The organism is Tenggerimyces flavus (assembly GCF_016907715.1).
Taxonomy (GTDB): Bacteria; Actinomycetota; Actinomycetes; order Propionibacteriales; family Actinopolymorphaceae; genus Tenggerimyces; species Tenggerimyces flavus.
This window is the reverse complement of record NZ_JAFBCM010000001.1, coordinates 7,796,219-7,853,293: the sequence shown is the minus strand read 5'-3', so window position 1 is coordinate 7,853,293 and position 57,075 is coordinate 7,796,219. Positions and strand designations below refer to the sequence as shown.

The 57,075-nt window shown below is 69.6% G+C and carries 51 protein-coding genes (2 of these 51 only partly in view); 30 read left to right on the top strand and 21 right to left on the bottom strand.

The genetic code is table 11. From position 1 onward, the window contains the following. The 3 genes in view from JOD67_RS36545 to JOD67_RS36535 are tightly spaced (at most 19 nt apart) and all read right to left on the bottom strand, a layout consistent with a single transcriptional unit that may run on beyond the window. On the bottom strand, window positions 1–128 hold the beginning of the coding sequence (locus JOD67_RS36545) for a DUF885 domain-containing protein (RefSeq protein WP_205122231.1). Its footprint begins 1,531 nt before the window's first position; 128 of the gene's 1,659 nt are visible here — the first part of the coding sequence; it begins with the start codon at window positions 126–128; its stop codon lies off the left edge, out of view. A gap of 19 nt (window positions 129–147) precedes the next feature. Then, window positions 148–381, bottom strand: a complete 234-nt coding sequence (locus JOD67_RS36540) for an acyl-CoA carboxylase subunit epsilon (protein ID WP_205122230.1) — start codon at window positions 379–381, stop codon at window positions 148–150. Further along, window positions 378–1,970, bottom strand: a complete 1,593-nt coding sequence (locus JOD67_RS36535) for an acyl-CoA carboxylase subunit beta (protein WP_205122229.1) — start codon at window positions 1,968–1,970, stop codon at window positions 378–380. The genes JOD67_RS36540 and JOD67_RS36535 overlap by 4 nt, the downstream gene beginning before the upstream one ends. A 70-nt stretch (window positions 1,971–2,040) precedes the next feature. Between JOD67_RS36535 and JOD67_RS36530 the strand changes: the two genes are divergently transcribed. From JOD67_RS36530 to JOD67_RS36520, 3 genes are read left to right on the top strand one after another with little or no spacing between them, the layout of a single operon-like run. Next, window positions 2,041–4,689 carry a phosphoenolpyruvate carboxylase gene (locus JOD67_RS36530; RefSeq protein WP_205122228.1) on the top strand — a complete coding sequence of 883 codons (2,649 nt, stop codon included), beginning with the start codon at window positions 2,041–2,043 and terminating at the stop codon, window positions 4,687–4,689. 22 nt (window positions 4,690–4,711) lie between these two features. Further along, window positions 4,712–5,518: a biotin--[acetyl-CoA-carboxylase] ligase gene (locus JOD67_RS36525; protein ID WP_205122227.1), complete on the top strand. Its 807-nt coding sequence runs from the start codon at window positions 4,712–4,714 to the stop codon at window positions 5,516–5,518. Between the two features lie 57 nt (window positions 5,519–5,575). After that, window positions 5,576–6,118: a PH domain-containing protein gene (locus tag JOD67_RS36520; RefSeq protein ID WP_205122226.1), complete on the top strand. Its 543-nt coding sequence runs from the start codon at window positions 5,576–5,578 to the stop codon at window positions 6,116–6,118. Here the strand turns inward: JOD67_RS36520 and JOD67_RS36515 are convergent. Then, window positions 6,115–6,750, bottom strand: coding sequence for a TetR/AcrR family transcriptional regulator (locus JOD67_RS36515; protein ID WP_205122225.1), 636 nt, complete (start codon window positions 6,748–6,750; stop codon window positions 6,115–6,117). The genes JOD67_RS36520 and JOD67_RS36515 overlap by 4 nt on opposite strands. 102 nt (window positions 6,751–6,852) lie before the next feature. Here JOD67_RS36515 and JOD67_RS36510 point away from each other — a divergent pair, with 102 nt between their 5' ends. After that, the gene (locus JOD67_RS36510; RefSeq protein ID WP_205122224.1) at window positions 6,853–8,046 is read left to right on the top strand and encodes a cytochrome P450; all 1,194 of its coding nucleotides are present in this window, start codon (window positions 6,853–6,855) and stop codon (window positions 8,044–8,046) included. A 241-nt stretch (window positions 8,047–8,287) separates the two neighbouring features. Here the strand turns inward: JOD67_RS36510 and JOD67_RS36505 are convergent, their stop codons facing one another. After that, entirely contained in the window at window positions 8,288–8,980 is a 693-nt protein-coding gene (locus JOD67_RS36505; protein WP_205122223.1) for a DUF7669 domain-containing protein, read from the bottom strand. 27 nt (window positions 8,981–9,007) lie between these two features. Then, a complete protein-coding gene (locus JOD67_RS36500) occupies window positions 9,008–10,288 on the bottom strand; it encodes an alpha-L-fucosidase (protein ID WP_205122222.1) in 1,281 nt (426 codons plus the stop codon). A 275-nt stretch (window positions 10,289–10,563) separates the two neighbouring features. Between JOD67_RS36500 and JOD67_RS36495 the strand changes: the two genes are divergently transcribed. From JOD67_RS36495 to JOD67_RS36475, 5 genes are all read left to right on the top strand, one after another. After that, window positions 10,564–11,481 (top strand): hypothetical protein, encoded by a 918-nt coding sequence (locus tag JOD67_RS36495; protein WP_205122221.1) that lies wholly within the window; start codon window positions 10,564–10,566, stop codon window positions 11,479–11,481. Then, window positions 11,481–13,256 (top strand): GMC family oxidoreductase N-terminal domain-containing protein, encoded by a 1,776-nt coding sequence (locus JOD67_RS36490; RefSeq protein ID WP_205122220.1) that lies wholly within the window; start codon window positions 11,481–11,483, stop codon window positions 13,254–13,256. Before JOD67_RS36495 ends, JOD67_RS36490 begins: the two co-directional genes overlap by 1 nt. 40 nt (window positions 13,257–13,296) lie before the next feature. After that, a complete protein-coding gene (locus JOD67_RS42270; protein WP_307782678.1) occupies window positions 13,297–14,922 on the top strand; it encodes a LuxR C-terminal-related transcriptional regulator in 1,626 nt (541 codons plus the stop codon). A 77-nt stretch (window positions 14,923–14,999) separates the two neighbouring features. Further along, the gene (locus JOD67_RS36480) at window positions 15,000–16,268 is read left to right on the top strand and encodes a flavin-containing monooxygenase (RefSeq protein ID WP_205122219.1); all 1,269 of its coding nucleotides are present in this window, start codon (window positions 15,000–15,002) and stop codon (window positions 16,266–16,268) included. Window positions 16,269–16,366: 98 nt separating this feature from the next. Beyond that, window positions 16,367–17,293: a hydroxymethylglutaryl-CoA lyase gene (locus JOD67_RS36475; RefSeq protein ID WP_205122218.1), complete on the top strand. Its 927-nt coding sequence runs from the start codon at window positions 16,367–16,369 to the stop codon at window positions 17,291–17,293. Here the strand turns inward: JOD67_RS36475 and JOD67_RS36470 are convergent. The 3 genes from JOD67_RS36470 to JOD67_RS36460 are packed head-to-tail and all read right to left on the bottom strand — an operon-like array spanning window position 17,290 to window position 20,689. Further along, a complete protein-coding gene (locus tag JOD67_RS36470) occupies window positions 17,290–17,841 on the bottom strand; it encodes a COG4315 family predicted lipoprotein (RefSeq protein WP_275577221.1) in 552 nt (183 codons plus the stop codon). The two genes, JOD67_RS36475 and JOD67_RS36470, sit on opposite strands and share 4 nt — an antisense overlap. Window positions 17,842–17,873: 32 nt before the next feature. Continuing rightward, on the bottom strand, window positions 17,874–20,177 hold the full coding sequence (locus JOD67_RS36465) for a hypothetical protein (protein ID WP_205122216.1): 2,304 nt from the start codon (window positions 20,175–20,177) through the stop codon (window positions 17,874–17,876). Beyond that, on the bottom strand, window positions 20,174–20,689 hold the full coding sequence (locus tag JOD67_RS36460) for a SigE family RNA polymerase sigma factor (protein ID WP_205122215.1): 516 nt from the start codon (window positions 20,687–20,689) through the stop codon (window positions 20,174–20,176). Before JOD67_RS36460 ends, JOD67_RS36465 begins: the two co-directional genes overlap by 4 nt. A gap of 204 nt (window positions 20,690–20,893) precedes the next feature. On the opposite strand from JOD67_RS36460, the gene JOD67_RS36455 reads away from it, so the two are divergent. Both JOD67_RS36455 and JOD67_RS36450 read left to right on the top strand, forming a co-directional pair. Then, window positions 20,894–21,583 (top strand): C39 family peptidase, encoded by a 690-nt coding sequence (locus tag JOD67_RS36455; RefSeq protein ID WP_205122214.1) that lies wholly within the window; start codon window positions 20,894–20,896, stop codon window positions 21,581–21,583. Continuing rightward, on the top strand, window positions 21,577–22,764 hold the full coding sequence (locus JOD67_RS36450; RefSeq protein ID WP_205122213.1) for a hypothetical protein: 1,188 nt from the start codon (window positions 21,577–21,579) through the stop codon (window positions 22,762–22,764). The genes JOD67_RS36455 and JOD67_RS36450 overlap by 7 nt, the downstream gene beginning before the upstream one ends. Here JOD67_RS36450 and JOD67_RS36445 read toward each other — a convergent pair. Beyond that, complete coding sequence (locus JOD67_RS36445) at window positions 22,750–23,103, bottom strand: MmcQ/YjbR family DNA-binding protein (protein ID WP_205122212.1); 354 nt, start codon at window positions 23,101–23,103, stop codon at window positions 22,750–22,752. The two genes, JOD67_RS36450 and JOD67_RS36445, sit on opposite strands and share 15 nt — an antisense overlap. An 80-nt stretch (window positions 23,104–23,183) precedes the next feature. Here JOD67_RS36445 and JOD67_RS36440 point away from each other — a divergent pair, with 80 nt between their 5' ends. Then, window positions 23,184–23,858 carry a response regulator transcription factor gene (locus JOD67_RS36440; protein WP_205122211.1) on the top strand — a complete coding sequence of 225 codons (675 nt, stop codon included), beginning with the start codon at window positions 23,184–23,186 and terminating at the stop codon, window positions 23,856–23,858. A 6-nt stretch (window positions 23,859–23,864) separates the two neighbouring features. Continuing rightward, window positions 23,865–25,175, top strand: coding sequence for a sensor histidine kinase (locus tag JOD67_RS36435; protein WP_205122210.1), 1,311 nt, complete (start codon window positions 23,865–23,867; stop codon window positions 25,173–25,175). Here the strand turns inward: JOD67_RS36435 and JOD67_RS36430 are convergent. Then, window positions 25,088–25,594: a GtrA family protein gene (locus JOD67_RS36430; protein WP_205122209.1), complete on the bottom strand. Its 507-nt coding sequence runs from the start codon at window positions 25,592–25,594 to the stop codon at window positions 25,088–25,090. The two genes, JOD67_RS36435 and JOD67_RS36430, sit on opposite strands and share 88 nt — an antisense overlap. 215 nt (window positions 25,595–25,809) lie before the next feature. Between JOD67_RS36430 and JOD67_RS36425 the strand changes: the two genes are divergently transcribed. Continuing rightward, complete coding sequence (locus tag JOD67_RS36425; protein ID WP_205122208.1) at window positions 25,810–26,250, top strand: hypothetical protein; 441 nt, start codon at window positions 25,810–25,812, stop codon at window positions 26,248–26,250. Window position 26,251: 1 nt separating this feature from the next. Here the strand turns inward: JOD67_RS36425 and JOD67_RS36420 are convergent, their stop codons facing one another. After that, a complete protein-coding gene (locus JOD67_RS36420) occupies window positions 26,252–27,991 on the bottom strand; it encodes an FAD-dependent oxidoreductase (RefSeq protein WP_205122207.1) in 1,740 nt (579 codons plus the stop codon). Window positions 27,992–28,186: 195 nt separating this feature from the next. Here JOD67_RS36420 and JOD67_RS36415 point away from each other — a divergent pair, with 195 nt between their 5' ends. The 10 genes from JOD67_RS36415 (at window position 28,187) to JOD67_RS36370 (ending at window position 40,612) form a co-directional block, all read left to right on the top strand. Next, window positions 28,187–29,095 (top strand): LacI family DNA-binding transcriptional regulator, encoded by a 909-nt coding sequence (locus JOD67_RS36415; protein ID WP_205122206.1) that lies wholly within the window; start codon window positions 28,187–28,189, stop codon window positions 29,093–29,095. 36 nt (window positions 29,096–29,131) lie between these two features. After that, a complete protein-coding gene (locus JOD67_RS36410; protein ID WP_275577627.1) occupies window positions 29,132–30,028 on the top strand; it encodes a phosphotransferase family protein in 897 nt (298 codons plus the stop codon). A gap of 43 nt (window positions 30,029–30,071) precedes the next feature. After that, window positions 30,072–31,193: a 5-(carboxyamino)imidazole ribonucleotide synthase gene (locus tag JOD67_RS36405; RefSeq protein ID WP_205123313.1), complete on the top strand. Its 1,122-nt coding sequence runs from the start codon at window positions 30,072–30,074 to the stop codon at window positions 31,191–31,193. Then, complete coding sequence (gene purE / locus JOD67_RS36400; RefSeq protein WP_205122204.1) at window positions 31,186–31,695, top strand: 5-(carboxyamino)imidazole ribonucleotide mutase; 510 nt, start codon at window positions 31,186–31,188, stop codon at window positions 31,693–31,695. Before JOD67_RS36405 ends, purE begins: the two co-directional genes overlap by 8 nt. Before the next feature lie 242 nt (window positions 31,696–31,937). Beyond that, window positions 31,938–35,516, top strand: a complete 3,579-nt coding sequence (locus JOD67_RS36395) for an ABC transporter ATP-binding protein (protein ID WP_205122203.1) — start codon at window positions 31,938–31,940, stop codon at window positions 35,514–35,516. A 96-nt stretch (window positions 35,517–35,612) separates the two neighbouring features. Then, window positions 35,613–36,758, top strand: coding sequence for a hypothetical protein (locus JOD67_RS36390; protein ID WP_205122202.1), 1,146 nt, complete (start codon window positions 35,613–35,615; stop codon window positions 36,756–36,758). Continuing rightward, entirely contained in the window at window positions 36,755–37,945 is a 1,191-nt protein-coding gene (locus JOD67_RS36385; RefSeq protein WP_205122201.1) for a toxic anion resistance protein, read from the top strand. Before JOD67_RS36390 ends, JOD67_RS36385 begins: the two co-directional genes overlap by 4 nt. 4 nt (window positions 37,946–37,949) lie before the next feature. Then, window positions 37,950–39,599 (top strand): vWA domain-containing protein, encoded by a 1,650-nt coding sequence (locus JOD67_RS36380; protein ID WP_205122200.1) that lies wholly within the window; start codon window positions 37,950–37,952, stop codon window positions 39,597–39,599. Further along, window positions 39,586–40,227 (top strand): hypothetical protein, encoded by a 642-nt coding sequence (locus JOD67_RS36375; RefSeq protein WP_205122199.1) that lies wholly within the window; start codon window positions 39,586–39,588, stop codon window positions 40,225–40,227. Before JOD67_RS36380 ends, JOD67_RS36375 begins: the two co-directional genes overlap by 14 nt. Before the next feature lie 64 nt (window positions 40,228–40,291). Further along, window positions 40,292–40,612 carry a hypothetical protein gene (locus JOD67_RS36370; RefSeq protein ID WP_205122198.1) on the top strand — a complete coding sequence of 107 codons (321 nt, stop codon included), beginning with the start codon at window positions 40,292–40,294 and terminating at the stop codon, window positions 40,610–40,612. A gap of 179 nt (window positions 40,613–40,791) precedes the next feature. Here the strand turns inward: JOD67_RS36370 and JOD67_RS36365 are convergent, their stop codons facing one another. Together JOD67_RS36365 and JOD67_RS36360 are read right to left on the bottom strand one after the other, a co-directional pair. After that, on the bottom strand, window positions 40,792–41,508 hold the full coding sequence (locus JOD67_RS36365; RefSeq protein ID WP_205122197.1) for an ASCH domain-containing protein: 717 nt from the start codon (window positions 41,506–41,508) through the stop codon (window positions 40,792–40,794). After that, window positions 41,508–42,662, bottom strand: a complete 1,155-nt coding sequence (locus tag JOD67_RS36360; RefSeq protein ID WP_205122196.1) for an acyl-CoA dehydrogenase family protein — start codon at window positions 42,660–42,662, stop codon at window positions 41,508–41,510. The genes JOD67_RS36365 and JOD67_RS36360 overlap by 1 nt, the downstream gene beginning before the upstream one ends. A gap of 72 nt (window positions 42,663–42,734) precedes the next feature. Between JOD67_RS36360 and JOD67_RS36355 the strand changes: the two genes are divergently transcribed. After that, entirely contained in the window at window positions 42,735–44,048 is a 1,314-nt protein-coding gene (locus tag JOD67_RS36355) for a UDP-glucose dehydrogenase family protein (RefSeq protein WP_205122195.1), read from the top strand. Between the two features lie 15 nt (window positions 44,049–44,063). Here the strand turns inward: JOD67_RS36355 and JOD67_RS36350 are convergent, their stop codons facing one another. Beyond that, window positions 44,064–45,002 (bottom strand): NAD-dependent epimerase/dehydratase family protein, encoded by a 939-nt coding sequence (locus JOD67_RS36350; protein WP_205122194.1) that lies wholly within the window; start codon window positions 45,000–45,002, stop codon window positions 44,064–44,066. Window positions 45,003–45,088: 86 nt separating this feature from the next. Here JOD67_RS36350 and JOD67_RS36345 point away from each other — a divergent pair, with 86 nt between their 5' ends. After that, entirely contained in the window at window positions 45,089–46,012 is a 924-nt protein-coding gene (locus tag JOD67_RS36345) for an RNA polymerase sigma-70 factor (protein ID WP_307782676.1), read from the top strand. Between the two features lie 138 nt (window positions 46,013–46,150). Here the strand turns inward: JOD67_RS36345 and JOD67_RS40855 are convergent, their stop codons facing one another. Next, entirely contained in the window at window positions 46,151–47,509 is a 1,359-nt protein-coding gene (locus JOD67_RS40855) for an LCP family protein (protein WP_239554219.1), read from the bottom strand. Window positions 47,510–47,631: 122 nt separating this feature from the next. On the opposite strand from JOD67_RS40855, the gene JOD67_RS36335 reads away from it, so the two are divergent. Beyond that, the gene (locus JOD67_RS36335) at window positions 47,632–49,050 is read left to right on the top strand and encodes an LCP family protein (protein WP_205122193.1); all 1,419 of its coding nucleotides are present in this window, start codon (window positions 47,632–47,634) and stop codon (window positions 49,048–49,050) included. Window positions 49,051–49,124: 74 nt separating this feature from the next. Further along, on the top strand, window positions 49,125–50,192 hold the full coding sequence (locus JOD67_RS36330; RefSeq protein ID WP_205122192.1) for a glycosyltransferase family 2 protein: 1,068 nt from the start codon (window positions 49,125–49,127) through the stop codon (window positions 50,190–50,192). A gap of 143 nt (window positions 50,193–50,335) precedes the next feature. On the opposite strand, the gene JOD67_RS36325 is transcribed toward JOD67_RS36330, so the two are convergent. From JOD67_RS36325 to JOD67_RS36310, 4 genes are all read right to left on the bottom strand, one after another. Then, a complete protein-coding gene (locus JOD67_RS36325; protein WP_205122191.1) occupies window positions 50,336–51,610 on the bottom strand; it encodes a serine hydrolase domain-containing protein in 1,275 nt (424 codons plus the stop codon). Window positions 51,611–51,685: 75 nt separating this feature from the next. Next, a complete protein-coding gene (locus JOD67_RS36320; protein WP_205122190.1) occupies window positions 51,686–52,462 on the bottom strand; it encodes an ABC transporter ATP-binding protein in 777 nt (258 codons plus the stop codon). Further along, window positions 52,455–53,318: an ABC transporter permease gene (locus JOD67_RS36315; protein ID WP_307782675.1), complete on the bottom strand. Its 864-nt coding sequence runs from the start codon at window positions 53,316–53,318 to the stop codon at window positions 52,455–52,457. Before JOD67_RS36315 ends, JOD67_RS36320 begins: the two co-directional genes overlap by 8 nt. A gap of 91 nt (window positions 53,319–53,409) precedes the next feature. Continuing rightward, window positions 53,410–55,206: a DUF5941 domain-containing protein gene (locus JOD67_RS36310; RefSeq protein WP_205122188.1), complete on the bottom strand. Its 1,797-nt coding sequence runs from the start codon at window positions 55,204–55,206 to the stop codon at window positions 53,410–53,412. Between the two features lie 127 nt (window positions 55,207–55,333). On the opposite strand from JOD67_RS36310, the gene JOD67_RS36305 reads away from it, so the two are divergent. Further along, window positions 55,334–55,924, top strand: a complete 591-nt coding sequence (locus JOD67_RS36305; protein WP_205122187.1) for a TetR/AcrR family transcriptional regulator — start codon at window positions 55,334–55,336, stop codon at window positions 55,922–55,924. Between the two features lie 69 nt (window positions 55,925–55,993). Continuing rightward, window positions 55,994–56,842, top strand: coding sequence for an alpha/beta hydrolase (locus tag JOD67_RS36300; protein WP_205122186.1), 849 nt, complete (start codon window positions 55,994–55,996; stop codon window positions 56,840–56,842). Here the strand turns inward: JOD67_RS36300 and JOD67_RS36295 are convergent. Next, window positions 56,826–57,075, bottom strand: partial view of an FtsX-like permease family protein gene (locus JOD67_RS36295; RefSeq protein ID WP_372442379.1) — the 3' portion only. It continues 2,480 nt past the right edge of the window; only the last 250 of its 2,730 coding nucleotides appear in the window; its start codon lies off the right edge, out of view; it ends in the stop codon at window positions 56,826–56,828. The two genes, JOD67_RS36300 and JOD67_RS36295, sit on opposite strands and share 17 nt — an antisense overlap.

Here is a 57,075-nt window from a genome sequence, read left to right as displayed (position 1 = left end):
AAGCCGTCCGGGGAGTAGTCGTTCAGCTCCGCGTCGTAGCCCTTGATGCCAGCGTAGGTCGCCTGGATCGGGTCGAGCGCGGCCTGCTGGTCGACGAGATCGTCAGCGATCTCGGTGATGTCACGCATGAACGCAGAGCCTACGGTCTCAGCGCGGGCGCGCGCTCGCTCGCCATCCGCCAGGGCCGTGCTGAACGGGCTGTCGAACCGAACGCCAATACGCTGCCCAGCCGCTCTTCTCCTCGCGACCAACCGCGGGCGGGCCGGACGCCGACGAGGCCCGCGCCTGCACGACCGCGACGAGCGCCGCCAACTCCTCCGGCGTCGGGTCACCCTTGACGACGCGCAGCACCGGTCGGGTCTCCTCCGAAGCTTCGCTCATAGCGGGATGTTCCCATGCTTGCGCGGCGCGTGCGTCTCGCGCTTGGTGCGCAGCAGCCGGAGCGCGCGAACGATCTCGACCCGGGTCTCGTGCGGATGGATCACCGCGTCGACGTAGCCGCGCTCGGCCGCGACGTACGGGTTCGCCAGCGTGTCCTCGTACTCCTCGACGAGCTGCGTCCGCAGACCGTCCGGGTCGGAGTTGGCCGCGAGCTCCTTGCGGTACAGGATGTTCACCGCTCCCTGTGCGCCCATCACCGCGATCTGCGCGGATGGCCAAGCCAGGTTGATGTCCGCGCCGAGGTGCTTGGAGCCCATCACGTCGTACGCGCCGCCGTACGCCTTCCGCGTGATCACCGTGACCAACGGGACGGTCGCCTCGGCGTATGCGTAGATCAGCTTGGCGCCGCGCCGGATGATGCCGTTCCACTCCTGGTCGGTGCCCGGCAGAAAGCCCGGAACGTCCACGAACGTGAGGATCGGGAGGTTGAACGCGTCGCAGGTCCGCACGAACCGGGCCGCCTTCTCCGACGCGTCGATGTCCAGGCAGCCCGCGAACTGCAACGGCTGGTTGCCCACCACACCGACGGACTGACCGTCGACGCGGCCGAACCCGACGACGATGTTCGGCGCGAACAACGAGTGCAGCTCGAGGAACTCCCCGTCGTCCAGCACATGCTCGACTACCTGGCGGATGTCGTACGGCTGGTTCGGCGAGTCCGGTACGAGCGTGTCCAGCTCGCGATCTTCTGCTGTGATGGAGAGAACGGCGTCCTCGTCGTACGCCGGCGGGTCCTCGAGGTTGTTCTGCGGCAGGTATGACAAGAGCGCCTTGACCCAGTCAACCGCGTCTTGCTCGTTCGGCGCGAGGTAGTGCGCGTTGCCACTTTTCGTGTTGTGGGCAAGGGCTCCGCCGAGATCCTCGAACGAGACGTCCTCGCCGGTGACGGTCTTGATCACGCCCGGACCGGTGATGAACATGTGGGATGTTTGGTCAACCATCACGGTGACATCGGTCAGCGCGGGGGAGTAGACGTGCCCACCTGCACACGTTCCCATGATCAGCGAGATCTGTGGAATCACGCCGGACGCATGGACATTCCGGCGGAAGATCTCGCCGTACAGCCCGAGGGAGACGACCCCCTCCTGGATGCGCGCGCCAGAGCCTTCGTTGATGCCGACGATCGGGCAGCCCGTCTTCATCGCGAGGTCCATGACCTTGACGATCTTCTCGCCGTACACCTCGCCGAGGCTGCCGCCGTAGATCGTGAAGTCCTGGCTGAACACGCAGATCTGACGCCCACCGACAGTGCCGAACCCGGTCACGACCCCGTCGCCGTACGGGCGGTTCTTCTCCAGACCGAAATTCTGGGAACGATGCCGGGCGAACTCGTCCAGCTCCACGAACGAGCCCTCGTCGAGCAACATCGCGATGCGTTCCCGGGCGGTCAGCTTGCCGCGGGCGTGCTGCTTCTCCACCGCACGGGCCGATCCGGCGTTGACGGCTTCGTCGAGTCGGCTGTCCAAGTCGGCAAGCTTTCCTGCCGTGGTGTGGATGTCCGGGAGTTCTTCCTCGGGTTGCGCGACCATGGCCAGCACATTACCTGCCCGTTGCCACCGCGCTAGGTGGAAGAAACCTCCAAAGAATAGAGTCTTGTCCATGCCCACCACAGCACAAGCGCGCGTGCACGCCCGCTTCGAAGTGCCCGCGCCGCTCCGCGCCGATGTCCGCCTGCTTGGCGAGCTGCTCGGCACTGTGCTTCGCGAGTACGGCGGGCAGGCGCTGCTCGACGCGGTCGAACGCCTTCGCGAGCTGACGATCGCCGCCCACAGCGACGACCTGGTCGAGGCGGAGAACGCCGCCGTCGACGTCGAGCGCCTCGTAACCTCCTGGTCGCTCGAACGCGCCGAGGACGTCGCGCGCGCGTTCACCTGTTACTTCCACCTGACCAACCTCGCCGAGGAGTACCACCGCGTTCGCGCGCTGCGGGAGCAGGACACCGAGGGCACTCCCGAGCGCGACTCGCTCGCGGCGGCGATGCGGAACGCCAGTGCCGAGTACGGCGAGCAGCAGGCGCTCGCGATGCTGTCCGGGCTGGAGTTCCGCCCCGTTCTCACCGCGCACCCGACCGAGGCGCGCCGCCGTGCCGTGGCGACCGCGATCCGGCGGATCTCCGTTCTGCTGTCCGAACGTGACGACCCGCGACTCGGTGCGACCACCCTCGCCGAGAACCGCCGTCACCTGTTGGAGGAGGTCGACGTCCTCTGGCGGACCGCGCAGATCCGCGTGACGAAGCCGGGGCCGCTCGACGAGGTCCGGACGGCGATGACGGTGTTCGACGACACGCTGTTCCGGGTGCTGCCCGAGGTCTACCGGCGGCTCGACGACCAGCTGTCGGGGGAGCGCGCCGGAACGTCGCCGCCGCAGGTGCCCGCGTTCGTCCGGCTGGGTTCGTGGATCGGTGGCGACCGCGACGGCAACCCGTACGTGACCGCCGCGTTTACCCAACGGGCTATGGCGATTCAGGCCGACCACGTGCTGCGTGCGTTGGAGCGGGCGTGCGAACGGATCGGCCGGGCGCTCACCGCCGACGCCGAGACCACGCCGCCGTCGCCCGCCGTCCGCCGGCTGCTGAGCGACATCCGCGCCGCGTACCCCGACCAGTCCGAGGACATCGCGACACGCTCGCCGGGCGAGCCGCACCGGCAGGTGCTGCTGTTCGCGGCCCAACGGCTGGCGGGGACGAGGCTGCGGCAGGCCGACATCGGCTACCCGTCGCCGGTGGAGTTCCTTGCGGAGTTGCGGATCATCCAGTCCTCGCTGGCCGCGGCGCGTGCCGCGCGGCAGGCGTACGGCGAGCTGCAGCACCTGATCTGGCAGACCGAGACGTTCGGCTTCCACCTGGCCGAGCTCGAGGTCCGGCAGCACTCGCGGATCCACGCGCGGGCGCTCGCCGAGCTGCGCGCCGGCGGCGACCTGTCGTCGGAGACCGAAGAGGTGCTCGCGGTCTTCCGCGTGATCGCCCAGATCCAGCAGCGCTTCGGCCCGGACGCGTGCCGCCGGTACGTCGTGTCGTTCACGCGCGAGCCGTCCGACCTCGCGGCGGTGTACGAGCTGGCCGACCACGCGCTCGAGGGGCGGCCGATCGCGCTGGATGTCGTTCCCCTGTTCGAGACCGAGGACGACCTGCGGCGCAGCGTGACGGTGCTCGAGGCAGCGCTGGAGCTGGCGCCGGTGCGGCAGCGGCTGGAGGAGACCGGGCGCCGGTACGAGGTGATGCTCGGGTACTCCGACTCGGCCAAGGACGTCGGCCCGTTGTCGGCGACGCTGGCGCTGTACGACGCGCAGGCGGCGATCGCGGAGTGGGCGGACCAGCACTCGTTGGTGCTGACGTTGTTCCACGGCCGCGGCGGTGCGCTCGGACGGGGCGGCGGTCCGGCGAACCGGGCGGTGCTCGCGCAGGCGCCGGGCTCGGTGAGCGGGCGGTTCAAGCTGACCGAGCAGGGCGAGGTGATCTTCGCGCGGTACGGCGACCCGATCATCGCGCGGCGGCACATAGAGCAGGTCTCGGCGGCGACGCTGCTGGCGTCAACGCCGGCTGTGAACGAGCGTGCGGACCGGGCCGCGGAGAAGTTCAGCAAGCTGGCGCGCACGATGGACGACGCGGCGCGGACGGCGTACCGCGGGCTGGTCCGGACCGACGGCTTCGCCGAGTGGTTCGCGCGGGTGACGCCGGTGGACGAGCTCGGACAGCTGCAGATCGGCTCCCGTCCGGCGCGACGCGGCCTGTCGGTGTCGTCACTGGAGGACCTGCGCGCGATCCCGTGGGTGTTCGCGTGGACGCAGGCGCGGGTCAACCTGACCGGCTGGTACGGCGTCGGCTCCGCGCTCGAGGCGGTCGGCGACGTGGGCGCCCTGCAGGAGGCGGCCGCGGAGTGGCCTCTGTTCGCGGTGATGCTGGAGAACGTCGAGATGTCGTTGGCGAAGACCGACGCCCGGATCGCGCGGCGGTACCTCGACCTCGGCAACCGCGAGGACCTGACCGAGCTGGTCTTGTCCGAGCACGCGCTGACGACGTCGTGGGTGCTCAAGGTGGCGGGGACCGACCGGCTGCTGGCCAACCGGCGGGTGCTCGGCCGGGCGGTGCAGCTGCGGAACCCGTACGTGGACGCGCTGTCGTACCTGCAGCTCCGCGCGTTCCGCGGGCTGCGGACCGAGAAGCTGTCCGAGGGCGAGTCCGAGCGCCTGCGCCGGCTCGTCCTGCTGACCGTGAACGGGATCGCGGCGGGCCTGCAGAACACCGGGTGAGGTTGGCGCCTAGCCTGAGATCGTGACTGGCTCGCCATTCCTCGATCTGGACCGTCCGCCGCTGCGCGAGGCGGCGCTGCGGCGGGCTTTGGTGCGGCCGGACGGGTTCGTCACCGACCTGCGGGTCGTCGCGAGCACCGGGTCGACGAACGCCGACCTCGGCGCGCTCGCCCGGGAGGGCGCGCCGGCCGGGACCGTGCTCGTCGCCGAGCACCAGACCAGCGGCCGGGGTCGGTTGGATCGCACCTGGACCACGCCGCCGCGGTCGGCGCTCACGTTCTCCGTCCTGCTCAGGCCCAGCGACGTTCCGCCTCGGCGGTGGCCGTGGCTCCCGTTGCTCGTCGGCTGCGCCGTGGTCGAGGCGATCAAGCAGACCACCCAGCTCGAGGCCAGGCTCAAGTGGCCGAATGACGTTCTGCTCGCCGACAAGAAGCTCGCCGGCATCCTGGTCGAGCGGAACGAGGACGCCGCGATCGTCGGGATCGGGCTGAACGTGTCCACCCGCCCGGACGAGCTGCCGACCGACACCGCCACGTCACTCACCGCCGAGGGTGCCGACGGGGACCGCGATCCGCTGCTGCGCGCGATCCTGCGTACGCTCGGCTCGCTCGTCGACGCCTGGCAGGACGTTTCGGGCGATCCGGACGGTTTGCGGGAGTCGTACAAGACGCGGTGCGCCACGTTGGGACGCCGGGTACGGATCCTGCTGCCCGATCGGATCGTCGAAGGCATGGCGACCGACGTCGACACCGACGGCCGGCTCGTCGTCCAGCCGGACGACGGGGAAGCACAGCCTTTCGGCGCGGGCGACGTGGTACACGTGCGGTGAGCCAGGCCGCTCCGGCATGATCGAGCCAACACAGCACAGGGGACGAAGGAGCACGTGATGGGGATCTCGGCGAAACTCCTCGGCGAGGACGAACACATCGTCGCCTCGGTGCGCACGCACTGGAAGAAGCTGATCAGCCCGGTGCTCGTGCTGATCTTCACCGTCGGCATCGCCGCGTTCGTCGCCGCGATCCTGCCGGAGAACCCCAACCAGCAGTGGTTCCGGATCGGCATCGTCGCGGTCGCGGCGATCATCGTGATCGTCTGGTCGATCTGGCCGTTCCTGCAGTGGCTCACCTCGACGTACACCGTCACCAGCCGCCGGCTCATCACGCGGCACGGGGTGATCACGCGGACCGGGCGGGACATCCCGCTGACGCGGATCAACGACGTGTCGTACGAACGCAGCCTCACCGACCGGATGCTCGGCTGCGGCACGCTGGTGATCGAGTCCGCGTCGCAGAGCGGCCGGGTCGTGCTGCCGGACGTGCCGAACGTCGAGCGCGTGCACGTGAAGATCTCCGAGCTGCTGTTCACGATCGCGGGCGGCCGCGAAGAGGACGAGAACCCGCCGGCCAAGCAGGTCCCGCCGCCGGCTTAGTTCTTGGTCGGCGCGTCGATCGTCGCGCGCACACCCGCGATCGCGATCTGCAGACCGCGGCGGGCCGCCGCCCACACCTCGTCGAGCGGGTCGCCGCGCTGCAGGGTCAGCAACACGGGAGCCTGAGCGGCGCCGAAGAACGCGGCGACCGCGGACGCGGCCATGATCTCGTCGAGGCGTTCGGGGAACGCCTTGTGGAGTGCCTCGGCCAGCTCGCGTTGCGCTTCGTACGACACGTGCAGGGCTCTCGCCTGCAGTGTGGGCACGTGCAGGATCAGTCGGGTCCGGATCGGGGCGAGCTCGAGGGTCATGCCCGCCTCGGGGGAGGCGACCCAGGCCACCGAGCGTTCGGCCAGTCGGATCAGCACGTCGGCGACGCCCTCGTCGGGGTGCCGGTCCGCGATCACGGCGAGCGCCATCCGCATGCGGTCCTCGGTGTCCGCGAACAGGACGTCGTCCTTCGCGCGGAAGTAGTTGAAGAACGTCTTCGTCGAGACGTCCGCCGCCGCTGCGATTTCCGCGACCGTGGTCCGCTCGTACCCCTGCTGGTCGAACAGCCTGAGCGCGGCGTCGACGAGGGCGCGGCGCGTCCGTACCTTCTTCCGCTCGCGGTGGCTGAGCTCCTCCTGCATGAGACGTAGATTACAGCAAAGGAAAATTTACACTCATTGTAAATTCATCTGGATCGGTGCGAGGATCGCAGCACGAAGGCGCCTACGAGGGAGCGCACGCTGATGGCTCAGACCCAGACCCAGTCCCTTCCGATCGACCGCAGCGGGCCGTTCGACCCGCCCGACGCGCTGGAGGCGTTTCGTGCGGCCGGGCCGATCAGTCCGCTGCACTTCCCGAACGGCCATGTCGGGTGGCTCGTCACGAACCACGGCCTGGCGCGCCAGGTGCTCGCGGATCCCCGCTTCAGCGCTCGCCAGGAGCTCCGGCACTTCCCGCTGCCGGTGGCGCGCGCCACCGAGCCGGTCCCGCCGGCGCCGCCGGGCATGTTCATCCGGATGGACGAGCCGATCCACGGGCGGTACCGGCGGCTGCTCACCGGGCAGTTCACCGTGCGGCGGATGAACCAGCTGACGCCGCGGATCCAGCAGATCACCGACGACCGGCTCGAGGAGATGGCGCTGGCCGGGCCGCCGGTCGATCTGGTGCAGGCGTTCGCTTTGCCGATCCCGTCGCTGGTGATCTGCGAGCTGCTCGGGGTGCCGTACGCGGAACGGGAGCAGTTCCAGCACACGACCTCGAAGATCGTGCGGCTGGACTCGACGGTCCAAGAGCTCACGGCATCGATGGCGGAGCTGAACGCGTACCTCGACGAGCTCATCTCGCGCAAGCGCGGCAAGCCGTCCGACGACATGCTGTCGGGGCTGATCGAGAGCGGCGAGCTCTCCCAGGAGGAGTTGCGGAACATGGCCTTGCTGCTGCTCGCGGCCGGGCACGAGACGACGGCGAACATGCTGTCGCTGGGCACGTTCGCACTGCTGCAGCACCCGGATCAGCTTGCTGTGTTGACGTCTGAGCCAGACGTGATCGAGAACGCGGTCGAGGAGCTGTTGCGGTACCTGAGCATCATCCACATCGGTCCGACGCGCGCGGCCCTGGAGGACGTGGAGCTGGGCGGGGTGCAGGTGAAGGAGGGCGACACGGTCGTGATCTCGACGCCGGTGACGAACCGCGATCCGGAGCACTTCGCGAGTCCGGAGACGCTGGACCTGCACCACGTGGTGTCCGGGCATCTGGCCTTCGGGCACGGCGTGCACCAGTGCTTGGGGCAGCAGCTGGCCCGGATCGAGATGCGGGTGGGCTACGCCAGCCTGTTCCGGCGTTTTCCGACGCTCAGGTTGGCGATCCCGGCGAACGAGGTGCCGCTGAAGACGGACATGGCCATCTACGGAGTGCACAAGCTGCCCGTGACCTGGTGACCCGCTGCGGCCTGAGTGTGGGTCGGGGGCACCCCAGTCCGAACCTATGGGACGTGGGTGCCCCTCACCCCCACTGTCGCCGCCGCCTGAGTGTGGGTCGGGGGCACCCCAGTCCGAACCTATGGGACGTGGGTGCCCCTCACCCCCACTGTCGCCGCCACCTGAGTGTGGGTCGGGGGCACCCCAGTCCGAACCTATGGGACCAGGGCGCCCCCGACCCAAGCAGACCAGCGCGCAGCGGCTACGGGGCGAGCCGGTAGACGCCGTGCTCGAGGCGCTCGAAGTCGTCGTACGTGACGGCCGCGTGATCGGGGGCATTGAGGCACATGTGGGAGGTGACCATCGTCCGGATGGTCGCCTCCGCATAGCTGGTGCCGGCATCCTGCAGCTCCCGGACCACCTCGACCGGACTGAACGTTTGCTGGCCCGAGCGAGCGAGAATCCGCGTCACTGCCGCCAGAATCTCCCGCCTCGCCCCATCTCGCGCCGAAGCCCGCCTGGCGAGTCGGTCGACACAGTAGACCGAGAGTCGTAGTTCGTCGTCGACCCGCAAGGCGACGAGCTGCGCCGCCAGCTCCGACTCGACGAGCTGGCCGGCGGCCTCGACGGAGACGAAGAGGCGAGCCGCATCGAGAGGTACGGCGGCCAGCCGGCTGAGGCGCGGTCCCAGCGACGGGGGCTCGCGGAGGTACTCGAACTCGATCAGCGCGATCGGCGGTTCGCTCACGACCAGGTCGATCCGCGCTCCATCGAGCGACGGGTGCGGCCACTCGACGCGCAGGCCGGCGGGGTCCGCGCCCTCGGCGACGAGGGCTCGGGCGGTGGCGAAGCGGACGGTGTCCTCGGTGAGGAGGCCGCCGAGGCCTGAGCGGCGATGGTGGCGTAGTTCGTCGGCCACCCGCTGCCAGGTCCTCGGCGACTCCCAGGGCTCCACGTTCGGATCGTAAGGTGTAAGGCACGCCTAGTTGAGGAAGATCTCCACCACCGGCACCAGCTGGTTCGGGCGCTGGATGGGGAGCTCCAGCGTCACCGTTCCGTCCGGGATGCCCTTCAGCGACGTGTTGTGGTGGACCTCCTCCTCGGTCACCTCGCGGAAGTGGATCTCCGACGCGTCGTGCAGGAACTGCGCGTACTTGATCCGCCCCGCCAGCCCCGGCAGGTGCAGGTGGCGGAAGGGCCAGTTCAGGATTTGCAGGTACAGGCGGTCGCCGCGCTGGGTGTAGCGAGTGTCCGAAGGCGCGGTGAACGATGAAGGCCCGGCGCCGTAGATCGAGCGGCCGTTGCGGCGCGTCCAGCGGCCGATCTCCGCCAGCGTCGACAAAGCCCGCTCGTCGAACTCGCCGCGGCCGGTCGGACCCACGTTCAGCAGCAGGTTGCCGTCCTTCGACACCGAGTCCACCAGCATGTTCACCAGCAGCTCCGGCGACTTCCAGTCCAGGTTGTCGCGGTCGTATCCCCAACTACCGTTGAGAGTCTGGCACGCCTCCCACGGCACCTCCTGCCCGTCGATCGTCGGGTGGGCGAACGGCTGGTACTGCTCCGGCGTCGTGAAGTCACCCGGGTAGTCCAGCCGGTTGTTGATCAGAACGCCAGGCTGCAGCTTCCGCACGAGCGAGACCAGCGCCTCCGAGTCCCAGTCGTCCCGCCCCTTGCCCGGGAAGCCGTGCGTCTCGCGCCCCGGGTACGAGAAGTCGAACCACATCACGTCCAGATCGCCGTACCGCGTCAGCAGCTCCTCGACCTGGCCGTGCAGGTACGTCCGGTACGCGGAGAAGTCGCGGCCCTTCGCGCTCTCCCGCCACGCCGCGTCCTCGATCTGCGGGTGGATCCCGTCCGGCGTGAACGACTTGTGGTGCCAGTCGATCAGCGAGTAGTAGAAGCCGACCCCGAGACCCTCCGCACGGAACGCGTCGACGAACGGGCGCACGAGGTCGCGGCCCGCGGGCGTGTTCGTCGCCTTGTAGTCCGTCAGATCGGAGTCGAACAGGCAGAAACCCTCGTGGTGCTTGCTGGTCAGCACCGAGTACTTCATCCCCGCGTCGCGCGCCGCCTGTGCCCAGACGGCCGGGTCGTACAGGTCGGGATCGAAGTGGTCGAAGTACGGCTGGTACTGCTCGTCGGTCAGCTGCTCCCGCTTCTTCACCCACTCGTGCCGTGCGGGCAGCGCGTACAGGCCCCAGTGGACGAACAGGCCGAACCGCCGCTCGCGGAGCAGGTCCAGGGACTCCTGTGGTGCTGGCATGCGAACTCCCACCCTTCAGGCGCACTGAATACATCAGATGTCTAGCAGGGTCGGCTGCAGCTGAGCAAGGACGAGAACCGACCAGATCAGGCGGCCAAGACGGCGATTCGTCGGAGCAATCGATAAATTAGGCATCCCTTACTTATAAGGAGATTCCGCGAAATACCCCTCCCAGTCCTAGTGAATGCGACAGGTCGGGCGTATGGTCGCCGCACTACACCCACGGAGCGTCGTCGTTCGACTTCGGCGCGTTCTTACCTTCCAGGACGGAACGCATGGCTAAGCACTCCATGACGCGTCGCATCTTCCTCGCCCGGGTAGGCGTCCTCGGAGCCGCCGTCGGCTCGGGGATCCTCGTCCCGGCCACGGCCCACGCCGGCTCGGCCGGCCCTATCTCGTTCGCCCGGAACGACCCCGCTGGGCTGCCCGGCCTGGAGGACCTGGTCGAGCTGCTCCGGCCCTTGCTCGCCGAGCTCTCCAGGGACACGTTGAACGGGCTCACCACGTTCGTCGTCCCCGGCCGGGACGCCTACTCCCGCGCCCAGGGCACGCCGCGGAACGAGCCCGGCGCGCTCGACGCGAAGGCGACCGACTTCATGATCGAGTCGCTCGACAACTTCGTCCCGTTCCCGCAACAGCTCGCGCAACCCATGGCGGCCGCGCTGACGACCGCCCTCTCCGACCTCGGCATCGACCTGCCCGGACCGCTCGACGACCTGCTTCCCGGACAGGTCAAGGATCTCGACGACGCGCTCCGGGTCCTGCTGGAGAACGACGCCACGATCCCGCTGTCGCTGGTCATCGCGCTGCTGCTGAATCTCGTTGCCACCCAGGTGAATCCGCTCTCGGTGCACGGCGCGTTCGTGTCGCCGTTCGCGCGCCTGAGCTTCGAGGAGAAGGCCAAGGCGTTCGAGCTGATGGAACGTACGGACTCCGACCTCGTCGCGCTGCTCGACACCCAGCTGCCCGAACCGCTGCGCGGATCCGTGTCCGGGCTGCTCAAGTTCGTCGCCGGCGCGCTGATCGAGTTCGCGGGCTTCGGCGCGTTCACCGAGTACGCCGTGTTCGACCCGCGGACGAAGAAGCTGCGCGGCACGCCCGTGGGCTGGCGACTCAGCAAGTTCGACGGCGTCGCCGACGGCTGGAACGAACTCAAGGGCTACTACCAGGGGCGAACGAAGGTGGAGGACTGATGCGCGACGTGATCGTCGTCGGCGCCGGCGGTGGCGGACCGGTCGTCGCCAAGGAGCTCGCCGCCCGCGGCCTCGATGTCCTGGTGCTCGAGGCCGGTCCGCGGCACGCCAAGCCGCGGGAGGAGTGGACGCACTTCGAGAACGACGCCAACAACCCGCTGTCCGGGTTCTTCCGCTTCGGCCCGGAGAACCGCGACAAGCCGGCCTGGTTCCGCGAATGGGCGCAGAACTCGTTCCTCTGGCAGCTGTCCGGCGTCGGCGGAACCACCCAGCACTACTACGGAAACTGCCCGCGCGCGTACCCCGGCGTGTTCGCCGGCTACGACGGCGCGGACAAGGCGGCGTACGACACCAAGCACCTGTTCCCGTTCAGCTACGACGAGCTCGTCCCGTACTACGAGTGGGTCGAGGCGACGCTGCCCGTGCAGACGGCGGCGATGGGAACGAAGGAAGAGGTCTACTTCGGCGGCTGCGAGACGCTCGGAATCCCCGTACAGACGAGGAAGACGACGACCGGCGCCTCGTATCGCCCGCAGGAGAACGCGATCCTGCAGCCCGGCGGCAACGCGGGCAAGACCAGTGACCCGAACCTGCTGCAGTACCCGAAGGCGACTGGCTGCACGTTCTGCGGTTCCTGCTTCCAGGGCTGCATGGAGCCGATCAACGCGCCGCGGAACCGGTTCGCGAAGCGGTCGACGGACAACAGCTACGTGCCGATGGCGATCACCGCCGACGTGTGGGCCGGCGGCGGCAAGCGCGCGACGTTGGTCACCGACGCGTTCGTCACGCGCGTCCACACCTCGCAGGGCAATGGCGAGCCGGTCGCGACGGGTGTGACGTGGCGCGACAACGCCACCGGCGACGAGCACCGCGAGGACGCGCGGGTCGTCGTGCTCGCGGGCGGGTGTACGGAGACGCCGCGGCTGTGGCTGAACAGCGGGCTGCCGAACCCGAACGACTGGGTCGGACGCGGCTACACCGACCACTTCTTCGACTGGGTGATCGGCTCGTTCGACGACTACACCGGCAACTCCAAGGGCGTCGGCTCGTCGGCGCGCTGCGACTTCCCGGGCTACGGCGGCCTGGAGAACGTGGGTCTGCCGCCGGCGATCCAGGCGTTCTCGGCGCTGCTGTCCGACAGCGGCATCCGCGGCCAGTACACCAACGGGCGTGGGATGTTGGGGCCGTGGGACGGTCCGGCGGGACGTCCGATGGGGCCGGAGCTGAAGGAGCTGCTCGCGGGCGGGATCGACAATCTGCTGAACGTTCTGGTGATCACCGACGACCACGTCGAGGCGCAGAACCGCGTGACCCGTTCGGTGTTGCCGGCGGACGCGAACGGGCCGGTGGCGAAGGTGCAGTTCCACCAGCGGCAGCGGTCGGCGAAGACGTTGGCGAACCGCGAGTACCTCGCGCGCAAGGCGGCAGAGCTGCTGCGCGGAGCGGGCGCGAAGAAGGTCTACCGGATCGACTGGGCGCCGCTGATCCTGCACGTGCAGTCGTCGATGCGGATGGGTCAGTCCGCGGCGACGTCGGTCCTGGACTCGTCGGCCGAGGCGCGCTGGGTGAAGCGGCTGTTCGTGGCCGACAACTCCGCGCTGGCGAACGGCCTCGGTGGCCCGAATCCGACCCTCACCGCGCAGGCCGTGGCGACCCGGACGTCGGAGAAGATCTTCCAGCGCTACTTCGACGGCGACCCCTGGGTGACGAACGAGTCGCCGGTGGAGTCGACGGACTCGCGGGTCAGCATGGAGCTCAGCAAGCTGGGCCTGTAGCGGCCAAGCGGGGCGCGGTGGGCGCGTACGATGCACAGGCGTGCAGCCCGAACGGGACCGGGGACGGGACGCCTACGCCAGGAAGGCGTGGGCTGATGCGTACGCGCACCTCGCGGCCGCTGATGCGGACCGCGAGGAGCCGTTGGAGCCCGCTGACCTCGAGCTGCTCGCTGCCTCCGCGTACCTGACCGGCCGCGACGTCGAGTGCGTCGAGCTCTGGGCGCGTACGTACAACGCCCTGCTCGAACGCGGCGAGTCGATTCGGGCCGCCCGCAACGCGTTCTGGCTCTGCATCCACCTGATGCTCCGCGGGCAGCCCGGCCGGAGCGGCGGCTGGCTGGCGCGGGCGCAGCGCCTCGTCGACGCGGGCGAGACCGACTGTCCCGAACGCGGCTACCTGCTGGTCCCCGTCACCCTGGTCACCCTGGACGACGACCCGGCAACGGCCCTGGAGCTGGCGCGCGACGCCACGGCCTGCGGCGACCGATTTGAAGACGCCGACCTCAGCGCGTTCGGGCTCACGCTGCAGGGCCAGGCGCTCGTCGGCCTCGGGCAGGTCGCCGAGGGCGTCGCCCGGCTCGACGAGGCGATGGTCGCCGTGACGTCGGGCGAGGTGTCGGAGCTGGTCGCGGGGATCCTGTTCTGCGCGGTGATCGAGACCTGCCGGCTCACGTTCGACCTGCGGCGGGCACGGGAGTGGACGTCCGCGCTGACCAGCTGGTGCGACGCGCAGCCCGATCTCGTTCCGTACCGCGGCCAGTGCCTCGTCCACCGCGCCGAGATCCTCACCTTGCACGGCGCGTGGGCGGAGGCGCTCGACGAGACGCAGCGGGCGTGTGCCGCGTATGGCCAGTCGAGCGAGCAGCCGGCGATGGGTGCGGCGTACTACCAGCTCGGCGAGCTGCACCGGCTGCGCGGCGACGACGCGGCGGCGGAGGAGGCGTACCGGCAGTCCAGTCGGCTCAGCCGGCTGCCGCAGCCGGGGCACGCGCTGCTCCGGCTCGCGCAGGGCAAGACGGGGGCGGCGGCCGCGGCGATCCGGCGTGCCGTCGACGAGACCCGCGAACGTAGTCAGCGAGCCGAGCTCCTCGCCGCGCAGGTCGAGATTCTCCTTGCTGGCAAGGACGTTCGCGCCGCCCGTGCTGCGGCGGACGAGCTGGTGGCGATCGCTGGTGAGCTCGACGCGCCGCTCCTCGTCGCGGCCTCCCGGCAGGCCGACGGTGCCGTACGGTTGGCCGAGGGCTCTCCGCAGGTGGCCCTGGTGCTGCTGCGCTCGGCGTGGAACGCGTGGCAGGAGCTCGAGGTGCCGTACGAAACGGCCCGGCTGCGCGTGCTCATCGGCCTGGCGTGCCGCGCGCTCGGCGACGAGGACAGCGCGCGGATGGAGTTCGACGCGGCGGGCTGGATCTTCGCCGAGCTGGGTGCGGTGCCGGACGTGGCCCGGGTGGAGTCGCTGGTGCCCGGGACCGTTCGAGGGCTGACAGCACGGGAGGTCGAGGTGGTGCGGCTCGTCGCCACCGGCCGGACGAACCGCGAGATCGCCGCGGAGCTCTACCTGAGCGAGAAGACCGTGGCCCGGCACCTGAGCAACATCTTCGCCAAGCTGGACAGGTCGTCGCGTTCGGCGGTCACAGCGTACGCGTACGAGAACGGCCTGCTTGCATAGTTCTACCCATGCTCGCCCGGCCGGCATGGGTGTTCTCTTCGAAGCCAGCGCCTCGTGTCGCGGCCTAACTTCGGCGCATGGACACTCGACACGAGATCGACACCCTGGTCATCGGTGGTGGGCAGGCCGGGCTCTCGACCAGCTACTGGCTGAGTGAGGCCGGCGTGGAGCACCTCGTCGTGGACGGCCGCGACGCCGTCGGCGGTGCTTGGCTGGATCGGTGGGACAGCTTCCGGCTGGTCGCGCCGAACTACATCATCCTGCTGCCGGGGATGCCGTACGACGGTCCCGATCCGGACGGTTTCGGCACTCGGGCGGAGATCATCCAGTACCTGCGGGACTACGCGGCCAAGATCGACGCGCCGCTGCGGCTCGGGACGCGGGTCTCGCGGTTGGTGGCTTCGGGCGACGGGCGGTTCGAGGCGTTCGCCGATGGCGTGACTTTCGTTGCCCGCAACGTGGTTCTGGCGACGGGCGGGCATGCGGTGCCGCACGTTCCGTCCATCGCATCGGGGCTGGACGGCTCGGTCACGCAACTGCACTCTCAGGTGTACCAGCGGCCCGGCCAACTGCCGGCCGGTGGGGTGCTGGTCGTCGGTACGGGACAGTCGGGGGCGCAGCTCGCCGAGGAGTTGCACGCGGCGGGGCGCGAGGTGCATCTCGCGGTGTCCCGGTGCCCGAGCATCCCGCGGCGGTATCGGGGCAAGGACCTCATCTACTGGCTGTTGAACGTGTACCTGCACGGCGACGAGGTGGGCGTGCCGTTCCCGACAGTTGCCGATCTGCCCACGCCTGCCGCCCGGTTCGGCTGCATTCCGCACGTCAGTGGGCAGGACGGCGGGCACGACCTCGACCTGCGCGACTTCGCGCGGCGCGGGATGCGGCTGTACGGGCAGCTGGAGTCGGTCGAGGGTGGGGTCGCGCGGTTCAGCGACGACCTGGGGGAGCGGTTGGCGATGGTGGACTCGGGCTTCGACGACGAGTTCCGGCCGCTGTTCGACGCGTACATCGCCGCGGCGGGGATCGACGCGCCCGCGGACGATCGGCCGCCGAAGTCCCTGTACGTGCCGGAGACGTCGGCGTCGCTCGACCTCGCCGCGGCGGGCGTCCGCACGGTGCTGTGGGCGACGGGGTACCGGCTGGACTTCAGCTGGGTGGAGCTGCCGGTGATGGACGAATGGGGCTACCCGCTGCACGACCGCGGCGTGGTCATCCACCCGGGGCTGTACGCGGTCGGCCTGCCGTGGCTGCACACCGAGGCCTCATCCGCCCTCGCTGGCGTGGGAGATGACGCCGAACACATCGTCCGCCACCTCGTCTCCCGCCGATCGGAGCCTGCCCCGTGATCATGAACGTGATCATGAAGCCAAACTGGTCGTATACGACGGGTTCGCCTTCATGATCACGTTCATGATCACCGCGAGGGGCGGTTACGCTCAGCGGTATGACGATGTTGCGGTTGCCGAGTGAGGTGTCCGTCCGGGAGGTCGGGCCGCGGGACGGGTTGCAGAACGAGCCGCCCGTGCCTACGGAGGGGAAGGTCGCGCTGATCGACGGTCTCTCGCAGACCGGCGTGAAGCGGATCGAGGCGGTCAGCTTCGTGCATCCCAAGGCGATCCCGCAGATGGGCGATGCCGACGAGGTGTGGGCGAAGATCGCAAAGAACCCGGACGTTCGCTACTCCGCGCTGGTGCCGAACTCGCGCGGCGCGGAGCGGGCTCTCGCCGCTGGGTTCCGCGAGATCGAGGTCGTGGTCAGCGCATCGGACACGCACAACCGCAAGAACGTCAACCGTTCGACCGAGGAGTCCCTCGAGGACATCAAAGCGATCATCGCCCTTGCCCACAAGGAGAACGCGACCGTCGAGGTTGTCGTGTCCACCTCCTGGGGCTGTCCGTACGAGGGGGACATCGCCGTCGATCGGGTCCTCGACGTCGCCTCCCGGGCGCTGGAGTCCGGAGCCGACGCGCTGACGTACGGCGACACCACGGGCATGGCGACGCCGACGCGGGTCGAGGCGCTCGTCACAGGGACGCAAGGCCGGATGCCGGATGTCTATCTTGGCTTGCACTTCCACAACACGCGCGGGACCGGGCTGGCGAATGTCCTTACGGCGTTGCAACTTGGCGTCACGAACTTCGACGCCAGCGTCGGTGGGCTCGGCGGGTGTCCGTACGCGCCGGGGGCGAGCGGCAACATCGCGACCGAGGAACTCGTGCATCTGCTCGAGGACATGGGCGTCGCGACCGGGATCGATCTCGAACGCCTGTTGCTCGTCGCCGCGGAGGCCGAGAAGCTCGTGGGCCACGAGCTCCCGTCCCAAGTGCTCCGTGCCGGTCCGCGGACCCGGACGACCCCGCTCGACGCCTAGTAGCCGTACTCGTAGCCTCCGTCGGACGAAGCGGAGCTCGAGGGCGCCGGTGTTCCGGAGGAGTCGCCGCCGGCGGCGGGGCCGTTCGACGTCATCGCGATCCACACGAAGTGCGTACCCATGAAGTCGTCCTCGAAGCCGTTGCCCTTGGCCGTTCCCGCGCCCTTGTCGTTGGAGAACATGTACAGCGGCCGGTTGTCAATCGTGACTTGCAGCTTGCCGTCGGGCCGCTTGACCGACCCGATCTTTCCGGTGATTCCCTCAACGCTGGAAGGAAGATCCGCGCCCGCCTCCAACGGCGGCCAGAACTCCGCGCACTCGTCGACGCACTTGATCGACCCGTCCTTCTCGGCGTCCGTCACGTAGAGCGTCATGCCCATCTGGTCCGCCAGGACGGTTCCAACGCCCTGGACGGTGCGGATGCCGATCGGCGAATTCCCTGGTGGGGCTGCCGTTTCGGCTTGTCCGCCACATGCTGCGAGTAGGAGGAGGGCCGCGGTCGAGGTTGCCAACGAGGCGGCCCACCGTCTGGTGTTGAACTTTCCCATGCCCTCTTACACGGATGGCGCACGCCACCAGTTCACCCGAGCAGCTGGTCGAGCTGAGCGAGCAGCTCCGGGCTGGCCGCGCCCGCCGCGTACTTGCCCTGCACGATCGCGCAGTCACCCCGCCCGATCGCGATCAGGTAGTTGCCGCGACCGGCGTCGCCGAACGCGAGCACGTCGACCGGGTCCGCAGGGGCGATCTCGCACTCCACCAGGGCATCCATCGAGTCGTTGACCAGCGTACGGAACGCCTCGGCCTTCGCCTTCGGGATCGGCACCTGCCTGGTCTGCGCCGCGGAGGTCGAGTGCCGGCAGGCCAGCGCCTCGGCCACGAAGTTGGGAACGAACATGTCCGTGAACGGGCGGAAGCTCTCGTACGACAGGAACTGCGGCCAGGCTTGGTCGTTCGTGGCCCACACGGGCTTGCCGCAGTCGGCGCCGGACGCGTGCTCAGGGGGATTGGCGAGGCGCTGGTCCTCGGCGAGCAGGCGGAACGTCTCGTTGATCGCACGCGCGCCGACTCGGTGGCGGCCATCGGACTCGACGTCGCCGCAGCCGTAGTTCGCGAGCTTGACCACCCGTGTGTGGCCGTCGGGGTAGGTGAGCACGAGGTCGTACGCCGGACCGTAGTCGTCGGTGCACACCTGGTCCTTGCCTGGGACCGCCAGCGCGTTCAGCTTGTCGACGAGCCCGGGCAAGCCCGAACGAATCGGGAAGCTGGCGAGCTGGTCGGTCGGAGTGTCCTCGGCCCGGCCCGGGCAGAGCCTGGCCTCGATGGCGCCCTTCTCGACGAGCTCGCCCGGCGGGCCGGGGTTCGTCGACAGCTTCGGTCCGCCGGACGGCGGCGGGCAGCCTTGGTTCACGGACGGATCGCCGACCAGCTGGGTGAAGAGGTCGTCGATGTCCCGCGCGCCCGCGCGGTACTCCTCGCCAGACTTGGCGATGCCGCAGCCGAACCCCTCGAACGTCACCACGGTCTTGGATCCGTCCGGGTAGCCGAGGTACAGGTCGTACGTCGCCCCGAGATCGTCGCGGCAGGCGCCGACGGGGTTCACTGCCGTGAGCTGGTTGAGCTCGTCGACGAGTTGGTCGACGCCGGTCGTCGCGACCTTGCCGACGATCAGCGAGTCCAGCGCGACGTTCACCAACGCCCCGCAGATCAGCGCGGTCGTCGCGCCGGGGCGGACGAACTCGCCGGTGCCGGTGTTCTTCGGCGTACCCACGCCGCCCGACGGCCCTGGGCAGGTCTCAGTGCCGCTGGGTGCCGGGTTCTGCTGCTTGACCAGCGTCCGGAAGAGCTCCGCGATCCCTGGTCCACCTTGCCGGAACTCCGAGCCGGACCGCGCGTACTGGCATCCGCGCATCTCGAACGTGACGACCTTCGTCGACCCGTCCGGGTACGCGAGGAGCAGGTCGAACATCGGCCCCAGGTCCTGGTTGCAGGCGAAGTTGGGCTGGACAGCGGGGAGCCCGTTGACCTTCGTCACCAGCTGATCCACACCCGTTCGGAGGACGGGAGCCAGGTCGGCTGGGTCGGGCTCGACGTAGAGCTTGTCACTCTTGTCCAGCGCCGGGCAGAGCCGCGCGACGACCGCGCCGGTCGGCACCAACGGTCCGTCCCCTGTCGGCTTCGCCTCGCCCACGCCGCCGGAGGGCGGCTGGCAGGCAAGGGCGTTCGGCTTGTCCTGCTTCTTGGCCAGCTCGGAGAACTGTTCGTGCAGCTTGCCGGCGTCCATCCGGAACTCGGCGCCGGACTTCGCGACGCCGCAGCCGTACGCGTTGAACGACACCGTGACCTTCTTGCCGTCGCCGTAGACGAGCAGCAGGTCGTACGACGGGCCCATGTCCATCGTGCAGAACGCGGCGGGGTTGAACGCGGGAAGCTTGTTGAGGGTCGCGACCAGCTGGTCGACGTTCGCATGCAGGCGGAGGTCCAGAAGTGCTTGGTCGGGCTTGACGTTCGACTGCGGGTCGTCCTTCAGCGCGGGGCAGAGGCGGGCGGCGAGCGCTCCGTCGCGGACGAACGGCTTACCGGTGGTTGCCTTCGGCTCCTGGGGGCCACCCGAGGGTGGCGCGCAGGTCAGGTCGAGCTCGTCGGCCTTGGGTTCGTTCGCGACGACCGTTCTGCCGTTCCGGCCGTCGCCGCCGCCCTGGTTCGCCCACGCGAAGCCGCCGATCGCGGCGAGCAGAACGACGGCGCTGGTGATGCCGGCGATGGTGCCCGTACGGCGGTGGCGCACGCGGCGCGCGACTTCGTCGTACCTGCCCGGGTTGTCGGTCAGGCCGTCGGTGGCGCGTCGCAGCGCACCCCGCAGCCCTCGCTCGATGTCCTCGCTCATCGCTCCTCCTCGACCAGCCCGGCCACGATCTCGGAAGCTCGCAGTCGTGCCAGCGCGCGTGCTGTCTGGCTCTTGACGGTGCCCACCGTGATCGTCAGCAGCTCCGCGGTCTCCGCCTCCGTGCGATCCTCGAAGAACCGCAGGACGACGACCGCGCGCTGGCCGGCCGGCAGCGTCGCGAGCGCACGGAGCAACGTCGTTCGTTCCTCCACGCCGCGGTACGCGTCGGCCGCCTCGCGGTCCGGCGGCTCCGCCGTCGGCACCTCGGCGCGCCAGCGCCGCTGCCACCAGCTCGCATAGGTGGTGTAGAGGACGCGTCGTACGTACGCCTCCCCGGTCCCTTCGCGATTGACCCTCGCCCAGTGCCGCCAGGTCTTGGCCAGCGCTGTCTGGAGGAGGTCCTCGGCTTTCCCAGCGTCTCCGGTGAGCAGGAACGCCGAGCGCAACAACGCCGCCGAGCGCCCCGCCACGAAATCGCGGAACGAGACGTCCGCGGTGTCCTCTCCGCCCATTGCGTCCCTCCGCTCGTTGTAACCCGCTGGACGCCTCAGGTGGTTGTCGGGTTGTCGCATTGAACGTTCAGTTTCTTTCGGACGGTGAGCCTAGTGCCGTGATCTTGGGCGGGATCTTGGGCGGGTCTTGGGCGCGCGGTGCCGAACACTGGCCAACGGGCGGCCAGCAGACCAGCGGACGTCCAACCAACGGGAGGGAAAGTCATGCGGAAGAGATCGATCAAGCGACTCGGTATTGCCCTGGTCGCGGGTGCCGCGGCGTTCTCGATGCTCGGGGCACCGGCCTACGCGGCGAGTGCGGACGAGGCGTCGCGGGCCGCGGCCACGCCCGCCAAGACCCTGACGGGCCTCACACACGTCGCGCAGGGGACCAGCTACTGGTGCGGCCCGGCCACGGCGTACATCCTGATCAAGGGGATGAAGCACTACGGAAAGATCTCGACGACCAACTCCGCGCCGGCGGGCTCGGCGCTCACCCAGAGCAGGCTCGCGGGAGAGCCCTATCTCGACGCCAACGACGGCAACGGCACGCAGGCCGCGGACATGCGCAAGGGCATCAACAAGTGGATCGGCCACAACTGGTTCAACATCCTGAACAATCCCACGTCCGCGGAGTTCAAGGCCAAGATCAAGAACAACATCGGCAAGGGCTACGGCGTCGCGGTGGCGACGTACGAGCCGGCCCACCAGCGGCACTACAACAACCACCCGGAGCACAAGCCCATCTACCACTGGGTGGTCGCGCGCGGTCACAACGAGAACGTCAGCAAGACCCACTTCGTCGACCCGGCGACGAACGTGTGGAGCAACGTCAACGTGCAGCCGTACTTCAGCCACTACTCCAACAGCTTCGCCAACCTGTTCGTCGGGCCCAGCGAGATGATCGTGTGGTAGTCAAGCTCCTCGCGGTGGCGGTCACGGCGTTCGCCGTGACCGCCTGCGCCGCGGACACCGGCAGTGTGAAGAGCGTGGCCGCACCGGCGCCGCCGGTCTCGTGCGGCGGGACCGGCACGACGCTGAGCGTGGCCAAGGCTTCGAACGGTGCCGCCGACCTCTTGACCACGGGCAAGCTGTTCCCTGCCAAGGCCGATCTGCTCGCCGCCGGTCCGACGGGCGAGCTGTTGATCGAGCGCGGCCGCACGGAGACCGTCGGAACCGGCGGCGGCGCGCCGACCTCTCTGCCAGGGACGTTGGCGGTGCTCGACCCGGCGACCGGCCGCGAGCAACTCGTTCGGGGTAAGGACGACCTTCAACCCGGTACCCACACCGTGTTCGCCGACCTCGACCGCGACCATGTCGTCTGGCAGCAAGAGACCAGCACCACCTTGGACGTGTCGGACTGGACGCTCGTCGCGGCCGACCGCGAGACCGGTGCGATCACCCGCCTCGCCGCGGCCAAGCCGGTCGACGCCCAAGGGCTCAAGCCCACCGTGCCTGGCTACACCATTCCCCGGTTGCACGAGGGCACGGTCTATTGGGCGGAGGCGCGCCGTGGCGTCGCCGGCAAGCGTCCCGTCGTCGGCATCCACGCTCGACCCGTCGACGCGTCGGCGCCCGAGCGGCTCGTCGTGGCGAACGCGATCCTCCCCGCCGTCACCGGCTCGTGGCTCTACTACGTCGACTTCGACGGCGAGAACGCCTCTCGGCCGGGCTACGCGATCCACCGCCTGTCGCTGCGTACCGGCAGGACCGAGACCGTCCAGCGGTCCGAGACCGGACCCGGAGTCCAGTTCCTCGCCGCCGACGGCGACAGTGTCGCCTGGGCGCTCACCGACAGCACCGTCCAGGTGCGGCGGACCGCCGACGAACCCGTGCTGACGATCGCGCCCGAGGGCGAGCAGCTCGGCTGGCTCAGCGCCGACAGGGGCCTGGTCGGCTTCGGCGACGGCAGCGGCGAGGCCAACGGCGCGTACGTGCTCGACGTACGGCGCGGCTGCCTGCACGTCCTCGCCGCCAAGGGCTCCAGCGTCGTGATCGGCGGGTCGACGGTGGCCTGGACCTCCGAGACCGCCGACGGCGGGCGCCAGCGGCTGGTCGGCTCGATCAGCGGGCCTGGCCTGTCACGGACCGAGTAGCCGCTTCGGCGCCGTCAGCCGGTAGGCCACCTCGAGCATCGCGGTCAGCTCGTCCCAGTCGTCGGGCGGGGGCTCGAGGCGGATGCCGATCCAGCCGTGGCGGCCGTTGTACGCGGGGACGAAGAAGCGCTCCGGGTCGGCGATGATCATCTCCTCCTGCGCTCCCGGCGGGGCCTTGCACCACACCGCTGGGCGGGGGTCGGAGAACCAGTGCGACCAGTACACGGCGAAGCCGCGGCCGCGGACCCGGAAGTTCAGCACGTCGGGCCCTGGCACCTCGGCCACCTCCGGGAAGGCCGCGCAGATCCGGCGGATACGCCGCAGCATCGGGCTCTTCACCGCGCCGAGCGTACGCGTTCGGTGACGTACGACCAGGCTCTTCCCACGGCAACGGGGGCAACGGTCGTACGATCGCTCCTATGACGCGGGTCATGCTCGCCGAGGACGACGCCTCGATCTCCGATCCGCTCGCCCGGGCACTCCGGCGCGAGGGGTACGACGTCGCGGTCACCGCCGAGGGCGAAGACGCACTCGGCCAGGTGCGAGGCGGCGGATTCGACCTCGTCGTCCTCGACCTTGGCCTGCCCGATCTCGACGGCCTGGAGGTGTGCCGGAGGCTCCGTGCCGACGGCAGCCGGATGCCCGTCCTCGTCCTCACCGCCCGCGCCGACGAGGTCGACACGGTCGTGGGCCTGGACGCCGGGGCCGACGACTACGTGACCAAGCCGTTCCGCCTCGCGGAGCTGCTGGCCCGTGTCAGGGCACTGCTGCGCCGCGGCACCGGCGAGCAGTGGACCGACGGAAACGGCGTACGCATCGACGCCGAGTCGCGGCGCGCCTGGCTGGACGGCGCCGAGCTGCAGCTGACCGCGAAGGAGTTCGACCTGCTCCGCGTGCTGCTGCGCGAGAGCGGCCGGGTCGTCACACGCGACCAGCTGATGCGCGAGGTCTGGGACACGACCTGGTGGTCCTCGACGAAGACGCTCGACATGCACGTGTCGTGGCTGCGACGCAAGCTCGGCGACGACGCGTCGGACCCGAAGTTCATCACGACGGTACGAGGCGTGGGCTTCCGCTTCGAGCGCGACGCGTAGGACCGGATGCGGCGCCGGCTCGTCATCACGACCGTGGTGATCGCGATCGTCGCGGCCGTGCTGTTCGGGCTGCCGATCGCGGTGTTCGGGCAGCGCTACCTGCAGGCCGGGCGGTTCGAACGGATCGAGCTCGACGCCCAGCGCGTCGCCAGCGCGGTCGACGTCCTGCTCGAGCAGCAGCGGCCGGTCACGCGTGCCGCGGTCGCGGCGGCCGCGCACGACGGCGAGCGCGTGCTGGTGTGGCACGAGGAGGACCTGCTGCTGGCGTTCGGGCCGACCGTGCCCGCGGCCGAGTCGATCTCCGCCGAGGCGGTCAGCCGCGACGGCGTCCGCGTGCAGGTGCTGGAGCCGCGGTCGGCGGTCGAGGGCGAGGTCCACACGTTGTGGCTCGCGCTCGCGGCGTTCGGGGTGCTGGCGATGCTGGCCGCGGCGGCGCTGGGGATCTGGCAGGCGCGGCGGCTGTCCCGTTCGCTCGTCCTGCTCGCCGACGCGGCGGAGCGGGTGGGCTCGGGCGCGGTACGGACGCCGAGCGCGCGGTACGACGTCCCCGAGCTCGACCGGGTCGCCGAGGTCCTCGACCAGAGCGCGGACCGGATCGCGGAGATGCTCGCGGCCGAGCGCCAGCTGTCCCAGGACGCGTCGCACCAGCTGCGGACGCCGTTGACCGCGTTGTCGATGCGGCTGGAGGAGATCCTCGCGACCGACTCGCCGGACGTCGTCCGCGAGGAGGCGCGGATCGCGCTGGGGCAGGTCGAACGGCTGTCGCAGGTCGTCGATCGGCTGCTGACGCGTTCCCGCGACACGCACTCGGCGCGGCGGATCGTGGTGCCGGTGGACTCGGTGGTGGACCAGCAGCTCGCGGAGTGGCGGCCGGCGTTCGACGCGGTGGGCCGGCGTCTGGAGGTGCTCGGGGTCGACGGGCTGGCGGTGTCGGCGGGGCCTGGGACGCTGGGGCTGGTGCTGGCGACGTTGCTGGAGAACGCCCTGCACCACGGCCGCGGCACGGTGCGGGTGCGGCGGCGGTCAGCGGGTGGCTCGGCGGTGGTCGAGGTGGCCGACGACGGGCCGGGGATCCCGGAGGCGCTCGGCCAGCGCGTCTTCGAACGCGCCGTCAGCGGGCGGCGCGGTACGGGACTGGGGCTTGCGGTGGCGCGTGATCTGGCCGAGGCGGACGGCGGGCGGCTGGAGCTGATCTCGCGGCGGCCGGCCGTCTTCGCGGTGTTCCTGCCTCAGGCGGCCGAGGAGAGCTTGACCTCGGTCTCTTCCTCCGGGCCCTTGGACGGGGCGGAGACCTCGCGGAACAGGAAGCGGCGGTAGGACCAGAAGCGGAAGATTGTGCCGCAGCCGATGCCGAACAGGTTGGCGAGGTTGTTCGAGAGCGGGTCGTGCAGGTTGAGGACGTAGATCACGAACCCGAGGACGGCCAGGTTGAGGACCAGGCCGACACCGTTCAGCACGAAGAACAGGCTGTACTCGAAGTGCAGCGCGCGGCGCTCGCGGTTCTTCCAGGTCCAGTGCCGGTTGCCGAAGTAGGCGACGATCGTCGCGAGGCAGACGGAGATGACCCGCGCGGTGAGCGGCTTGTGCTGGAGGATCCCGCTGCCGTCGAAGTCGTACCGGAGCAGGTTGAACGCACCCATGTCGACCACGAACGCGACGGCGCCGATGATCCCGAACTTGGCAACCTCGTGGGCGAGCTTGTCGACCTTGCCGTAGAGCGACTTGAGCAGCTTCACGCGGGACCTCGGGGCGAGTTCGGGGGAAGTCACGGACATCGGACAGGGGCGGACAAGTCGCCGAGCCTACCGGCCCTTTGTGGCAACGGCTGAGCCGACGCCCCCGATTCCGCCCCTGATAGTTCCCTGAGGCACCTACCGTGCTCGAGTGCCGCGATGGTCCGCGGATCGGGGCTAGCCTTCCGGGCGTCAGCGGACTTGGCGGAGGGCAGCAGATGCGGAACACCGAGATGGCGAGACTCGAAGGGCTCGAGGGTGTGTGGACGACGACGATGTCCGACGCCTGGTTCCTGGAGCCGCCGGGCGTCACCGTGCCGGGCAGCGCGACGATCGAGTGGCTCGGGGAGTCGCTCCTGGTCGTACGGGTCCAGTTCGCCGGCAGCGAGCACGTGCACTCCGAGCTGTCCCTGGTCATCGGTCGCAGCGACCCGAACGACCGCTGGACCGCCCTCCACCAGGACGATCGCGGCACCTGCCGGGAGTACGCCATGACGTTCGACGGCGCGCGCTGGACGCTGCTCCGCGAGGACCCGGACATGCATCAGCGCTTCGTCGCCGCCGTCGAGCAGGACCGCATCCTCGGCCGCTGGGAGGCGTCGGAGGATGCGGGCACCACGTGGCGCAAGGACTACGACCTGACGTTCGTCCGCACCTGAGCTACTCCGCCAGGCGGCCGGAGACGGCGAGGTCGGGGCCTTCCGTCAGCTTGGCGATCTCGGCCGGCGTCTCCGGCACGGTCTCGCGGGCGATGGTGCCGTCCAGGCGCCAGGTCAGGTTGACGGTCAGCGCGGGATCGAGGTTCGGGTAGTCCGAACGGTTGTGCGCCCCACGGGTCTCGCGCCGTTCCAGCGCCGTCTGCAGGGTGGCGCGGGCGGCGAGCAGGGAGCCCTTGAGGTCGAACGTGTGCGCCAGGTCGTCGTACCCCGCGATGTCCGGCCGTACCTCCAGCCCCGCCACCCGCTCCTCGACCGCGGCGAGCTTGGTCAACCCCGCATTCAGCCCGTCCTCCGAACGCACGACGCCGCAGTGCTCGCTCATCACGTCCCGCACCGCCCGCTGCAACGGCCGCGCGAACTCCTCGCCGCGCTGGGCGAGGATCTCGTCGACCTCCGCCTGCGCCGCCGCGACCACCGCGCGGTCCCGTACCTGGACGTCGAGCGACTCCGACCACTCCGCCGCCTCGGCGCCCACGATCCGGCCGAACACGATGCAGTCGACGAGCGAGTTGCCGCCCAGCCGGTTCGCGCCGTGCACGCCGGTCGCGCACTCGCCGATCGCGTACAGCCCCTCGACGTCGGTCTGGTGCGTCGTCGGGTCGACCCACACGCCGCCCATCGAGTAGTGCGCGGTCGGCGCGACCTCCATCGGCTGGCGGGTGATGTCGACCATGAGCAGGTCGACGAACTGCCGGTACATCCGCGGCAGCCGCTGCAGCACGAGCTCGCGATCCAGGTGCGAGACGTCGAGGAGTACGCCGCCGTGCTCGGAGCCGCGGCCCTCGGCGATCTCGGTGTAGTTGGCGAGCGCGACGCGGTCCCGCGTGGACAGCTCGAGCCGCTCGGGGTCGTACCGCTCCATGAACCGTTCGCCCTGCGAGTTGCGCAGGATCCCGCCCTCGCCGCGGACGGCCTCGGTGACGAGCGTGCCGGCGGCGTCCTCGGGAAAGACCATGCCGGTCGGGTGGAACTGCACGAGCTCGACGTCGCGCAGCCGGCAGCCCGCCTCGGCCGCGAGGCGCATCGCGTCGCCGGTGTTCTCGTCGCGACGGCTGCTGGAGCGGCGCCAGATGCGCGTGTGCCCGCCGGCCGCGAGGATCACGGCGTCGGCGAGGATCACCGTTCGGCTGCCGTCCTCGATGCGGAAGCCGTACGCGCCGAACACGCGGCCGTCGTGCACGAGCAGCTTGGTGATGTAGAGGTCGTCGCGGATCGGGACGTTGAGCTCGTTGGCTCGTTTCACCAACGTACGTTGGATCTCCCGGCCGGTGTAGTCGCCGGAGAAGCAGGTACGGCGGTACTTGTGGGCGCCGAAGAACCGCTGGCTCAGCCGGCCGTCTTCCTCGCGCTGGAACTCCGCGCCGTACCCGACCAGATCGTCGATCGCGCGCGGCGCCTCCTTGGCGAGCAGCTCGACCGTCCGCGGGTCGGCGAGCCAGTACGACTCGCGGATCGTGTCCGCGGCGTGCTGCTGCCAGGTGTCCTCCGGATCCATCGTCCCGAGCACGGCATTGATGCCGCCGGCGGCGAGAACCGTGTGGGCGTCGTCCTTGCGGCGCTTGCCGACGCAGAGCACCTGGGTGCCGCGTTCGGCAAGCTCGATCGCGGCCCGCAACCCCGCGGCTCCGGTGCCGATGACGAGAACGTTGGTGGCCGTTCGGTGCTCAGGAGCGTGGCTCATGCCTCGAAAGTAGACCCCGCCGGCCGGTGAGTGTGTGCGGTTGTGAGCAGCGCGACATGAGGTCTGGATCACGTCTGACCGTGGTGGTCTGCGGCTGACTCCGGCAGACACTGGCAAGTCTTGTCAGGAGGTTCGGGGCGCGCCTACGATCGCTTGGGTCGAAGCGATTCGACTCGCGCCTTGAGGGAGGCCGCGATGGTCAAGATCGCCGATGTGGCCAAGCACGCGAAGGTGGCGCCCAGCACGGTCTCGTACGTGCTGAGCGGCAAGCGGCCGATCTCGCCGGAGGTGCGGCGGCGGGTCGAGGAGAGCATCCGGGCGCTCGGGTACCAACCCCACGCCGGGGCGCGAGCTTTGGCCAGCAGGCGAACGAACATCATCGCGCTCGTCATCCCGCTGCGAACGGGCGTCCACGTCCCCGTTCTCATGCGCTTCGTCACCGCCGTCACGGCTCGCGCGAGGCAGTTCGACCACGACGTCCTGCTGCTCACCCAGGGCGAAGGCGAGCGCGGACTGCAACGGGTACAGGGGAGTTCTCTCGCCGACGCGATCATCGTGATGGACGACGAGCTCAACGACGAGCGCCTCCCGCTCCTCCGCGATCTGGAGACCCCAGCGGTACTGATCGGCTCTCCCAGGGACTCCACCGACCTCACCTGCATCGACCTCGACTTCCACGCGGCCGGCGCCAAGTGCGTCGCGCATCTGGCCGATCTCGGTCACCGCCACGTCGCCCTGGTGGGGACGACGGCGCGCGTCGCCGATGGGGCACACGCGGCGGCAGCCACGCGAGGTGTCGAGGTCGCCACCAGGATGGACGACCACGTCACCGGCGTGATCGTGCAGAACGTGCCGGCGCTCGAGTCGTGGCTCCACACCCTCCGGCCGGACGTCGCCGTCGTGGCGATCTGCCCGGACGAGGTCGCCGAACGCCTCGACCTCACCGCCGTCGCCCTACCCGCGGAAGACGTCGGCCGGCGCGCGGTGGAGCTCGCGATGGCCAAGCTGGACGGCGAACCCGTGGATGCGGAGACCGTTCTCGCGCCCACCTTGACGATCCGCGCGAGCACCGCCTACTCCCGTTCGAGCCAGCTGGCGGAGTAGAGGCCTCTTGCGCATGGGTGCGGCTCCGCGGAGCGGCTGATCAGGGGAGACGAGAACGAGGTCCACCACGTGACGCTGGTCGACGGATCGGCTGTGTACGTGCGGGTCTCGCTTCCAGGAACGGCGTCGAGCCTGGTGCGCCACGAGGCTTGGGCGATGGGCCGGGCACGCGACGCGGGCGTGCCGGTGCCCGACGTTCTGGACATCCGGTCGATCGAGACCGGCGACGATGTGCGTACGGCGATGGTGATCCGGGCGGCGAACGGTCGCCAGCTCGGGCAGCTCCTTCCGGAGCTCACGCCCGCTCAGCGCTCGACCGCGATGGGCGAGGTCGGCCGAGCGTTGGGGATCCTGAACGCGATCCCGACGTCCGGTGCGTGGGAGCCCGAGGGGGAGGGCCGGTGGGCCGATCCCGACGCGCATCGGGAGCGCTATCTGGCGAACGTCCTCGCCGACACCCAGCACCTGCCGGCTGCGGGACTCAGCGCGTCGGAGGTCGACCGGGTGGTCGAGGTGCTGGAGTCCTTCCCCGTCGAGCCAGCTCTCGCGTTGTGTCATGGGGACGTATCGCCGGAGCACCTGTTCGTCGATGCCGAGTTGCGCGTGGTGGGCCTCATCGACTTCGGCCAGTGGTACGCGGGATCGGCCGCGTCCGAGCTCTCCGGCGTCGGGATGCTGATGGCTGAGCCGGACTTCGAGGCGATCGTCGCCGGCCACCCGCAAGGTGACGTGGCCCGGGCGGAGATCGGCTGGCACACGATCACGCAGGCGACGGGGCAGATCCGGTGGTTGGTGACGAGCGGCCAGCTGCAGGAAGTGAGCAGGCCGGTCGCCGCACTCCGCGCTGCCCTCGCCTACTCCCGTTCGAGCCCCGCCACGCCGCGCGCGAATTCGGGGACACGCCTGGCCGGGCGGGACGGGTGGCCGCGATAGCCTCACGAGCGTGGTGGAACTCGTAGGGGTGCCGACCGTCGGCATGATCGGCGGCGGGCAGCTGGCGCGGATGACGCACCAGGCCGGGATCGCGCTCGGCGTGCGTTTCAGGCTGCTGGCCGAGGGGCCGGACGTGTCAGCGGCGCAGGTGGTGCGCGATCCGGTCGTGGGGGACTACACCGATCTCGACACCCTGCGGCGATTCACCGACGGCTGCGACGTGGTGACGTTCGACCACGAGCACGTGCCGACCGCGCACCTGCATGTGTTGGAGGAGGCCGGCGTCACCGTACGTCCCGGCCCACACGCGCTGGTCTTCGCGCAGGACAAGGGCCTGATGCGGGAACGCCTTACCGGGTTGGGAATTCCCTGCCCGAGGTGGCGGAAGGCGACGACGGCCGAGGAACTGGTCGCGTTCGGCAAGGAACTCGGCGGGCCGCTGGTCGTCAAGACCCAGCGCGGCGGGTACGACGGCAAGGGCGTGTGGGTGCTGGGCGACGCGACCTACGAGGCCGTGGAGGAGCCCGTCGCCACCGGCGTCCCGCTGCTGGCCGAGGAGCACGTGTCGTATGTACGCGAGCTGTCCGCGCTGGTGGCGCGCAGCCCGCACGGGCAGGCGATCGCGTACCCGATCGTCGAGTCGGTTCAGCGCGACGGCATCTGCCACGAGGTGATCTCGCCGGCGCCGAACCTCGAGCCGCGGCTCGCGACGGAGGCGCAGGAGATCGCGCTGACGCTGGCGAAGGAGCTGGACATCGTTGGGGTGTTGGCGGTTGAGCTCTTCGAGACCTCCGACGGCCGGATCCTGGTGAACGAGCTCGCGATGCGGCCGCACAACACCGGGCACTGGTCGATCGACGGCGCGGTGACGAGCCAGTTCGAGAACCACCTTCGCGCCGTGCTCGACCTCCCGTTGGGTTCGCCGCGCACGCGGGCGCCCTGGACGGTGATGGTGAACGTGCTGGGCGGGACCGCGCCGAACATGCACTACGCGTTCCTGCACACCCAGGCACGGGATCCGGAGCTGCGGATTCACCTGTACGGCAAGGAAGTTCGGCCGGGACGGAAGATCGGGCACGTGACGACGTACGGCTCGGACCTGGAGAACGTGCTCGAGCGGGCGCGGCACGCGGCGGCCTATCTGGCGGGAGAGATCGATGAGTGAGGCGCGCGTCGGCATCGTGATGGGCTCGGACTCGGACTGGCCCGTCATGGAGGCGGCCTCGGTCGCGCTGGACGAGTTCTCGGTGCCACACGAGGTCGACGTGGTGTCGGCGCACCGGATGGCGCAGGCGATGATCGCGTACGGCGAGTCCGCCGCCGCGCGCGGCCTGCAGGTGCTCATCGCCGGCGCGGGCGGTGCCGCCCATCTGCCGGGCATGCTCGCCAGCGTGACCCCGCTGCCCGTGATCGGCGTGCCCGTTCCGCTGAAGTACCTGGACGGGCTCGACTCCCTGCTCTCGATCGTCCAGATGCCCGCCGGCGTCCCGGTGGCGACCGTGGCGGTCGGGAACGCGCGGAACGCCGGACTCCTCGCCGTCCGCATCCTCGCCGCCTCGGACCTGGAGCTGCGCAAGGCCATGGAGCAGTTCCAGCTCGACCTGGAGGCCCAGGCCCGCGCCAAGGGCGAGGCTCTGCGCCGGAAACGGTCAGAACCCACCAGCTAGCTGTACTCGGCCAGGACGTTGGTGGCCGTTGCGTCGTGGCGGTGGCGGGCGTGGCCGCCAATGATCATGTTTACATGATCATTGGCCCCTTTACGTGGGGTGGACGTCAGGTAGAGCGGTCACTCGCCGTGTAGAGCTGATCGTTGGGGGCGCAGACCACCGCCTCCGGCAGCGAGTCGGCTGGTGGCCGGGCACGGCCAACGGGTTGCGCCCACCGACCAGCTATCGCTAAGAGTAGTCGGATGGCCACTTTTCGCGACCGATCTCCGTTCCGTCGCATGGTGGGCTACTGCCGCGAACATCGGGCGGCGGTCGCGCTCGGGTTCGTCACGTCGATCGTCGGGAGCGCGGCGCTCGCCGGGATTCCGTTGGTGGTCAAGCAGATCGTCGACGATCGGGCGAACGTCGGACCGTGGCTGGGGCTGCTGGCCGCCGCGGCACTCCTCAGGTTCGTCGCCGGGACCGTGCGCCGGTACGTGTCCGGCACGCTGGGCTACGGCGTCGGCGCGCGGCTGAGGACCGACGTCTTCGACGCGCTGCAGCGGCTGGACGGAGCGCAGTACGACCGGCTCAAGGCAGGGCAGGTCGTCGGCCGGGTCGTCACCGACGTCGGCTCGGTCGAGACCGCTCTGCGCAACGTCCCGCAGCTCGCCTCGAACGCGGTGATGTTCGCGCTGTCGTTGGTCATCATGCTCACGCTCTCCCCGCTGCTCACTCTGGTCGCGCTCGTCGCCGCGCCCCTTCTGTTCGTCTCAGCGAGGCGGGGGAGCGCGTTCCTCACCCCGCTGCACCGCGACTACTCCCAGCAGACCGGCGTCCTCGCCGGCGTCGTCGAGTCCGCGGTGAGCGGCGTACGCGTCATCAAGGGCTTCGGCCAGGAGCACCGCGAGCAGGAACGGTTCGAGAAACAGGCCGGCCACCTGTACGACCTCGGCGTCAGAAGAGCCAACGCCGCAAGCAACTTCTACCCCGCGCTCAACGCGATCCCGGCCATCGCCCAGGTCGCCGTGCTCGCGTTCGGCGGCTGGCTCGCCCTCGACGGCAGGATCACGCTCGGCACGTTCCTCGCGTTCGCCACCTACCTCGCCGCTACCGTCGCCCCGGTCCGCTGGCTGGTCACCCAGCTTCCCGCTCTCGTCGAGGCGAAGGCCGGCCTGCTGAGGCTGCTCGAGGTCATCGACGCGAAGCCGACCGTCACCGACAAGCCAGACGCCCAGAAAGCCCCGGACGGACCGCTCAGCATCGACCTCGAGCACGTCACGTTCGGGTACGACCACGACTATCCCGTCCTCCACGACGTCACGCTCCACGTCGAAGCCGGCGAGACGCTCGCGCTCGTCGGCGCTCCGGGGTCCGGCAAGTCCACGATCGCCTTGCTGCTCACGCGTTTCTACGATCCCCAGCAAGGGACGATCAGCCTGAACGGCACCGACATCGCCGACCTCACGGTCGAGTCCGTACGCGAACGCGTCGCGATGGTCTTCGAGGACAGCTTCCTGTTCTCCGACACGCTGCGCTCCAACATCGCGTTCGGGCGCTCTGACGAACGGGTGGCCGAAGCAGCCCGCCAGGCCGAGGCAGACCCCTTCATCGACGACCTCCCGAACGGCTACGACACCGTCGTCGGCGAACGAGGACTCACGCTCTCCGGCGGCCAACGCCAACGCGTCGCGCTCGCGCGGGCGATGCTCACCGCGCCGCCGATCCTCGTTCTGGACGACGCCACCTCCGCGGTCGACGCCGGCGTCGAGGCCGACATCCTCGCAACCCTCAGGCAGGCAACGCGAAACCGCACCACGCTGCTCATCGCCCACCGGCGCAGCTCTCTCAGACTCGCCGACCGCATCGCCGTTCTCGACCGGGGCAGGGTCGTCGACGTCGGCACCCACGCCGAGCTCCTAGCACGCTGCCCCCACTACCGCACGCTCCTCCACAACCCCGCCGACTTCCCTTACCCGACTGGGGTTCTGCAACGTGGCAAGGAGCCCCAAAACCCCAGTCCGGTAAGGGAAGTGGGGTCGGGCTGTGGAGATGTGGACGCCGACGTACGGCGGGCTAGGGAGCCCGAGCCGAAGCTCAGCGCGCGCAAGTTGCTCGGGCCGCTGTGGGCCAGCCTCGCGCTTGTCGTCGCCGCCATGGGCCTGGAGTCGATTGCCAACCTCGCTCTCCCGCTGCTCACCAGATCCGCCATCGACAACGGTGTCGGCAAGGACGCGCCAGGGGTCCTCGTCCAGGCCTCCGTCGCCGCACTGGTGCTCGTCCTGCTCACCTGGGCGATCCGGGTCTTCCACGAACGCGTCGTCGGACGCACCGGCGAACAGGCCCGGCTCTGGTTGGAGGTCAAGGCGTTCGCCCACCTGCAACGGCTCGGCCTCGACTACTACGAACGCGAGCACAGCGGCGGCGTGCTCACCCGCATGACCAGCGACATCTCCGCGATCACCAGTTTCATCCAACGCAGCTTCGGCACTCTCGTCACCGCGGTCGCCGAGTTCACCGGCGTGCTCGTCGTCATGCTGATCCTGCAGCCCCGGCTCACGCTCGCCCTCGTCGTGCTGCTGCCGCTGTTCGTCGCCTCCGTCTTCGCCTACCGACGTTGGTCGAGGCGCGCGTACGACGAAGCCCGCGACCGCCTCAGCGAGCTCAACACCGACCTGCAGGAGAACATCGCCGGCCTCCGCGTCGCCCAGGCGTACGGCCATCAGGACGCCAGCAGAAGAACATTCAGGCAGCTCGTCGATAAGCATCTCCAAGCCCGCTTGCGATCCGAGCGCTACCTCGCGGTCTTCACCTCGTTCACCGAGCTCGTCGGCGACCTCGCCCTCGTCGTCGTCCTCGCGGTCGGCGCGACGCTGGTCGCGGGCGGCGACCTCACGACGGGCGGCCTGATCGCGTTCGTCCTCTACATCAACCTGCTGTTCGGCCCGGTCCAGCTGATGACGCTCGTGATCGACAGCTACCAACGCGCCCAAGTAGGCCTGGAGAGGTTGCGCGAGCTGCTCGGCACGAGAACGTCGACCCCGCAGACCGCCCACCCGCAAACAGTCGACACCGTCACCGACGCGATCACGTTCGACGACGTCCACTTCACCTACCAGGGTGCGGCAAGGGAGGCCGTCAGCAGCATCGACCTCGAGATCACCCGAGGCCAAACCGTCGCTGTCGTTGGCGAAACCGGCGCCGGCAAGTCGACCCTGCTCAAGCTGATGGCGAGGTTCTACGACCCGACGCGAGGCGCGATCACCATCGGCGGAACGGACCTGCGCCAGCTCGATCTGGCCAGCTACCGCAGCAGGCTCGGCATCGTCCCGCAGGAGCCGTACCTGTTCGCCGGCACGGTCCGCGACGCGATCGCGTACGGCCGCCCGCACGCCACCGACACGCAGGTCGAGGACGCGGCCAGAGCCGTCGGCGCGCACGACATGATCGCCACCCTGCGGTACGACTACCACCACGAGCTCGGCGAGGGCGGCAAGGGCATCTCCGCCGGCCAACGCCAGCTGCTCGCCCTGGCCCGGGCGCAGCTCGTCGATCCCGACGTACTGCTGCTCGACGAAGCCATGTCGACCCTCGACCTCGCCACCGAGGCCGCGGTCACCGCCGCGATGCGCCACCTCACCGAGCCGCGCACGACGCTGATCATCGCCCACCGGCTCTCCACCGCGATGACCTGCGACCGCATTCTGGTGATGGCCGCCGGGCGGATCGCGGAGGCCGGCACGCACCAGGAGCTGCTCGACCGCGGCGGGCGATACGCGAGGCTATGGGCCGCCTTCAACGGAGTCCAAGACACACGTCGCACGTTGTTCACCCAGCGTTAACGCCTGGTCGGGACCACCCCCGCGTCCCATCTTCGTAGTGTGAAGCAGTCGGGATGGGGGGTTAGCAATGGGGGACATCGGCGGGGTGGAGCATCCGTGAGGCGTGTGCTGTCGATCGGCCTTGCGGCCGTATTGATCATTGGGGTCGGGTTCGCGATCTGGTTCGGAAGTCGGGGTGGGGGTCCCGGTGAACAGCCCGGCGGCAACACCAACCTGACCGCGGTCAAGGGCGTCATCGGCTCGGAGAAGTCGGCGTTCTTCAAGGACCAACGCGTACGTGACGTGTTCGCCAAGCACGGGCTGTCGGTCGAGATCGACACCGCGGGCTCGCGGCAGATCGCGACGTCGGTCGACCTGGAGAAGTACGACTTCGCGTTCCCCTCGAGCGCGCCGGCGGCGGAGAAGATCCAACGGGAGAGGAAGACGACGCAGAGCTTCGCGCCGTTCTACTCGCCGATGGTGATCGCCTCGTTCCAACCGATCGTCGACCTGCTCGCCAAGCAGGGTGTCGCGGTCAAGGCAGCGGACGGCACCTGGACGTTCGACATGGCCAAGTACCTCGAGCTCGCGGCCAAGGGCACGCGCTGGAACCAGCTGCCGGGCAACACGACGTACCCGGTCCGCAAGAACATCCTGATCCGTACGACAGACCCGAGAAACTCCAACTCGGCGGCGATGTACCTCGCGATCGCGAGCAACGTCGTCAACGACAACGCGATCGTGCAGAGCGCCGCGGAGGAGCAGAAGGTGCTCTCGCAGGTCTCGCAGCTGTTCCTCGCGCAGGGCTACACGGCGAAGACCAGTGAGCAACCGTTCGACGACTATCTCTCGCTGGGCATGGGGAACACGCCACTGCTGTTCATCTACGAGGCACAGTTCGTCGACCGGGTCGTCCGCAACGACGGCACGATCACGCCGGACATGGTGCTGATGTATCCCTCGCCCACGGTGCTGTCCAAGCACACCGTGGTGCCGTTGAACGACAACGGGGCCAAGGTCGGCGAGCTGCTCGTGAACGATCCCGAGCTGCAGTCGCTCGCCGCGACGTTCGGCTTCCGCACGACCAAGCCGGCGCAGTTCGCCGACGTCGTGAAGCAGCACAAGGTGGCCGTCCGTACGAGCGTCGTGGACGTGATCGACCCGCCGAGCTACGACACGCTCGAACGGCTGTTGACCTCGATCGAGAAGAAGTACGCGGCCTCTGGTGCCGCGGCTGTGGGGAAGGACGAAGGACCGCTATGACAGCTCTCGACCCATCGGCTGGAGCCTCCGAGCTCGTACTCACACCGCCCGAGCCGGTCACCGCCGTCCAGCCCGAACGTGCGAAGACGCTGGTCCCGATCAGCGAGGACACCCGCGCCCAGCTGGAGCAGCGGGCCGCGTCGTACGTCGCCAACGTCAGCTCGCTCGACCCGCGCTCGCCGGAGTTCACCGCGAAGATCGGGGACATCGCCTCCCTCGGGGACGGCGAGGTCCGCTCGTCGTCGCAGGTCGCCAACCGGATGCTGACCCGTTCGGTCGCCGCCCTCGCCGGCGCGAAGGGCGACGGCGCGGACGCCCAGCAGCGCGTGGGCAAGGGGCTGCTGGAGCTGCGCCGTACGGTCGAGGACCTCGACCCGAAGGACATCGGCAAGCTCACCGGGCGAAAGCTGCTGTCGAAGCTCCCGTTCGGCAACGCGATCCGCGACTTCATGAACAAGTACCAGTCGGCGAACGTCAACATCAACAAGATCGTCGTCTCGCTCCGCAACGGGCAGGACGAGCTGCGCCGCGACAACGCCACGATCCAGAGCGAGCGCACCCAGCTGTGGAACACGATGGGCAAGCTGCAGGAGTACGCGGTCCTGGCCGAGGCGCTCGACCGCGCTGTCGAGGCGCGGATCGCCGACGTCGAGATCGAGGCGCCCGAACAGGCCCAGAACCTCAAGGTGGACGTGCTCTTTCCCGTTCGGCAGAAGCACCAGGATCTGCTTACCCAGTTGGCCGTCTGTGTCCAGGGCTACCTCGCCCTCGACACGATCCGGCGCAACAACGACGAGCTGATCAAGGGCGTCGAACGAGCCGCGACCACGACCGTGTCCGCGCTACGGATCGCGGTGACGATCGCGCAGGCGCTGTCGAACCAGAAGATGGTCATCGAACAGGTCAACGCGCTCAAGGGCACGACCGAGGACCTGATCCGCGCGAACGCGGAGATGCTCGCCAGCCAGTCCGACGAGATCCAGAAGATCGCGGCCGACCCGGCTGTCGGCGCGGAGACGCTGCGGAAGTCGTTCGAGCAGATCTACACGACGATCGACAAGATCGACACGTTCAAGGCCCAGGCCGTCACGAACATGCAAGTCACGGTTGACGCACTGCGCACCGAGCTCGGGCACGCGAGCAGCTACCTCGAGCGTTCCCAGCAACGCAATCAACTCGAGGGATGACGCCATGAACGTTCGGGGGGTGCCGCGCGCGCTCGTTCTCGGGCTGCTCGGCGCGGCCATGGTCCTCGCCGGCTGTCAGACCGGCGGGAGCGGCGACACGAGGAGCGGCGACGTACCGGAGGGGCCGGGCAAGGCCGGCGAGCTGCGCATCCTCGCGGGCAGCGAGCTGTCCGACCTGCAGCCGATCCTCGAGCAGGCGAAGGAGAAGACCGGCGTCGCCGTGCACTTCGAGTTCGTCGGCACGCTGGACGGTGTGCAACGCGTTCTGGACGGCCAGACCAAGGACAAGTTCGACGCGGTGTGGTTCCCGTCGAACCGCTACCTCTCGCTGCATCCCGAGGCGGCCGGCAAGACGAAGACCGAGACGAAGATCATGACCTCGCCGGTCGTGCTGGGGATGGCGTCGTCGAAGGCTTCTCAGCTTGGCTGGGGACCGGGGTCGAAGGTCACCTGGTCCGACATCGCCAAGGCGGCCGGGGAGCAGAAGTTCACGTACGGCATGACGAATCCGGCCGCGTCGAACTCCGGCTTCTCCGCTCTCGTCGGCGTCGCGGCGGCGCTGTCGGGGACGGGCGCGGCGCTGGAGCAGGGCGACGTCGACAAAGTCGGCCCCGGCCTGCAGAAGTTCTTCTCCGCGCAGAAGCTCACCGCCGGTTCGTCCGGCTGGTTGGCGGACGAGTTCGCCGCCCGGGCGTCCGGTGGAAAGCCCGGGGTGAAGGTCGACGGCGTGATCAACTACGAGTCGGTGCTGCTGACGCTCAACGCGGCCAAGAAGGTGCCGGAGCCGTTGACGTTGATCTACCCGACCGACGGCGTCGTGACCGCGGACTACCCGCTCACGTTGCTGAGCACGGCTTCGGACGAGGTGGCCGACGGCTACCGCAAGCTGGCCGACTACCTGCGGACTCCGGACGTCCAGCGCGAGATCATGGCGCAGACGCACCGGCGGCCGGCGATCCCGCAGGTGAAGCCGACGGCCGAGTTCGGTGCGTCGACGCTCGTCGAGCTGCCGTTCCCGGCGAAGGTCGACGTGGTCAACGGGCTGATCGACACCTACTTCGACAAGCTGCGGCGGCCGGCTCGTACGGTCTACGTGCTGGACGTGTCCGGCTCGATGGACGGCGACCGGATCGAGTCGCTGCGCTCCGCGCTGGTCACGTTGACCGGTGCGTCGGACACGATCGCGGGGCGGTTCCAGCGGTTCCACAGCCGCGAGGAGATCACGCTGTTGCCGTTCGACTCGGGTCCGCACTCGCCGCAGGCGTTCGTCGTTCCGGAGAGGAAGCCGGAAGAGGTGCTGGGGCAGATCAAGTCCGCCGCGGAGGCGTTGGAGCCGGGCGGTGACACGGCCGTCTTCGACAGCGTGCTGGCGGCGTTCGACGAGCTGGCCAAGGCGCCGGCGGGTGACTTCGCGACGTCGGTCGTTGTCATGACGGACGGCGAGAGCAACCACGGCGCGGACAGCTCGCAGTTCTGGACGCGGCATGCGTTGCTGCCGCCGGCGTTGAAGAACGTGCCGATCTTCACCGTGCTGTTCGGCGAGGGCAATACTGACGAGATGAAGGAGCTCGCGTCTCGGACCGGTGGGCGGGCTTTCGATGCCCGGGAGGGTTCGCTGGAGGCCGCGTTCCGGGAGATCCGTGGCTACCAGTGAGAACCGGTTCCTGCGCTATCTCGGGTCGACCAAGAACCTGGTGGGCTCGGCGGCGGGCCTGGCGGGGCTGGGGCTGACGTTCACGGGGATCGCGGGACCGTACTGGCCGCTGGTGGTGGCCGCTCTGTACGCGGCGGGCGCGCTGTTGGCCCCGCCGGAGAAGCCGAAGCTGGTGCTGTCGGGGACGGCGGAGGACGTGGGTCCGCTGCGCACGGATCTCGCGTCGCTGGGGACGTTCGTGGACCGGTCGTCCTCGCGGCTGCCCGCGGGTGCGGTCGACACGTTCCGGCGGATCTCCGCGAAGCTGTCCGACGTCCTGGGGCACCCGAACGCGGGGTCGGACCCGGAGGTGTTGCACGTGCTGTCGTTGACGATCCGGCGCAACCTGCCGGAGAGCCTGCAGGCGTTCCTCTCCCTGCCGCGTTGGTACACGCCGCGGTCGGGGGAGCGTTCGCCTGGGGATGAGCTGCTGTACCAGCTGTCCCTGCAGGAGCGGTACGTGACGGACACCGCGGAGCAGATCTATCGGGCGGACACGCAGGGGATCAAGGACTTCACGATCTACCTGGAGAACCTCGACAAGCGCCGGCACGCGTCCGGCGAGCTGGATCTGGGCGACTCTTCCTGAGATTGCCCTGGCTGCGGTAGTTTCCGCGGCGGGAGTTGTGCGGAGTGGAGGGATTCAGGGGGCAATGCCGAGGTACTACACGTACGAGGTCGAGCTGAGCGACTACGACGGCAGCTGGGAGGGCTCGGGGCGGCGGGAGTCGCGTTCGGACCTGGAACGGGACGCCGACGACGTGGCGCGGGCGATCCTCGAGGTCTGGGTGATGGACCATCCGGACGACGTCGACGGTGGCGTGCGGATGCAGGTGTACGGCGACGACCCGGAGGACTATCCGGCGGACGGCCTCACCAACGTGCGGGTCTTCGTGTACGAGGGCACGCTCGAAGCCCACGACGACGCCCCCTCGGCCGCTGCGTACCTCGTCAACCACCCTGGCGACGACTAGCCTCAGGATTTCGTGACGGGTTGGTCGGCTGGTCGCCTCACACGTCCAGTGGCCCCTCTACCTGGCGTCCACCCCACGTAAAGGGGCCAATGATCATGTAAACATGATCATTTGGCCCCGAAGGTGGACGGAGTGAAGGTCACTCCTCGATCCTGCCTCGCCGACGCAAACTCTGATCGTCAGCGCCCGGTGAGCCGGAAGCCGACGATCGTCACGTCGTCGTCGAGGGTGATCTCCGGGTAGTGCCGCGGCATCCGGGCTCGCAGGTCGGCGAGGTCCGCGTTGCCGGCGGCCACCGCCTCCTCGTGCGTGACGTCGCTGAGGCGCTTGCGGACCAGGCTGGTCACCTCGCCCGACAGCACCACCTCGGGCGAGGACTCGAACACCAGGTCCGCCTCGCCGAGGCGCACCGAGTCGCGCAGGCGGATCGTCGCCACCTTCCGTCCGGCCCGTACGGCGTCCAGGTATTCGGCGGCGAACGGCACGCGCTGCTGGTTCGCCAGAGTGGAGACGTATGCGAGCGGCAATAGCTCCGCGACCGGCACCGTGCGCGGGCCGTCCGGCGTCGGCAGGATGACCCGGATTCCCGGGAACAGGTCGGCCAGCACCTGCCGGTCCCGCCCGCAGGGCGACAGCACGCCGCGGCCGCGGTCGCCGACCGCGACGATGGTCGTGAGCTCCCGCGCGCCCTGGGTCCGCGCGGTCGCGAGCGCCGTCAGCTCGGCGCAGGGGCCGCCGGTGAAGTGGTACAGGTTGACGCCGACGTACACCGACCCGTCCACCGCGCTCACGGCCGCGCCGACCGTGTACACCCGGCCGTCGCCGACGGCGTCGATCGCCCGGGTGGCCGCCGCGACGAGCGCCTCGTCCGAAGCGGTGAGGGGAGCGAGATCCATCAACCCTGCAACAGCTTTCGCCCCATCACCATGCGCTGGATCTGGTTCGTGCCCTCGTAGATCTGGGTGATCTTCGCGTCCCGCATCATCCGCTCGAGCGGGTAGTCGTTCACGTAGCCGTACCCACCCAGCAGCTGAACGGCGTCCGTCGTGACCTCCATCGCCACGTCCGAAGCGAAGCACTTCGCCGCCGCTCCGAAGAACGTCAGGTCCGAGTCGCCACGCTCCGACCGGGCCGCCGCCGCGTACGTCAGCTGCCGCGCCGCCTCGAGCTTCATCCCCATGTCCGCGACCATGAACTGGATGCCCTGGAAGTCCGCCACCGCCTGGCCGAACTGCTTCCGCTCGCGCACATAGGCGACAGCGTGGTCCAGCGCACCCTGCGCGATCCCCAACGCCTGCGCGGCAATCGTCACGCGCGTGTGGTCCAACGTACGCAGGGCCAGCTTGAAACCCTCGCCCTCGTTGCCGATCAGCCGCGAGGCAGGGATCGTGACGTTGTCCAGGTAGACCTCGCACGTCGGCGAGCCCTTGATCCCCAGCTTCTTCTCTGGCGCCCCGAACGACACGCCGGCGTCGGACTTCTCCACCACGAAAGCGGAAATGCCGCGCGCCCCCGCCTCCGGATCGGTCACGGCGAAGACCGTGTAGAACTCGCTCACCCCGGCGTTCGTGATCCAGCGCTTCACGCCGTTCAGCACCCAGGAGTCGCCGGAACGTACGGCCCGCGTCTTCATCGACGCCGCGTCGCTGCCGGCCTCGGGCTCGGACAGGCAGTACGAGAACATCGCCTCGCCGCGCGCCAGCGGCACCAGGTACTGCTGCTTGAGCTCCTCCGTGCCCGCGAGGATCAGCGGCATCGAGCCGAGCTTGTTCACCGCCGGGATCAGCGACGACGAGGCGCAGACCCGCGCGACCTCCTCGATCACGATCGCCGTGGCCAGCGCGTCGGCGCCGGCACCGTCGTACGCCTCCGGGACGTGCGGGGCGTGGAAGTCGGCCGCGCGCAGCGCGTCGTACGACGCCTGCGGGAACTCGCTCAGCCGGTCTGCCTCCGCCGCGTGCGGCGCGACCTTGTCGCGGCACACGGCCGCGCAGGCCTCGCGGATGGCCTCGTGTTCCTCGGGCAGGGCGAACAGCGGGATCTCGCTCATGCCGTGAATCCTACGGTGGGGTAACGTGCGGCGCGTCGGCCGTTCGCCAACAGGGCTGGGAGGTCCTAGGCCGTGACGCATCGCATCACTGTCATCGGTACGGGCTATCTCGGCGCGACGCACGCCGCCTGCATGGCCGAGCTCGGCTTCGAGGTCCTCGGCGTCGACGTCGACCCGGGCAAGATCGCCAAGCTGGCCGACGGTCAGGTGCCGATCTTCGAGCCCGAGCTGGAGCCGTTGCTCCGCAAGCACGTCGAGACCGGCCGGTTGCGGTTCACCACGTCCTACGACGAGGCCGCGGAGTTCGGCGACGTCCACTTCGTCTGCGTGGGCACGCCGCAGCGCGATGGCGAGTACGCGGCGGACCTGTCGTACGTCGACGCCGCCGTCGAGGCGCTCGCCAGCCGGATGACCCGGCCGGCGCTGATCGTCGGCAAGTCGACGGTCCCGGTGGGTACGGCCTCGCGCCTCGCCGCCCGCATCGCGTCGCTCACGACGGCCGACGTGGAGCTGGCGTGGAACCCGGAGTTCCTCCGCGAGGGCTTCGCGGTCGAGGACACGCTGCGACCCGACCGGCTGGTGCTTGGGGTGCGCAGCGAGCGGGCCGAACGGATCCTGCGCGAGGTCTACGCGCCGATCGTCGCCGGCGGCGTACCGGTGATCGTGTGCGACTTCGCGACCGCCGAGCTGGTGAAGACGGCGGCGAACTCGTTCCTCGCGACCAAGCTCTCGTTCATCAACGCGATGGCCGAGCTGTGCGACGCGACCGGCGCGGACGTGTCGATCCTCGCCGACGCGATCGGGTACGACGCGCGTATCGGCCGGCGGTACCTCGACGCCGGGCTGGGGTATGGCGGAGGCTGCATCCCCAAGGACCTGCGCGGCTTCATGGCCCGCGCCGGCGAGCTGGGTGCGGAGGAGGTGCTCACGCTGCTGCGCGAGGTCGACCAGATCAACCTCAACCGCCGGCAGAAGGTCGTCGACCTGTGCGCGGAGGTGCTCGGCAACCGCTGGGTCGGCTCGAAGGTCGCGGTGCTGGGTGCGGCGTTCAAGCCGAACACCGACGACATCCGCGACTCGCCCGCGCTGAACGTCGCCGGCCGGATCCACCTGCACGGCGCACTGGTGAGCGTGTACGACCCGAAGGCGAACGAGAACGCCCGCCGCTCGTTCCCGACCTTGCGCTACGCCGACTCCGTCATGGACGCCTGCCGCGGCGCCCACGTCGTCCTGCACCTGACGGAGTGGCCGGAGTTCCGCGAGCTGGACCCCGTCGTCCTGGGCGACGTGGTGGCGGACCGCCAGGTCATCGACGCCCGCAACTGCCTCGACCGCCAGGCCTGGCGGACAGCCGGCTGGACCTACCGAGGCCTCGGCCGCCCTTAGGGTTGCGCTGACTCGTCAGAGGCCGGTGCGGAAGCCTTCGCGCCAGCTCGGGTAGGTCAGCTGCCAGCCCAGCTCCCGCTTGGCCTTCGCGTTCGACGCGCCGCGGATCTGGGTCATCATCGCGACGCCCATCTCGCCGATCAGCAGCTTGGCGACGAAGGCGGGCACCTTCAGCGGTGGCTTGGCGCCCAGTGCTGAGGCGAGGTACGGCAGCCACACTCGGACCGGCGCCGGCTCGTCGTCGACGATGTGGAAGATCCCGGTCGCGCTGCCCTCGATCGCGCAGACGGTGGCCGAGGCGACGTCGGCGATATGGATGAACGACCACACGCCCTCGCCGGAGCCGACCAGGGGCAGCTTGCGCGACCGGACCATCTCGGTGATCTCGCCGTCGCGGCCGAGGCTCGTGCCCGGGCCGTAGAAGCCGCCGTACCGCAACGCGACGCCCGCCAGGTCGGACGCGCCCGCCACCACCTCCTCCACGTGCACGATCGCGGCGTACGACTCCCGGGACGCGGCAATCGGCGACGGGTCGAGCGGATCGGCCTCGGTCTTGGCCGGCCCGCCCGTACGCGGGAACGGCCAGCTGGTGAAGCTCTGCGCCACGAACCGCCCCGCTCCACTCGCCCGAGCGGCAGCGAGCAGGTTGTCGGTCCCGCGCGTCCGCAGCTTGTTCGTCTCCGCGAACGACCGGTCGAAGTGCTTGAAGTCCGCGCCCGTCCCGAGGCCGGTCAGCTGGTGGACGACGACGTCGGGCTTGGACTTGCTGACCGCGCGGAGAACGCCGTCCGCGTCCAGGCCGTCGACCACCACGGGCTCGACCCCGGAAGCGCGCAGGCTCTCGACCTTGGCGGACGAACGAGTGGTGCCGACGACCTCGTGGCCCCGTTCGATCAGGGCCGGTGCCAGGTAACGGCCGACGACTCCGGTCGCTCCGGCGAGGAAGATACGCATCGGTGTGCCTCCATTTTCCTCACTTGATGACCCCTCCGACGTACGGCTCCTCCGTCCTGTGACACCGACATGGTTGGATCGAAGCCGTGACCAATCTCGCGGCGGACCTGCACGACGAGCTGCGGCCGCTGATGTTCTCGATCGCGTACCGGATGCTCGGCAGCGTCGCGGAGGCGGAGGACATCGTGCAGGAGGCGTTCCTGCGCCTGGTTCGGTCGCAGCCCCACGAGGTGGAGTCGCCCGAGGCGTACGCCACGACGGTCACGACCCGGCTCGCGATCGACCACCTGCGCTCGGCGCGGGTGCGGCGCGAGCAGTACGTCGGCGCCTGGCTTCCCGAGCCGCTGCTCGACACGTCCGCGATGGGCGACCCTGCCGCGCACGCCGAGACGGCGGACACGGTGTCGCTCGCGTTCCTCGTCCTGCTGGAGAGCCTGACGCCGGTCGAGCGCGCGGTGTTCCTGCTGCGTGAGGTCTTCGGGTACGACTACGACCGGATCGCCGCCATCGTGGAGAAGACCGAGGCGAACTGCCGGCAGATCTTCGTCCGCGCCCAGCGCCGGCTCGCGTCGGGGGAGTCTCGCTTCGAGGCCTCGCCTGCGCGGCGGGACGAACTGGCGCGGCAGTTCTTCGCGGCGGCGGAGTCAGGCGACATCGCTGGCCTGGAACGGATGCTCGCCGAGGACGTCGCGTTCGTCGGCGACGGCGGCGGCAAGGCACCCGCGCTCGCGACCCCGGCGGTCGGCCGGACCAGGGTGGCGCGGTTCGTGCTGGGCATCTTCCGTACGGCGAAGAGCCTGTCCGGCAGGATCGAGCCCACGCTCGTCAACGGCCACCCCGGCGCCCGCATCGTCGACGCCGACGGCAACCTGGCCGCCGTCCTCGCCCTGCAGATCGCCGACGGTCAGATCGTCGGTTTCCAGAACGTGTTGAACCCCGACAAGCTCGCCCACCTCGGCCCGCTGATCGACCCGAGCCTCTTCCCCGGCAACCAACGGCCCGCCCGCTAGCCTCGACCTTTCGTCCGGCGGTGGTTCGCCCGGTCCGGCCCGCCCGCCCTGGGGCCAATGATCATGTTTACATGATCATTGGCCGCTTTACGTGGGGTGGACGCCAGGTAGAGGGGCCACTGGCCGGGTAAGGCGAGGCTAGGACGGCAAGGGCGAAGGCAGCAGGTCGCGCGGGATCGTGCCGCCGGAACGGAGGGCGTCGAAGAGCAGCTCGGCTTTGTCCTCGTCCAGCCGCTCCGCGCTGCCGTCGGTCACCGGCACGGTCAACGTCACGCCGCCCTCGCCGGAGATCGCTCGCATCGCGAGGGCGAACTTGGCCAGGTCGAACAGCCCGGTCGAGTCGCCGACCGTCAGTGCGTCGCCGCCGGCGGTGTTGAGGGTCGCGTACCGGATCGGGTTGACGAACGTCGCCGGGCTCGCGGCCTCCTTCAGCACCGCCGCGAGGAACTGTCGCTGCCGCTCGACCCGCCCAAGGTCGCCGCGCGGGTCGGACTTGCGGGCACGGACGTACCCCAGCGCGTTCTTGCCGTCCAACGTCTGGCAGCCGGCCGGCAGGTCGATGTGCGCGTCCTTGTCCTTCATCGCCTTCGGCAAGCACATCTCGATGCCACCAAGGGAGTTGACGATCGACGCGAAGCCGCCGAACCCGATCTCGACGTACTCGTCCACCCGCAGGTTCGTCGTCGCTTCGACAGTCTTCGTCAGCAGCTCGGCGCCGCCGAACGCGTAGGCCGCGTTGATCCGGCTCCGCCCGTCCCGACCGGGGATGTTCACGCGCAGGTCGCGGGGGATCGAGACGAGCACCGGCGGCCCGAACGTCGGAACGTGCAGCAGCATGATCGTGTCGGTCCGCTGCCCGGTCGCGCGCCCGGTGCCGAGCTCGTTCTGCTCCTCGCGGGTCAGGCCCTCGCGGCTGTCCGAGCCCACCAGCAGGTATGTCGTGCCGGGCGTGTCCGGTGGCCCGCCGTCGGCCGACTCGAACGGCACCTTGTCCACCCGGCCCCACGCCACGATCGGCATCGCGACGAGGAACACCAGGTACGCGAAGATCAACAGCAGGATGATCCGGATGATCGGCAACCGGCGCCGGCGCCGCGTGGACGGAGCCCGGCGCGGCGGCTGAGGGGGCTGTGGACCCCGCGGACCCTGCGGCGGGCCGCCGGGCCCCTGGGGCTGCGGGCTGGGCTGTCGCGGCGGGAGCGGCGGCGGGTACTGCGGATCGTTCGGATCGGTCCGGTACGGAGCGGGCGGCGGCTGCTGCCCGTACCCGCCCTCTTGGTCGTAGCCCTGGTCGTAACCCTGCGACAGCGGCCGCGTCGAGTCGGACTCGTCGGCGTACAGCCCGCTCCGCCTGTGCCCGGACCGCCGATCGCGGCGCCGCGGCATCATCTGGGTCGCGTCGTCACCCGCCGGCTCGGCTTGGTCGCCCGCCGCGTTGTCGCGTGCGTAGAGCCAGTCGTATTGGGGGTCCTCGTCGCGCGGGCCACCGTTGGGCATGCCGGTCACGCTACCCGGATTGAGATCCCACCACTCGGCGTGGCACCCCCGAAGTTCCGATCCGCTGTGCAAATACTGACAGTCACGAACATCACGGAGAGTAGATCGAACGGGGCAGGGGCATGCAGGAGGAGGACCTCCAGGGGCACTCGTCGCGGGTGCGATTCCGCCGGAGCATCACGCTGCTGTTGATGACGTTGTTCGCCCCCGGGACGGCTCAGCTCGTCGCCGGCAACAAGGCGGTCGGACGGTTCGCCGTACGTGTCCTGCTCGGCGTCCTCGGCGTCGGAGCCCTCGCCGCACTGCTCGCCTGGCTCGCCCCCAACCTGCTCGTCGGCCTGTTCACCAACTCCGCCGTGCTCGCCGTGCTCCGCATCGTTCTGCTGATCTTCGCCGTCGGCTGGCTGCTGCTGTTCATCGACGCCTGGCGCCTCGGCCGGCCGCTCGGCCTCGAACGCAAGCAGCGCCTCACCGCGACGATCGCCACCGCCACCATGTCGCTCGTCTGCGTCGGCGCCCTGCTGCTCGGGTCGCAGTACGTCGCGGTCGCCCGCGAGTCGATCGACGGAATCTTCGGCGCGGGCAAGAAGTCCGACCCGAACGCCGGCCGCTACAACATCCTGCTGCTCGGCGGCGACGCCGGCCCCGACCGCGAGGGCCTCCGTCCCGACAGCATCACGCTGGTCTCGGTCGACGAGGACACCGGCCACACCGCGATGTTCAGCTTCCCGCGCAACCTGCAGCGCGTCCCGTTCCCGCGCGGCACCGTGATGCACGAGCAGTTCCCGAACGGGTTCCACTGCGACAGCTGCCTGCTCAACGCCGTCTACACCTGGGCGAACGACCACAAGGAGCTGTTCCCCGGCGTACCGGACCCCGGGATCGTCGCCACCAAGGACGCGATCAGCGGACTCACCGGGTTGCCGGTCAACTATTACGTGCTCATCGACCTGTTCGGCTTCCGGCAGCTCGTCGACGCGGTGGGCGGGCTGACGATCGACGTCAAGAAGAACGTCCCGATCGGCGGCATCGGCAGCGAACGCAGCGGCACGATCAAGGCCGGCAAGCAGAAGCTCGACGGGTACCGCTCGCTCTGGTACGCCCGGTCCCGGACGGGCTCGAGCGACTACGACCGGATGGCCAGGCAGCGCTGCGTGATGGCGGCGATGCTGGACCAGCTGGATCCCGGCACCGTGCTGCTGAAGTTCCAGGCGATCGCGAAGGCCGGCAAGCAGGTGATGTCGACCGACATCCCGAGCTCGGAGCTGGGGAAGTTCGTCGACCTCTCGATGCGGGTGAAGAAGCAGAAGATCACCTCGGTGCAGTTCGTCCCGCCGCTGATCCGCGCGTCGCACCCGAACGTCACGCTGATCCAGTCGAAGGTCCGAAGCGCGATCGATGCGTCGAACGGCGTCGTTCCCACCCCGACGGCGGCGAAGAAGCCGGTGAAGGCACCCCAGCCGTCCAAATCGATAAAATCAAACGGGACAAAGTCTCCCGAACCGGTCGGCGACCTCAACTCTGTCTGCGCGGCAGCCTGACCCTGCGTCCCTACTCCGTCACAATTGGCCCGGCGACGGGTCGGTCAGGGATGCCAGATAGGTTGGCGGACGCTATGGAGACAGTCGAGGAGACCGGTGTCGTGACACGAGACTCCGATACCGCGCGGGCTACTTGGCCGCCGGTCTCTGTCGTGATGCCGGTACTGAACGAGGAACGCTTCCTGCGCGACTCGGTCAACAAGGTGCTCGCCCAGGACTACCCAGGCCCGCTCGAGATCGTGATCGCGGTCGGTCCGTCCACGGACCGTACCCACGAGATCGCGCAGGAGATCGTGACGGCCGACCCGCGCGTGCGGTTGATCGACAACCCGCGCGGGATCACGCCCAGCGGACTGAACGCGGCGATTCGGCAAGCCCAGCACGGGATCGTGATGCGGGTGGACGGGCATGGGATCCTCTCGCCCGGATACATCAAGCGCGCGGTCGAGGTGCTCGAGGAGACCGGCGCGGACAACGTGGGCGGCGTGATGGCTGCCGAGGGTTTGACCCCGTTCGAGCAGGCCGTCGCGCGGGCGATGACGTCGGCGCTGGGGATCGGCGGGGCGCGTTTCCACCTCGGTGGTGGCGCCGGGCCGGTCGACTCGGTGTACCTCGGGGTGTTCCGGCGGTCGACGTTGGACAAGCTGGGCGGGTACGACGAGACGTTCGTCCGCGCGCAGGACTGGGAGCTGAACTACCGGATCCGTCGCAGCGGCGGCACGGTGTGGTTCTCGCCGGACCTGCGGGTGACGTACCGGCCGCGGCCGAACGTCCGTGCGCTGGCGCGGCAGTTCTACCTGACCGGTCGCTGGCGGCGCGTGGTGACGCGTACGCACCGGGGCACCTCGTCGCTGCGCTACCTGGCGGCGCCGACGGCCTCCCTCGCGGTGCTGGTCGGGACGCTGCTCGGCCTGGTCGGCGCGGTAACCCGGATGTCGCTGCTGTTGCTGGGCTTCGTGCTGCCGGTGGGGTACGCGCTCGCGATCGTGCTTGGCTCGCTCGTCGAGAGCCGCGGCCTGAACTGGCGGGCGCGGCTGTGGCTGCCGGTCGTGATCGCGACCATGCACCTGACCTGGGGCTGGGGCTTCCTCACCAGCCCGCGCTCGCTGGGCGAGCACGAGCGGCCGGACGAGACGCCCTAGCCGCCGACCGTATCCGCCGGTCGAGCACCCGGGCCAATGATCATGTTTACATGATCATTGGCCCCTTTACGTGGGGTGGACGCCAGGTAGAGGGGCCACCGGCCGTGTAAGGCGACCACGGGCGGGTGGTCGGACGGGACGCCCTAGCTGCCGACGAACGCGGCGTGCAGGAAACCCTTCAGCAGCGAGACATTCGTGTTCGCGAGCGCCGCGACCGCGTGCCCGTCGTCGGCGGCGTAGACGGCAGCGGTGTAGCCGGGCCAGTTCCCGCCGTGGTACGCGACGAGCATGCCGTCCCGGTCCTCGACGCGGACCGCGAGACCCTGCCACCGCCCGGACGGCTGGACGACGTACCGGCCCAGCAGATCCTCGCGTGAACGTGCCGAGATCAGCTCGTCGGTCATGACCGCCGCGGCGAGGCGGGCGGCGGAGGAGGCGGAGCAGACGAGCTCGCCGGCGCCCTGGGCGAGGATCGCGCTGCTGCGGACCAGCACGAGCTGACCCGCGTCGACCACGTAGCCCCGGGCCGCGTCGTCCGGCAGCACCGGCGCGACGGCAACGTCCGACAGCCCGAGCGGTTCCAGTACCCACGACGTCACGGCCTCGGCGTACGAGCGCCCGAGAACGTCCGCGGCCACCTGACCGAGCGCGACGAAGCCGAGGTTGCTGTACGCGAAGCTGCCCGCTGGCCGGACGGCGCGGATGCCCTCGGCGAAGGACTCGGCCGGCGCGGGCACCGGCCCGAGGTAGTGCCGCAGCCCGACGCCAGGCGGCATGCCCGCGGTGTGCGTGAGCAGCTCCCGCAGCGTCACCGCCGACGGTTCGCCCTCGGGATCGAGCAACGGGAAGGCACGCAGGTACGTCGTGGCGGGATCGTCGAGAGCGACCAGACCGGTCTCCTGCAGCCGGAGCAGGAGCAGCGCGGTGGCGATCTTCGAGATGGAGCAGATCCGGAACGGCGTGGTCGGCTCCACGGGCCGTTCGCGCGCGACGTCGGCCCAGCCGTAGCAGGCGGCCTCACCGTTCGTGGACGCCACCGAGACGCCGACGGCGGGCTCAGCCGCGACCAGCGGCGTGATCACCGGGTGTTCGGCTGCGCAAGGTGCCAGCGAGGAGAACGGGTACGTCTCGGCCGCCTCCCAGACTCCGCCAGGCGACAACGCGTGCTGGCACTGCAGGAGCTGCGCCCGCAGCGCACGCCAGTCACCGGGCAGCGAGGACAGCAACGCCAGCAGCAGATGCTCGGTGCCCACGATGCTCGTGTCCCGGACGAAGGCCTCGTCCGCGGCCAGCGCCTCCCAGCCCGCACGGTCATGCGCGACGCCGGCAGGCGAGAGCCGGAGGCCCAACGCCAGAAGCGCCGAAGCGGCAATCCCGTCGGGCTCGGACAGCAGGCCCTCGAGCAGCTGAGCAGGCACGATCGGCCCGCCAGAAGCGAGTCGTTCGGCGTGATCCAACGCCGATGAGGCGCGTGGAGCGAGCCTGAGCGGCACTCAGCCGCCGGTGTCGGCGATGTACGCCTTGACCACGGTGGCGGCGTCGTCGTCCATCTTGATCTCGCCCTTTTCCAGCCAGATCGCCCGATCGCAGGTCGCGGTGATCACGTCGAGGCCGTGACTGACCAGGAACACCGTGCCAGCCTCGTCGCGCAGCTCACGGATGCGTTCCTCCGAACGCCGCCGGAACTCCGCGTCGCCGGTCGCCAGCGCCTCGTCGATCAGCAGCACGTCGTGCTTCTTCGCCGCCGCGATCGCGAACCGCAGCCGCGAACCCATGCCCGAGGAGTACGTCCGCATCGGCAGGTCGATGAACTCGCCGATGCCGGAGAACTCGACGATGCTGTCGTACTTCTCCTTCACCTCGGCGGGCGTCATGCCCATCGCGAGGCAGCCCAGGACGACGTTCCGCTCGCCGGTGAGGTCGTTCATCAACGCCGCGTTCACCCCGAGCAGCGACGGTTGCCCGTCGGTGAACACCGCACCCTTCGTCGGCGGGAGCAAACCGGCGATCGCCTTCAGCAGCGTGCTCTTGCCCGAGCCGTTCCGGCCGATCAGGCCGACCGACTCGCCGTGGTACGACGTGAACGAGATGCCGCGGATCGCGTGCACCTCGCGCAGCACCGGGGACGACTGGCGGCGCACCAGGCGCCGGAGGGCCGCCGGAGCGGTGCCCTTGCCACCCGTTCCCGCGCCGAAGACGCGGTAGACGACGTGCAGGTCGTCGACCACGACGGTCGGCGCCCGCTCGTCGGTAGGTACGACCTCAGCCACGCCCGTAGGTCTCCTCAGCACGCCAGAAGTACCAGAACCCGACACAGAACATCACCACCGCCCAGACGATCGCGGCCAACCATGCCCAGGAGGGCGCGTCGTGCCGATCCATGAAGGCATCCCGAACGAGCTCGATATACACAGTTGCCGGGTTCCCCATCATGATGTCCCGGAGCTTCGGATGATGGTGCATCTTCTGCGGGATCGAGAAGAACACGCCGGACATGTACAGCCAGGTCCGGGTGATGAACGGCAGCAGCTGCGTGATGTCGGTCATCCGCGAGCCGATCCGCGCGAGGGCCATGCACAGCCCGGTGTTGAAGATCGTCTGCAGGATCAGCGCCGGAATGATCAGCAGCCACGCCCAGGTGACCGGCTCACCGGTGAGCAGGACGATCACGACGAGCACGCCGACGGAGATCAGCATCTGCTGCAGCTCGATCAGCGTCAACGTCAACGGCAGTGTCGCGCGCGGGAAGTGCAGGGCGCGGATCAGCCCGAGGTTGCTGGTGATGGCCGACGCGCCGGACGTGACCGAGCGCTGGGTGAACGAGAACACGAACACACCGGTCACGAGGAACGCGATGAAGTTCGGGATGCTCCGACTGGTCTGCAGCAGCAGGCCGAACAGCAGGAAGTACACCGCGGCGTTCAGCAGCGGCGTGAGGACCTGCCACAGCTGGCCGAGGCGGGCGCCCGCGTACATCGTGACCGTGCGCGAGGTCGCGAACGAACGGATGAAGTACCGCCGCTCCCACAGCTGCCTGATGTAGCTGAAGAACGGTGGGCGGGCCGAGCTCGGCGAGAGGCCGTAACGCCGTGCCAGTTCGGACGGCGTCTCAGTGACACTCGTCACAGAGCGCCTCCGGGCGACTGCAAACTCATGCGCACGAGAGTACGACATGACCCTGGGCAACTATCGGCACGCCTCACTTCGCCGTCCCGGTTCACCGGCCGTCTCCTGTCACCAGCGTCGCCATGCGCTGCGTCGGTTCTCCTCGTACCCATGTCGCGGTGTTCACCACACTCTCGGCCACGAACAACACCGCCAGATAGATCGCCAGAACGATCAGACCACCTGCCAGCCAAGCGGATCCGGCAAGGGTGAGCAGCGCAAGGATAAGCATGCGGCCGTCGTGACCGCCTGTCGCGGCGACCAACCAGCGCGGTGGCGCGGTCTCGGCGCCGCGCAGCCGGTACACGGTGTCGTAGTGGTGGAACGAGGTGGCGGCGACGTACGCGAACGCCGCCGGCAGCGCGTGCGGGGCGAGCATTGACGCCGCACCGATCGCGACGGCGGCCTCCGCCGCCCGGTACGACGGCGGCAGCACCCAGTCGGCCCATCCGTTCAACGGTTGGCGGCTGGCGAACGAGATCAACAGGACGTACCAGAGCACGCCGACGACGATCCACATCACGCCCGCGGAAGGGGTGAACAACAGCGCGCCGGTGAGGACGACCAGGGCGACGAGCGTCACCAGCGGCGAGGGGAGCGAACGGCCCGGCAGCGCGTGGTGCCAGAGCCAACCGATAGGTCCGACGTCGACCATCGCGCCGAGCGACCAGGCCGCGTGCTGGGACCAGCCGCGGCGGATCTTGCGCAGGCTGCGCAGGATCCGGCCGGTGAACCCGTACAGAGCGGACAGCAGCCCGAGGCCGAGCAGCACGAGGAACATCGTGCGGGGGCCAGCGAGGATCGTGAGTACGGCGATGAGCAGCATGCGTTCGCCCTGGGGGAGCAGGGCGAGCCGGCGCAGGCCGACCGTCCAGTGCAGCTCCGCCAGCTTGGCCTGGGCCGAGGTCGTGACGACGCCGGCGTCCACGCTGGTCTCGGAGTACGCGAAGTGCATCATGTGCCGGACGACCTGGAACGCGACCGCGCTCGCGGCGAGCAGCCAGATCTCGTCGCCCGGTTGGGTGGCGGCTCCATACGCGAGGCCGGCGAAGAACACGAACTCCTTCGCCTTGTCGAACGTCGCGTCCAGCCAGCTGCCGAGCTTGGTGAAGTTGTAGGTGTAGCGCGCCAGCTGGCCGTCGATCGAGTCGAGGAAGAACGAGACCAGCAGCAGGAGCGCGCCGACGGTGAGGCCCGCCCTCGTTCCGGTCGCGGCGAGCACGCCCGCGACGAGCGCGACGACGGCGGACGCCCAGGTGACCTGGTTGGGCCGGATGCCGCCGCGGGCGCACCAGCGGGCGACGTGCTTGGTCCAGGGGCTGACGAGGAACGAGGTGAACAGGCTGTCCTCGGCCTTGACCGCCTGGTTGAGGCGGACCCGTTCCTCTGTCTTGTCGTCCAGCTGAGCGCGGAGCTCGGCGGCTTCGGCCGGCGTGGCCGCGAGCTGGGCCACGAGTGGGGCCGGGTCGATCCGCTGCAACGGCAGCTCGCTGGCGAGCGCCGCGGCGATGTGGTCCGGGTCCGGGTCGGCGCCGGCGATCGTGACCGCGGTGAGCAGCTGCTCGCGGGCGGCCTGCGCGACCGCGACCGCACCCGGTCCGGCGGCGGCGATCGGGCGCGGGTCGGCGACGATCTGGCGGAGGACGTGCGACTGGGCGACCAGGCGGCGGTCGACGAGCGCCACCCGCCCCTCGGGCGCGGTCTGGATCGCCTCGTGCAGCGTGCTGGGGTCGGCGGCGTCCACGACGGTGAGGCCGAGGGTGCGCAACTGCTCCGCCAGCGCCTCGTGCGTTGGTGGCTGGGCTGCGTCGACTGGTCCGACGAGGAACGCGGTCGCCAGGTGGATCACCCCTCTGTCATGAACGGCTCATCGTAGGCCGCTCCGTTCAGGGTTGAGCAGCTGATGCCCGGTCTCCGTGTTCGCCATTCTCGGCGAGGCCGTAGCGGTAACTGAACGGTCGTGCTATTTTCGAGTCATGAGCAAGGGTGAGGAGACGCGGCACGCCGTGCTGGAGGCCGCGTTGCGGATGGCCAGCAAGGTCGGGCTGCGGGGCCTCACCATCGGCTCGCTCGCCGAGCAGGCCCAGCTCTCCAAGAGCGGGTTGTTCGCGCACTTCCGTTCCAAGGAGGCACTTCAGCTCGCCGTGCTGGAGTACGCCTCGGCCCGCGTCGTCGACCTGGTGATTCGCCCTGCCCTGAAGACCAATCGTGGCGAGCCGCGGCTGCGCGAGCTGTTCGAGGGCTGGCTCGAGTGGGACCGCGACACCTGGCCCGGCGGCTGTGTTTTCGTGGCCGCGGCGACCGAGCTCGACGACGAGCCCGGTCTCGTCCGCGACCGGCTGGCCCAGTGCCAGCGGGACTGGCTGGAGTCGATCGCGACGATGTGGCGCTCCGGAGTGAACGACGGCCAGTTCCACGCCGATCTCGATCCCGAGCAGTACGCGTTCGAGCTGCACGGGGTCATGCTCGCCTTTCATCAGTCGTACCGGCTGCTCGCCGATCCGCACGCCGAACGGCGGGCGCGGGCTGCGGTCGACAAGCTGCTCGCCTCGGCCCGCGTCGGCTGAGTCGCTCGAAATCTCCCGGGGAGGGACCTCATGGTGTCGCTACAGAAAAGCACGATCGGTCGTATCAGAATGCTCGCCCTCTTCGGGCTGACGAGGGCCGCCTTCGGCCTTCTCGAGCCGCTCGCTCCGGACGTGGGCTCGCGTTGGGCCGCGAAGCTGTGGTTCCGCACGCCGCCCGGGTCGCGCCGACCGGCCGTGCCGCTGGCTCCCGGGACGCCGTTCACGGTCCGCGTCGACGGCCGCCGCGTCGTCGGGCAGTCGTGGGGCGAGGGCCCGGTCGTCTACCTCGTACACGGCTGGGGTGGCTGGGGGACGCAGCTCACCGCGTTCGTCGAGCCGCTCGTCTCGCTCGGCTTCAAGGTCGTGACGTTCGACGGTCCGAGTCATGGCGAGTCCGAGCCGGGTGTGTCCGGTCCGGGACGGACGACCCTGTACGAGCAGTCCGACGCGCTCGCGATGGTGGTCGCCGAGCACGGTCCCGCGTACGCGCTGATCGCCCACTCGGCCGGTGCGGCGGTCGTCGCGATGCAGCAGCGCGAGGGGCTCAAGCCGGACCGGCTGGTGTTCCTCGCGCCGATGGCGCACCCGACCCCTTCGACGATGACGTTCGCGCGCCGCTTCGGCTTCGGGGAGCGCATCCGGCGCCGGATGGTGCGGCGGATCGAGTCGAAGTTCGGGGTGACGATGGACGCGTTCGCGATCCCGTCGCTGGCGTCGGAGCAGGCCGTCCCGCCGTTGCTCGTGGTGCACGACCGGAACGACGAAGACACGCCGATCTCGGGCGGGCAGGAACTCGTCCGGGCCTGGCCCGACGCGCGGCTGGTGACGACGCTCGGCCTCGGCCACCACCGCATCCTGCGGGACAAGGCAGTAGTGGCCGAGGCGGTCGACTTCGTACGTACTACTCCGCGCGTCTGACCAGCGTCAGGCTCCCGCGGGTGAACACGCCCGCGCCGAGGATGGCGAGCAGCGGCACGCCTACCGCGACGATGCCGAGGAGCTCCCATGGGATGTCGACGATGTGCCCGCCCGCCGATCCGGCCGTGATCGGGTAGGTCAGTGCGATGCCGGGGACGATGCCGACCGCGACCCCGGCGACCACTCCGAGCACCGCGATCACCACCGCCTGCCCCATCGCCGTCGCGCGCCGG

Excerpts from the sequence above, each read along its gene's own strand:
- JOD67_RS36440 (WP_205122211.1), top strand. The coding sequence starts at position 23,184 with ATGACGCGGGTCATGCTCGCCGAGGACGACGCCTCGATCTCCGATCCG.
- JOD67_RS36395 (WP_205122203.1), top strand. The coding sequence starts at position 31,938 with ATGGCCACTTTTCGCGACCGATCTCCGTTCCGTCGCATGGTGGGCTAC.
- JOD67_RS36365 (WP_205122197.1), bottom strand. The coding sequence starts at position 41,508 with ATGGATCTCGCTCCCCTCACCGCTTCGGACGAGGCGCTCGTCGCGGCG.
- JOD67_RS36425 (WP_205122208.1), top strand. The coding sequence starts at position 25,810 with ATGCGGAACACCGAGATGGCGAGACTCGAAGGGCTCGAGGGTGTGTGG.
- JOD67_RS36515 (WP_205122225.1), bottom strand. The coding sequence starts at position 6,750 with ATGCAGGAGGAGCTCAGCCACCGCGAGCGGAAGAAGGTACGGACGCGC.
- JOD67_RS36535 (WP_205122229.1), bottom strand. The coding sequence starts at position 1,970 with ATGGTCGCGCAACCCGAGGAAGAACTCCCGGACATCCACACCACGGCA.
- JOD67_RS36405 (WP_205123313.1), top strand. The coding sequence starts at position 30,072 with ATGATCGGCGGCGGGCAGCTGGCGCGGATGACGCACCAGGCCGGGATC.
- JOD67_RS36495 (WP_205122221.1), top strand. The coding sequence starts at position 10,564 with ATGGCTAAGCACTCCATGACGCGTCGCATCTTCCTCGCCCGGGTAGGC.
- JOD67_RS36460 (WP_205122215.1), bottom strand. The coding sequence starts at position 20,689 with ATGGGCGGAGAGGACACCGCGGACGTCTCGTTCCGCGATTTCGTGGCG.
- JOD67_RS36435 (WP_205122210.1), top strand. The coding sequence starts at position 23,865 with ATGCGGCGCCGGCTCGTCATCACGACCGTGGTGATCGCGATCGTCGCG.
- purE (WP_205122204.1), top strand. The coding sequence starts at position 31,186 with ATGAGTGAGGCGCGCGTCGGCATCGTGATGGGCTCGGACTCGGACTGG.
- JOD67_RS36510 (WP_205122224.1), top strand. The coding sequence starts at position 6,853 with ATGGCTCAGACCCAGACCCAGTCCCTTCCGATCGACCGCAGCGGGCCG.
- JOD67_RS36350 (WP_205122194.1), bottom strand. The coding sequence starts at position 45,002 with ATGCGTATCTTCCTCGCCGGAGCGACCGGAGTCGTCGGCCGTTACCTG.
- JOD67_RS36490 (WP_205122220.1), top strand. The coding sequence starts at position 11,481 with ATGCGCGACGTGATCGTCGTCGGCGCCGGCGGTGGCGGACCGGTCGTC.
- JOD67_RS36420 (WP_205122207.1), bottom strand. The coding sequence starts at position 27,991 with ATGAGCCACGCTCCTGAGCACCGAACGGCCACCAACGTTCTCGTCATC.
- JOD67_RS40855 (WP_239554219.1), bottom strand. The coding sequence starts at position 47,509 with ATGCCCAACGGTGGCCCGCGCGACGAGGACCCCCAATACGACTGGCTC.
- JOD67_RS36300 (WP_205122186.1), top strand. The coding sequence starts at position 55,994 with ATGCTCGCCCTCTTCGGGCTGACGAGGGCCGCCTTCGGCCTTCTCGAG.
- JOD67_RS36500 (WP_205122222.1), bottom strand. The coding sequence starts at position 10,288 with ATGCCAGCACCACAGGAGTCCCTGGACCTGCTCCGCGAGCGGCGGTTC.
- JOD67_RS36360 (WP_205122196.1), bottom strand. The coding sequence starts at position 42,662 with ATGAGCGAGATCCCGCTGTTCGCCCTGCCCGAGGAACACGAGGCCATC.
- JOD67_RS36470 (WP_275577221.1), bottom strand. The coding sequence starts at position 17,841 with ATGGGAAAGTTCAACACCAGACGGTGGGCCGCCTCGTTGGCAACCTCG.
- JOD67_RS36465 (WP_205122216.1), bottom strand. The coding sequence starts at position 20,177 with ATGAGCGAGGACATCGAGCGAGGGCTGCGGGGTGCGCTGCGACGCGCC.
- JOD67_RS36520 (WP_205122226.1), top strand. The coding sequence starts at position 5,576 with ATGGGGATCTCGGCGAAACTCCTCGGCGAGGACGAACACATCGTCGCC.
- JOD67_RS36385 (WP_205122201.1), top strand. The coding sequence starts at position 36,755 with ATGACAGCTCTCGACCCATCGGCTGGAGCCTCCGAGCTCGTACTCACA.
- JOD67_RS36370 (WP_205122198.1), top strand. The coding sequence starts at position 40,292 with ATGCCGAGGTACTACACGTACGAGGTCGAGCTGAGCGACTACGACGGC.
- JOD67_RS36480 (WP_205122219.1), top strand. The coding sequence starts at position 15,000 with ATGGACACTCGACACGAGATCGACACCCTGGTCATCGGTGGTGGGCAG.
- JOD67_RS36415 (WP_205122206.1), top strand. The coding sequence starts at position 28,187 with ATGGTCAAGATCGCCGATGTGGCCAAGCACGCGAAGGTGGCGCCCAGC.
- JOD67_RS36330 (WP_205122192.1), top strand. The coding sequence starts at position 49,125 with ATGGAGACAGTCGAGGAGACCGGTGTCGTGACACGAGACTCCGATACC.
- JOD67_RS36530 (WP_205122228.1), top strand. The coding sequence starts at position 2,041 with ATGCCCACCACAGCACAAGCGCGCGTGCACGCCCGCTTCGAAGTGCCC.
- JOD67_RS36305 (WP_205122187.1), top strand. The coding sequence starts at position 55,334 with ATGAGCAAGGGTGAGGAGACGCGGCACGCCGTGCTGGAGGCCGCGTTG.
- JOD67_RS36475 (WP_205122218.1), top strand. The coding sequence starts at position 16,367 with ATGACGATGTTGCGGTTGCCGAGTGAGGTGTCCGTCCGGGAGGTCGGG.
- JOD67_RS36335 (WP_205122193.1), top strand. The coding sequence starts at position 47,632 with ATGCAGGAGGAGGACCTCCAGGGGCACTCGTCGCGGGTGCGATTCCGC.
- JOD67_RS36540 (WP_205122230.1), bottom strand. The coding sequence starts at position 381 with ATGAGCGAAGCTTCGGAGGAGACCCGACCGGTGCTGCGCGTCGTCAAG.
- JOD67_RS36455 (WP_205122214.1), top strand. The coding sequence starts at position 20,894 with ATGCGGAAGAGATCGATCAAGCGACTCGGTATTGCCCTGGTCGCGGGT.
- JOD67_RS36380 (WP_205122200.1), top strand. The coding sequence starts at position 37,950 with ATGAACGTTCGGGGGGTGCCGCGCGCGCTCGTTCTCGGGCTGCTCGGC.